The organism is Candidatus Methylomirabilota bacterium (genome assembly GCA_035315345.1).
GTDB lineage: Bacteria > Methylomirabilota > Methylomirabilia > Rokubacteriales > CSP1-6 > CAMLFJ01.
The window spans coordinates 1-55,624 of record DATFYA010000095.1 but is presented as its reverse complement, the minus strand read 5'-3'; the positions used below and the strand labels follow the sequence as shown (position 1 = coordinate 55,624).

Sequence of the window (55,624 nt, the reverse complement as noted above, 5' to 3'; positions counted from 1 at the left end):
GGCTCGATCGAATCGCTCATTGGGTCTCGCTCATGGGGAATCTCACTCATGGGGGTCTCGCTCATGGCCTCACGCGGCCAGTCCGGTCAGCCGCCCCAGCAACACCTCGACCGTGAGGCGCGGGGAAACATTGCCCTGGATGGCCAGCCAGGCCTCGCGGCAATCGCGCAGCGCCTCGGTCAGCCGCTCCAGCGACCGCTCGCGCCCCGCCGCCTGCGCCTCGCTCCGGATCATCAGGCGCGCGGGGGCGCCCGCGAGGCCGCACAGCAGATCGCGGTGCCAGAGCCAGCACGCCTCGACGAACGTCTCCGCGGCCTGCCGGTCGCGCCCGATCTGCTCCCCGAGGCGGAGGACGGCCTCGACGCCCTGCTCCCGCGCCTCGACGAGGAGCCGCAGGCTCCGGGTATGCGCGTCGGTGCGCACGTCGGGCAGCAGCGCGGGCATGCCCTCGGTGAGACGCGGATGGAAGCGCACGACCTGGCAGCGCGACAGCACGGTCGGCGGCAGCGCGCGGAGCTGTGAGAGGATCAGGATGATCACGGTCCGGGCCGGCGGCTCCTCGAGCGTCTTCAGGAACGCCTGGGGCGTCGCCGCGGTCATCTTCTCGGCGTCATCCACCACGAAGACCTTGATGTTCGCCTCCAGCGGCTTGAGCGCAGCCAGCCGCTCCAGCTCGCGGACCGTTTCGATCCGCAGCGCCGGCGCTCCCTTGGGGTTACCCGCGGGCGGCGTCGCGCCGAGCACGTGGATGTCGGGATGACGGCGGGGCGGTTGGCCGCCGCGCTCGGCCCGCTGCGCGGCGGCGCTGCCCGGCGGGGCTACCAGTGCCGACGCGAAGGCCAGCGCCGTGGCCTTCCGGCCCGAGCCCTCCGGCCCCACGAAGGCGTACGCGTGCGCGACCCGCGACGTGGCGAGCGCGCGGCGCAGCAGCGTCACCGCCTCGGGCTGGTCACGGATCCCCTCAAGCGCCACCGGCACCTCCGCGACGGCTCAGATGATCGTCCACGACCCGCACCACCTCGGCGTGCAGCGCGTCGGCCTCCTGCGCGGCGTCGAGCACCGCCACCCGGCGCTTGTCGCCCCGCGCGATCTCGAGGTACCCCTCGCGCACGCGCCGATGGAAGGCGAGGTCCATCTTCTCGAACGCGTCGAGCGTGCGGCCCCGGATGCGCTGCATGCCGATGGCCGGGTCCAGATCCAGCACCAGCGTCAGGTCGGGAACGAGGCCGCCGGTGGCGAGCACGTTCAGCTCACGGATGGTCTGGACGTCCAGCCCCTGTCCGTAGCCCTGGTAGGCCACGGTGGCGTCGGCGTACCGGTCGGAGAGCACCACCGCGCCCCGCGCGAGCGCGGGCGCGATGATCCGCGTGACGTGCTCCTGGCGAGCGGCCATGAACAGAAACGCCTGGGTGAGCGGCGTCGGTGTCGGGCCCTCCTCGAACAGCGTGCGGATGCGCAGACCGAGCGCGGTGCCGTCCGGCTCACTGGTCTGGGCAACTTCGAGCCACCGACTGGACAGATACCGCGCGAGCCGGGTGCACTGCGTGGATTTCCCCGAGCCTTCCACACCTTCGAAGGTGATCAGGATCCCCCGCATGCGCGTAACTGTAACACAGTGATTTGCCGAGGGCGCCGCTGCCACCGTCCTACCTGCAGAGGGAAATTGCTTCCCTAATCCTGGCCACGCCGCTTCTTAACGCATGGCAGCGTAGGACGCTCTGATCGGCATTTCGAGCGACTTTGCCGCGTGGCCCGCGTTTTGCTCTCGTTGGAAATCGCCCGGAGCGGAGCGCGGGTTGACGAAGCGCCGAATCCCTCGTCACACACCGGTTCTGAGCGAGGGGGCCCGCCTCCGCTCCCGGGTCCAGACTCACGGGTTGAAACGATGCGGATCGCTCGAGCGTCACAGGGGTGAAAGGCAAACATGACGAAGTCATGCGTCGGCCACGTAGGACTCGCGGGACTGATCAGGACGGCGGTACTCGTCGGACTGGGGGCAATATGGCTGCTGAGTGCCTGACCCTGCACCATGGTGGTCTTCGCGGAGGCGGCCGCGGCTGGAGGGCCGAGCGGTGCGCGACGCCCGAGAGCTGTGAGCTGCATCTGTGCATCGCCGACGGGGACGGCGGCTTCTGGCATCCCGACGACCCGCTGGCGTTCGCGAAGTGGCGCATTCGCGCCGACCTCGACGCCGTCCCGGCCCACGTGATGGTCAATGTCAGCCGGAGCTGGGACATGCTCCGTCGCGCCGCAGTCGTGACGGCGGTGGGACTGGGCGGCACCGTGGCGGTACTCGGCGTGCTCTGGGGGCGTCAGAGGCGCTTCTCCATGAAGACGCTGAGCGGATCCGGCGCGTAGTCGCCGAAGGGCTCGCGCTCGCGGTAGCCGGCCGAGCGATAGAGCCCGAGCGCCTCCGGCTGGTGAATGCCGGTCTCGAGGCGTAGGCACTCGAGGCCCTCTCTCCGCGCTTCCGCCTCCACGCGCTCCAGCAGCCGCCGCCCCAGGCTCATGCCCCGGGCCTCCGGCGTCACGTACATCCGCTTCAGCTCGCCATATCTCTCCGGATCGATCCGCAGGGCGGCGCAGCCCAGGGCAGCGCCGTCACGCCGGGCCACGAAGAACCGGACGGCCGGCGCGGCGAGGGCGTCGACGTCGAGGAAGTGATTGCTCTCGGCCGGGTAGAGCGCGCTCTGATACGCATCGAGGGCCGCCAGCAGGCGCCCCACATCGGCCTGGCGCGGCGATTCCCGCGCGAGCGTGACGTCGCTCATCGCCGCCTGAGCCGTCGCTCGGCGCGCCGGGCATCGGGCCAGTAGCGCAGCGCGGCCGGAGTCAGGGGCAGCGTCCGGCGCGCGATGGCCGCCAGGACGTCCAGCGCGCGCGCCTGACCCCGGCTCCAGGGCAGCCCGTACGCGGCTCGAATGGCCGGGGGCAACAACCCCACCGCCGGCAGGGCGGCCAGCCGGAGCGCGGGCCGCAGCACGCTGGGTACGGGCGGCGCCAGGACCTCTCGCGACAGCCGCCGGGCGGTCTCGGTGACCTCGATCGCTCCCGAGGCGAGCGTCCTCTCCAGGTATTCCTGCAGCTGGGCCTCGGTGCGCGGCAGCCGGCCGGCCGGGATCCCGAGCAGCGGCTCGATCCCGGCGGCGTCGGCGCAGTAGCGGTCGCCCTCCAGGCGATCGATCGGCGCCACGAAGCGCCGGTACGCGAGCAGGAACGAGTCGAGCAGGGTCGCGTGCACCCAGGTGAGCAGGGCCGGATCGTGCGCATCGTAGCCGGCACCGGCCGGCTTGCCGCCCGCGGCCTCGCCGAGGCGCCCGTGCACGCGGTCGTGGATGGCGTTGATCCGCGCGGCCGCGGCCGCCGCCTGCGCGTCGGAGCCGAAGGTCAGCGCGAGCATGGAGCGCAGGGTGCGATCGAGGCGCCTCAGCCAGCCCCAGGGCTCCGTCGTGAACACGCTGTGGTAGGCGACGCCCTGCGCCACCATCGGATGCGCGATCTGCAGCAGGATGGCCCGGCCCCAGCCGGCGAGCAGCACCCGCTCGCGATGGATTGTCCACGCCATGCCGGCGTGCGCGATACCATCGGTGAGGTCGGCCGCGCGCAGATCGGGCATGGACGGTATTATGCCGCGGCCCGGAAACTTGGGGCGGACCCCGGTCGTTGTGTGGGCGTCACCCCTCACTGCGGAAAGGAGAGCGCAATGCGTCGAGCCGTCCCGTTCCTGGCCACGGCCCTGCTGCTGGCCGTCCTCGTCGTCCCGGTCGCCGCCCTGGAAGTCGGCCAGAAAGCGCCCGACTTCACCCTGGCGGCACCCGGAGGCAAGCAGGTCAAGCTGTCTGACCTGACCGCCAAGGGTCCCGTCGTCATCTTCACCTTCATCCAGGCGTTCACCGGCACCTGAACCAAGGAATTGCTCGGCTTCGAGGGGGCCATGCCCCAGTTCGAGGCCGCGGGCGCCCAGGTCGTGGGCGTGAGTGCCGATCATGTCGCAACCCTGGAAGCCTGGCAGAAGCAGAACAAGGTCTCCTACACGTTGCTGTCCGATTTCCGGCGCACGATGCTGCCGGCCTACGACGCCCTGGTCACCGACGAGAAGAGCCCGATCTTCCGGTACGCCAAGCGCGCCTATTTCGTGATCGACAAGAACGGGGTGGTTCGCTGGACCAAGGTCGAGGCCAATCCGCTCGACCTGCTGGATCCCGCGGAAGTGCTGCAGGCGCTCAAGGACGCGAAAGTCTGATGATCGTCCACTCCGCCGCGGCCAGCCTGCTCGCGGTGGCGCTCTGGGCCGCGGCCGCGGTGGCGCAATCCGCCACCGCGCCGGCGGCCTGGGAAAAAATGGGCGTGCAGAGCTACCAGCCGCCCAAACCCGCCCCAGCCTTCACCCTGCCCGGCCTCGACGGCCGCACCGTGAGCCTGAACGACCAGAAGGGAAAGGCGCTCCTGCTCTTTTTCTGGGCAACCTGGTGACCGGACTGTCGGGAGGAGTTACCTTCCGTCAACCGGCTGTACCAGGAGTTCAAGGCGCAGGGCCTGGAAGTGCTGCTGATCTCCTTCCGTGAGAGCGCCGACCTGGTGAAGCGCACCGCGGTGGAGCGCGGGTATACCGCGCCGGTGCTGCTGGACGCCTCGGGCGACGTCACGGGAAAACTTTACGGAGTGTGGGGCCCGCCGACTGCGTACCTTGTGGACCGCGAGGGGCGCCTGGTCGGTCGAATGGTGGGTGCCAAGGATTGGAGCAGCGCGTCGGCGCGGGACCTGATCCGCGCCCTCGTCGCGACGCCTCGCTGAGCGGCCGCGTAAGCACAACTATTCCTTGTCCGCCTCGGACGATCGCAGTAGATTGTTTGTCTCGAAGCCGTCAGCTCCACTGGAGGATTCCATGATCCGTCGAACGCTCCTCATCGCATCCGCGCTGGGCATGCTGCTCGGTCTCGCCGTCGTCGACGCGCAAGCCGCCACAATCTGGACCGATTGGGAAAGCGCCACCGCCAGTTTGTCGAACTCCGGCTCTGCCTCTGGGTCGCTCAACGGTGTGGGTGTGTCCTACACGGGCGAAGTCAGGGGCAGTGTTCTCAACGGGGTCAGCACGAGCTGGTCGCCCGACACCTCATTCATCGGCGGCACCGTCACGACTTCGCCGAGCGTGGTGGGTGACGAGATCCAGCTACAGGGAACCTTCACGGGACCCAACACGATCACCTTCGCGTCGCCCGTGCAGAATCCCGTCTTCGCGATCTGGAGCCTCGGCGCTCCGAACATCCCGGCGTCGTTCACGTTCGATGCGACACCGACATTTCAGGCTGGCGGTCCCAACACCCAGTTCGGCGGCGCCCCGATCACGGTGTTGGGCAATGTGGTCTCGGGCAACGAAGGCAACGGCGTGATTCAGTTCAGCGGCACGTTCAGCTCGATATCCTGGACCGACACGTTCGAAAATTATTATGCCTTCACGGTCGGCGGGAACGGTCCGTTCGGACCGCCCACTGCCGTTCCCGAGCCCGCCACCCTGATCCTGCTCGGCTCGGGGCTTGCCGGCCTCGCGTGGCGTTTGCGCAGGCAGCGCTAGGCGCGTGACCCGCTGACCGCTAGCCGTGTCCTGCGGCTAGCGGCGGCGGGCCCGCCTGATCCCGCGGGACCGCCGCCAACGCGACGAGGGCGCCGACCAGATCGGCGAGCGCGCCGCGGCTCGCCGAATCCCCCAGCTTGCCGTCGCGGAAGTGCCGCGACTCGAGATACACGCTCGTCGGCACCACCAGCGCGCCGAACCACGCGAGCACCGCGCGCATGTGCCAGTCGACTCCCAGGTAGTGATGCGCGGTGGCTCCCATCGCGACGATGCCCACCGGCTTGGCGCGCAGTGCCTCCACCGGGGTCAGGTCGAGCAGGTTCTTGAGCGCGCCGGTGAGCGAGCCGCGATAGACCGGGCTCGCCAGCAGCACGGCGTCGGCCGCGACGAGCGCGCCGACCACGCGCGCGGTGTCATCGGTGAAGCGCTCGAGGGGCCGCCCGTCCGCGAACGAGATGCGGTGCTCCCCGAGGCTCAGCACCGACGCGGTGACGCCCGGCCTCGCGGCGGCGGTCTCCGCCGCGAATCGCACCGCCGCGTCGAGCCGCCCGGGCGGCGTGACCGCGCCGACGACCGCGAGCAGGTTCACGCCGCCGGCCGATCGCGATCCCGGCGGGCCGCCTCGGCACGCACCAGCGGGATCAGCGCGCGGCCATAGTCGGCGGCGTCGTGCAACGGGTCGAAGCCGCGGATCAGCAGCGTGGTGACGCCCAGATCGTAGTAGTCGAGCAGCGATTCGGCGACCTGCTCGGGCGTGCCGACCAGCGCAGTGGTGTTGCCCGCGCCGCCCACCGCGGCCGCGATCGGCGTCCAGAGCCGCTTGTCGTGCACCTCGGCCTGCTGGGCGAAGTCCACCAGCCGCCGCGCCCCGATCGCCTCGGGTAGCGGCAGCGTCCGGTCGCCCTGCTTGGCCCGCACCTGCTCCAGGATCGCGCGGGCCTTGGCCCACGCCTGGGCCTCGGTCGCGGCGATGATCGGCCGGAGCGAGACGCTGAAGCGCAGCTCGCCCGGGTCGCGGCCCTGGCGCAGCGCAAAGGCGCGGAGGGTGGCGATGCGCTCGCGGATCGCGGCGAGCGGCTCGCCCCAGAGCATGTAGACGTCGCAGTGGCGCACGCCGATCCGGTGCGCGGCCTCGGAGGCCCCGCCGAAGTAGAGCGGGATGCGCGGCTGCTGGCGCGGCTTGACGTCCGAGTACGCGCCGGTGACGCGGTAGAACTCGCCGGCGTGGTCGAACGGGCGCTCCTCGGTCCACATCCGGCGCATCAGCTCCAGGTACTCGTCGGTGCGCCGATAGCGGGTGTCGTGCTCCACGAAGTCGCCGTCGCGCGCCTGATCCGCGTCGCTGCCGCCGGTGATGATGTGGAGCGCGACCCGCCCGCCGGACAGCTGGTCGAGCGTGGCCGCCTTGCGTGCGGCCAGGGTCGGGGCCACGAAGCCGGGCCGGTGCGCGATCAGGTACCCGAGCCGCTCGGTGTGGGCCGCCGCGTAGCTCGAGATCAGGAAGCCGTCGGCCGCGGTGGACGTGTAGCCGACCAGTACCTTGTCGAAGCCGGCGTCCTCGTGGGTGCGTGAGAAGTCGCGGATCCAGACCATGTCGATGGCCCCGCCGATGACGTGCACCGCGGCGCCGTCGGCCCCCTCGGGCCGCACCCCGATCATCCCGACGAACTCGATGGCCATCACGCTCTCCTTGCCGCCGCCGGCACGGTCACGCGCGAGGCGATGTGCTCGGCCAGGTGGGCCGCGTCGTCTCCGACGCCGCACAGCACCGACGACCGCAGCGTGTGGAGCCACGGCAGGCCGAGGAAGTAGACGCCCGGGCAGCGCGTGACGCCACGGCGATGCACCGGCTCGCCCCGGTCGTCGAGGATGGGCAGCCGGATCCACCCGAAGTCGCGGCGGAACCCGGTGGCCCAGATCACCGCGGTGATGCCGGCCTCCTCGAGATCCAGCTCACGGATCGGCGGCATCGCCGACGACGCGGGAGGCGCTGCGGTCGGCTCGGCCGGAGCCTCGATGCCGGACCGCTCGATGTACGCGTCGACGGTGCGGGCGAACGCGGCGACGCTCTCGTCGCCGGCGGCCAGCAGCGCCTCCACGTCGTCGGCCAGGCGCAGACGCGAGCCGGTGATTTCGGAGAGATGCCCGAGCAGCACGACGCCGTCGGCGCGATAGCGCCGCAGATCGATGTCGTGGCCGCCGCCGACGCCGGTGACGAGCGGATTCGGCCGCTCGCGCGCCTCCGGCCGCTCATCGATCGGCTGGTCGAGCGCGCCGAGCCGCTCCATCCACCAGAACATGTCGCGCCCGCGGTAGCGGCGAGGAAAGCGGCGATGACGCCCCACCGAGAGATACACGCGCCGTCCCGCGGCCAGCAGGTCCTCGACGATCTGGCAGCCGGATGCACCGGAGCCGACCACCAGCACCGCACCGGCCGGCAGCTGACCCGGATTGCGATAGCCGCTCGAGTGCACCTGGCGCACCCGGCTCGGCAGGGCCCGGCTCGTCGCGGGCACGATCGGCTCCTGGTACGGGCCGGTTGCGATCACCACGTTGTCGGCCTCGATGGGCCCGTCGGTCGTCTCGAGATGAAGCAGTTCGCCGGCGGCCGCCGGCCGCAGCGCGGTCGCGCCGACGCCGGTTCGCACCGGCGCCCGGATGGCGTCGCGATAGCGCTCGATGAACGCGATCACCTCGTCGCGGGAGGCGAAGCCCTCGGGATCGCCGCCGTCGTATGGCTGGCCGGGCAGGCGCATGCTCCAGTTGGGAAACTGGAACATCAGCGAGTCCCAGCGCTCGCTGCGCCAGCGCTCGGCCACCCGGCCGCGCTCGAGGACGACGTGCGGCCGTCGGAGCCGGCTCAGCTGATGGCTCATCGCGAGGCCGGCCTGCCCGCCGCCGACGATCACGGTCTCCTGCCGCTCGCTCATGACCCGACAAGGCTACGGAGACGAGTCGGCCGAGTCAATCCGCCCCGCGCGCGCTTGCGCCGTCGATGCAGGCGCCTATACTGAGCTGGTGTTCCATCCCGTCGTCGACCAGTGGTTCCGTCAGCGCTACACCGAGCCCACACCGGTCCAGGCCCAGGCCTGGCCGCTCATCGCCGCCGGCCACGACGTCCTGCTGACCGCGCCCACCGGCTCGGGCAAGACGCTCGCCGCGTTCCTGGCCTGTCTCGACCAGCTCTTCCGCGAGGCGGTGGAGGGTCGGCTCGAGGAGCGCACCGCGATCCTCTACGTCTCGCCGCTCAAGGCGCTCTCCAACGACGTGCGGCGCAACCTGGAGGAGCCGCTGCGCGAGCTGGCCGACGCCGCGGTGGCGGCGGGGCTGCCCGCGCCCGAGATCCGCACCGCGGTGCGGACGGGCGATACGCCCGCGCACGAGCGGCGACAGGTCGGCCGCCGCCCACCGCACGTGCTGGTGACCACGCCCGAGTCGCTCTTCATCCTTCTCACCGCGGAGTCCAGCCGACGCTGGCTGTCCCAGGTGCGCACCGTCATCGTGGACGAGATCCACGCGGTGGCCGGCGACAAGCGCGGCGCGCATCTCGCGCTCTCGCTGGAGCGGCTCGAGGAGCTGGTGCGGACGGGCGGCGGCGCCCGCCTGCAGCGCATCGGACTCTCGGCCACCGTCCGCCCGATCGAGACCGCGGCGCGGCTCCTCGTCGGGGGCGACCGGCCGCGGCCCGAGATCGTCAACGTCGGCCAGCGGCGCGACATGGACCTGGCGGTGGAGATGATCGGCGACGAGCTGGGCGCGGTCTGCACCAACGAGCAGTGGGAGGAGATCTACGACCGCGTGGCCACCCTGGCCCGCGAGCACCGCTCCACCCTGGTGTTCGTCAACACTCGCCGTCTGGTCGAGCGCGTCACCCGTCACCTGGCCGAGCGCCTGGGCGCCGAGCGGGTGGCCGCGCATCACAGCAGCCTGAGCCGGCAGCGCCGCTTCGACGCCGAGCAGCGGTTGAAATCGGGCGAGCTGTCGCTGGTGGTGGCCACCGCGTCGCTCGAGCTGGGCATCGACGTGGGCACCGTGGACCTCACGTGCCTGATCGGCTCGCCGCGCTCGATCGCGACCGCGCTGCAGCGGGTGGGCCGCTCCGGCCACGCCCTGCTCGCCACCCCCAAGGGCCGCCTCTTCCCGCTCACCCGCGACCAGCTGGTCGAGTGCGCGGCGCTGGCCCGCGCGGCGCGCCGCGGCGAGATCGATCGGCTCGCGCTGCGCGCCGCGCCGCTCGACGTCCTCGCCCAGCAGATCGTGGCCATCTGCGCGAGCGAGGAGCAGGACGAGGACCGGCTGTTCGCGCTGTGCCGGCGCGCCGCGCCGTACGCCGATCTCACCAGGCACGACTTCGACCAGGTGGTGGACGTGCTGGCCGACGGCATCGCCACCCGGCGCGGGCGCGCGGCGGCGCGGCTGCACCGCGATGCGGTGGGGCGGCGCCTGAAGGCGCGCCGCGGCTCCCGGCTGGCCGCCATCACGTCGGGGGGCGCGATTCCGGACAACGCGAACTACGACGTGGTGCTGGAGCCGGACGAGACCACGATCGGCTCGCTCGACGAGGACTTCGCGATCGAGTCGATGGCGGGCGACGTCATCCTGCTCGGCAACACCTCATGGCGCATCCGGCGGATCGAGAGCGGGAAGGTGCGCGTGGAGGACGCGGGCGGTGCGCCGTCCACCATTCCGTTCTGGCTGGGCGAGGGGCCGGCGCGCACGCCGGAGCTGTCCACCGAGCTCGCGGCGGTGCGCCAGGGCGTGGCCGACCGGCTGCACGAGCCGGAGGCGGCCGTCGCGTGGCTCGAGCAGGAGACCGGCCTCGACCGCCGCGGCGCCACGCTGGCCCGCGACTACATCGCGGCCGCGCAGGCGGCCCTGGGCGCGGTGCCCACGCGGGAGACGGTGGTGGTGGAGCGCTTCTTCGACGAGGCCGGTGGCATGCAGATGGTGATCCACGCCCCCTTCGGCGGCCGCGTCAACCGCGCCTGGGGCATGGCGCTGCGCAAGCGGCTCTGTCACTCGTTCAACTTCGAGCTGCAGGCCGCGGCCACCGACGACGGCGTGCTGCTCTCGCTGGGCCCGCAGCACAGCTTTCCGCTCGACGCGGTCTTCGAGATGCTGCACCCGCCCGGGCTCGACGAGCTGCTGATCCAGGCCGCCCTGCAGGCGCCGATGTTCGCCACCCGCTGGCGCTGGAACGCCACCCGCTCGCTGGCGCTGCTCCGCTGGCAGGGCGGCCGCAAGGTGCCGCCGTATCTCCAGCGGATGCGCGCCGAGGATCTCCTGGTCGCGGTGTTCCCGGCCCAGGCCGCCTGCCAGGACAACATGGACGGCGGGCCCGTCGAGGTACCGGACCACCCGCTGGTCCGCGAGACCCTGCGGGATTGCCTGACCGAGGCCATGGACATCGACGGCCTCCGCGCCGTGCTCACCGCGCTCCACGACGGCCAGATCCGGCGCGTGGTGCGGGAGACGCCGGAGCCGTCCGTCTTCGCTCACGAGATCCTGAACGCGAATCCCTACGCCTATCTCGACGATGCCCCGCTCGAGGAGCGGCGCGCCCGCGCGGTGACCCTGCGGCGCGGCCTGCCCGCGGCGGTGGCCGACGACGTCGGACGGCTCGATCCCGCCGCGATCGCGGCGGTGGTCGAGGAGGCGTGGCCGGATCTGCGCAACGCCGACGAGCTGCACGACCTGCTGCTCGACGTGGGCCTGCTCCCCGAGCACATGGCCGAGGCCTGGACCGGCTATCTCGACGAGCTGATCGCGGCCGGGCGCGCCGCGCGACTGCGCGAGGGCCCGCGGGTCGGCTGGGTCGCGGCGGAGCGCCGCTCGCTGGCCGCCGCCGTCTGGCCCGGCGCCCGCTTCGAGCCGGACGTGACCGAGCCGCCCGCGCGCCGGCCGCCCACGTGGTCGGATCGCGAGGGCGCGCTGGTGGAGCTCGTGCGCGCGCACCTGGGCCTGGTGGGCCCGACCACCCCGGCCGCGCTCGCGGCCACGCTCGCGGTGGCGCCCGGCGAGGTGGACGCCGCGCTCGTCGCCGTCGAGGCCGAAGGCGGCGTGCTGCGCGGCCGCTTCACGCCCGAGGGCCTCGCCGCCGACGCAGTGGAATGGTGCGATCGGCGGCTCCTCGCGCGGATTCACCGGCGCACCCTCGAGGGGCTGCGCCGCCTGATCGAGCCGGTATCGGCGGCGGTGCTGATCCGGTTCCTGCTGGCCTGGCAGCACGTGAAGCCCGGCACGCAGCAGCACGGACGCGACGGCCTGCTGCGGGTCACCGAGCGGCTGCAGGGCTTCGAGATCGCCGCGGGCGCCTGGGAGCGCGACGTGCTCCCCGCGCGCGTGGCCGGCTACCAGCCGGGCTGGCTCGACGAGCTGTGCCTGTCGGGGGAGGTCACCTGGGGTCGACTCGGTCTGCGCGAGAGCACGCGCCACGCCGGCCGGCGGCTCTCGCCCACGGTGCCGATGGCGCTCCTGCTGCGTCGCGACCTCGGATGGCTGCTCGACGCGCGTCCCGAATCGGACGGCGCGGCGGAGGCCTCGGCCCGGCCCTCCGGTCCTGCCCACGACGTGCTGGCCTATCTCACGCTCCGGGGCGCCTCGTTCGTCGACGACATCGCAGCCGGCGTGCGACGGCTTCGGATCGAGGTGGAGGAGGCGCTGTGCGAGCTGGTGACCGCCGGGCTCGTCACCGGAGACGGCTTCGCCGGGCTGCGGAGCTTGATGCACTCCGAGAAGCACCGGCGGCCACGTCCCGGCCGGCCGGCCGCCCCCCGGCCGTCGCCGGGTACCGGGCGCTGGGCCCGCCTCGTGCCGCCCGCCGCGCCGTCCGCCGACGACCTCGTGGAGGCCCGCGCCCGCCAGTACGTCCGACGCTACGGCGTGGTCTTCCGCGATCTGCTGCAGCGGGAGCCGGGGCTGCCCGCGTGGCGCGACCTGCTTCGCGTGTACCGACGTCTCGAGATGCGCGGCGATCTGCGCGGCGGCCGCATCGTGGGCGGATTCGTCGGCGAGCAGTTCGCCGCCCCCGAGGCGCTCGAGTCGCTGCGGGCGCTGCGGCGGGAGCAGGGGGGCGAGCAGACCGTGCGGGTGTCCGCGGTCGACCCGCTGAACCTGGTGGGCGTCATCACGCCGGGCCCGCGCGTGCCCGCGGTCCTCGGCCACCACGTGGAGTATCGCGACGGCGTGCCCATTCCCGAGGAGCCGCGGAGCCGCCGAGTACGGGCGGCGTCGCGGAAGCGCCGCTAGCGGCGCAGGGTGTCGCTGAGCCCGCGAGTCTGGATGCCCCCGGTGAGATCGGGGTCGACGTTCGGCTTGCGCATCGGGGTGGGTTGCGCGTTGCGCAACGTCTCATCGCTCCGGCGCCGATCGATCTCCCGGATCGCCTGCGCCGTGTCCTCCTCGAGCTTCTTCGTCGGCACCGGCCGGACGGGCGGGGTGCGCGGCTTGTACTCGAGATCGATCGATCCCGGCGTGTTCTGAGCCGGGACCGCTCCGGCGCTCAGCAGGACCGTCAGCACCGCCAGCAATGCGATCCTCATGGCACCCTCCGGTCACGAGGGTAGGCACCGGCGACCCGGCCTGTCAAACTTTGAAAACCGCAGATAGTCTCGGTCATGATGGCCCGGTGGCGCGATACGATGTCCGATGGGGCGGCAGCGGCTCGATCACGTGGTGCGACGCGGGAGTGACGCATGACGATGCGACGGATGGGGTACGTGGCTGTCGTGGGCTGGCTGGCTTTGCTTCCATCGGGGAGCCCGGCCCAGGACGCGGTGGATGCCAGCTCTCTGCGGCTCCGCTGGGACGTGGATCCGCCCGCGCAGGGGCTGCAGACGGTGTGCGGACGTGTGTTCAACGACCAGCAGATGGCCGCGCGGCGAGTCCGCGTCCGCGTCGAGGGTCTCGATGAGCGTGGCGAGGTGACCCGGCGCCGGGACGGCGACGTGCTCGGCCAGATCTCGTCGAGGAGCGCCGGGCTCTTCTGCGTGAGCATGGCGGCCGGCGCGGCCACCTACCGGGTCACCGTCGTCTCCGTCGATTGGGTCGCCGAGACTCAGTCTCCCTGAGACCTTGGTAGTAGCCCGCGCTCACCGCGTCGTCGGCTCGCCCGCGCCGGGCTGGCGGGTGAGCCGCAGATACGGCTTGAGCGCGCGCCAGCCTCCCGGGAACTTGCCCCGGGCCTCGTCGTCCGAGACGGCGGGCACGATGATCACATCCTCGCCCGGCTTCCAGTTCACCGGCGTCGCCACCCGATGGGCGTCGGTGAGCTGCAGCGAGTCGATCACCCGGACGATCTCGTCGAAGTTCCGCCCGGTGGTCTGGGGATAGGTGAGGAAGAGGCGCAGCGTCTTCTTCGGGTCGATCACGAACACGGTGCGGACCGTGTAGACCTCGTCGTGAGCGGGATGGATCATGCCGTACAGGTTCGCCACCTTCCGATCGGGGTCGGCGATGATCGGGAAGTTCACCGCCTGCCCTTGCGTCTCCTTGATGTCGGCCAGCCATCCCTGATGCGAGGCGACCGGATCGATCGAGAGCCCGATCGCCTTCACCCCGCGCCGGGCGAACTCGGGCGCCAGCCGCGCGACGTAGCCCAGCTCGGTGGTGCACACCGGGGTGAAATCGCGCGGGTGCGAGAACAGGACGGTCCAGCTGTCGCCGGCCCACTCGTGGAAGCGGATCGGGCCGATGGTGCTCTCGGCCTGGAAGTCGGGAGCGGTATCACCGAGTCGTAGCGTCATCGTGGTGTCTCCTTGGTGGTGGGTTTCTGTGGATGCTCGCGCTCAAGCCCGTTTCACGCTCGTCTCCTCGAAGCACGAAAGCCGAGGAGGATCGCCGGCTCGCGACCCTCACTCGGCTTTCTGTCTCGGTGCTGCGACTTGTGCCTTCTAGGGTTGCCTCATCCGAAATACCGGAACGGAATCTCCACCCAGGCTTTACAGCGTGGACACTTCGCGGTGACCCGTCCCGAGGCGCGGTCGACGCGCACGATCGCGTTCTTCACGACGACCGCGTCCGGTCCGGGCACGACGATCTTGGTGGCGCAGACCTGACAACGGATCGCGACGGGGGCGTCGACAACGGGAGGGGCTAAGGCGGCCACGGTCGAATAGTACTATCCCGACCGGCTATGTCAAGAACTGTCTTTGATCCCGCCCGAATTGACCAATTTGACTTCGTGGAGGGGAACGGGCGCCGCGATGCCGGCCGATCCGAAGCGCTCGATCAGCGCCCGGTACACCTCGCCCTCGGCGATCACCACGTCCGGCACCTGAACCCACGGGTGGATGCCGATCCGGATCCCGGCGACCTCGATCTGCCCGACGCCGATCACCGGCGCCGGCTGCGGCAGCACCCGCGGGTTGGCGCTGACCACGTCGCGCACCAGCGCCAGCACCGCGTCGAGATCGGAGCCGTGTGGCACGCTCACGGTCAGGTGAATCTGTCGGACCGTGCCGAAGTTGTGGAGGATCTCGCCCACGATCTTGCGGTTCGGGATGATGATGCGCGACCGGTCAGGGTGCAGCAGCGTGGTCGAGAACAGCTCGATGGTGGCCACGTCGCCCTTCATGCCCACGATCTCGATGTGCTCGCCGACCCGGAACGGCTTGGTGAAGATGATGGTGAGGCCGGCGATCACGTTGCCGAGCACGCCCTGCAGGGCGATGCCGACGCCGAGACCGGCGACTCCGATCCCGGCGACCAGGGGGGCGATCTGGAAGCCGAACTTGTCGAGCGCGATGACCAGCGCGAACAGCAGGACGACGACTCTCACGACCCGCACGATGAGCCGGAGCAGCGGCGGCTCCAGCGCCATGCGCCGGAGCGGCCGCTCCACCAGCCCGCCGATCCACCACGCGAGGACGAACCCCGCGCAGAGGATCACGATCGCCCCCAGCACCTGGAATCCGTAGCGGATCGCCAGGTCGATGATCAGGTCGTGGGCGGGCACGGCCATTCCCCGGTCACCCGGTCAGGTCGTGAGAGTCCCGATGCTCACCGCTCCTTGGTCAGGAACGTATCATTGCGGTTCTTCGACCAGCACGACTCCTTGTGCTCGGTGCAGACCGGCCGCTCCTTGCCGTAGGAGATCGTGGTGATGCGGCTGGCCTCGATGCCGTTGGCGATCAGGTAATTCATCGCCGACTTGGCCCGCCGCTCGCCGAGGGCCAGGTTGTATTCGGCGGTGCCGCGCTCGTCGCAGTGCCCCTCGATCAGCACGAGCTGGTTGGGATTGGCCTTGAGATAGGCCGCGCCGGCGTCCAGCACCTTGGCGTCGGCGGGACGGATCTCCGCCTTGTCGAAGGCGAAGAAGATCTGCTTCAGCGCGTCGTTGGCCCGGTACTCCTTCGGCGGGGCCGGGGGCGGCGGGGTCGGCGCGGCCACCGGCGGCGGCGTCGGGGCCGGGGCCGGAGCGGGCGGCGGCGGCGCGGGCGCCGGCGGGGCGGCGGCCGGCGGCGGCACCGGCGGGGGCGCGCTGGCCTGCGTCATCTGGGGCCGCTTCGGGCAGCCCGCGAGCAACAGGGTGAGCGAGAGGATCGGAATAACCGTGGCCAGTGACCTCAGGTGTCGATTCATCGATTGGTCTCCTATTTCTTCATGCGTTGCTCGAGCCCCTTCAGGAGCTTCTCCGCCTGGTCGATGTTGCGGCGAGCGTTCGCGTGGTTGGGATCCATCTCGAGCACCACACGCCACTCCGCGATCGCCTCCTTCAGCTTTTCCTCCCGATAGAACCGCACGCCCTGCGTGTAGTGCTGTTCGATGGTACGCGTACGGGCCTGCTTGAGCAGGGCCGGCGCGTCCTCGTAGTCCGGCTGCATGCGCGTCAGCATGGTCAGGCTCTGGATGGACTCCGGATACTGCTTGGCCTCCATCTGGCTCTTGGCCTGGCCGTAGAGCGCCTGCTTCCTCAGCGCGATGCCGTCGCGATCCCCCGGCTTGCCGGCCAGGTACTTGTCCACCGTGCCCAGCGCGTCGGGGTAGTCGCTGCGCTCGAGCGCCTCGCGCGCCTCGGCCAGCAGAGGATTGACCTCGGGCGCGAGCTCCTCCTTCGCCGGAGGGGCGGGAGCGGGCGCGGCCGGCGCGACCGGCGCCGAGCGCGGCATGTCCGGGGTCGGCACTGCCGCCACCACCGGCGGCGGCTTGCGCGCCTCGGCGTGCACGAACGGCACGCCCGGGATCTCGGGGATCTTGAGCGTGCTGCCGGGGGCGAGGCGCGGGTTCGGCGGCAGCTGGTTGGTCTCCCAGATCACCTCGGAGCGCGAGCGGTCCCCATAGTAGCGCTGGGCCAGCGCGCTCAGGGTGTCCCCGGCCCGGACGGTGTGGGTGATGAACTCCACCTCCCGGGTGTTGCTCTGCAGGAGATCGAACGCGCCCCGGTTGCCCGGATCGAGCGCGAGCGCGGCGAGGAACTTGCGCCGCGCCTCCACCTGCACGCCGCGGGCGAGTGCCTTGCGCCCCTCGTCGACGCGCTCGCCCACCTGCTGCTCGATCTTCGTCTGCAGCACGCGCAGACTCTCGCGTGCCTTCGCGTCGCCCGGGGTGATCGTGAGCACGATCTTCCATTCCTCGGCGGCGCGGCGGAGCTGCCCGTCCCGCTCGAGCGCCTCGGCCTGCTGGCGATGGCGGACCGCGATCGGGTCGGCGGCGACCGGCGCGGAGGCCGCGGCCGGCGCCTTGGCGCTCGGCGCGGGGCGGGTGCCACCGCCGGCGGTCGCGCAGCCGCCGAGGGCGAGCATCGCGGCGAGCAGCGAGAGCCCGCGCGCCCGCGTCACCGCAGATTCTCCTCCTGGAAAACGTTGAGGTTGCGCACGAAGTCGTCCAGGGTCATCTCGGAATAGATCTGGCTGCGGTGCCCGGTCAGCGGCCGCACGAAGGAGGCGTTGCCCTGCCGGCGCACCGAGAAGGCCGCGATGTAGCCGTGCTCCGTCACCTTGGGCAGCAGGCCCTCCTCCCAGCGGCCGTAGGGATAGGCCAGGATCTGGCTGCGGTGGCCGAGGTTCTTGCTGAACAGCTCCTGCGGCTGCTCCAGCTCGGCCTGCATGCGGCGCGCGTACTGCACCTCGGTCTCGCCGGTGGCGCGGCGCAGGTCGGCGTGGGTCTTGGTGTGGGCCTGGACGTCGAAGCCGTCGGCGGACAATTCGCGCAGGTCGCTCCACGACAGCGCCGCGCGCCCGGCCCCGACCCAGTCCGTGTAGACGAAGAGGGTGGCGGTGAACCCCAGCTCCTTCAACACCGGATAGGCGTAGTCCTTGAACGCGCGGTAGCCGTCGTCGAAGGTCAGCACCACCGCCCGTTGCGGCAGCTGACGGTTGAGGCGAGTGAACTCGATGAAATCGGCGAGGCTCACCACGCGGTAGCCGTTGGTCTTGAGATACCGCATCTGCTCGCGGAAGCTCGAGGCCGCCAGCACCAGCCGGCCCTTCGCCTGCTCGGCGAGGTTGTGGTAGGTGAGGATCGGCACGATCTGGTAGCCGCCCGGCGTCACCCCGGAGAGGTTCCACGGCTTGCGCGGGATCACGACTTCCTGGCCGGGGGCGAAGGCACGCATCCCGGTGTAGTCCTCGATCATCCACGCCCGGTCGGCGCCGCCCAGGTAGCGCGCGGCGAGCGTCTCGGGAGTGTCTCCCGCCTGGGCGAAGGTGACGACGAAATCGTCGGACTGGTACGCGGCGGGCCGCGGCGCGGATTGCGCGGGCGCGGGCCGGGCCGCGGGGGTGGCGGTCGGGGCCGCCGGGTCCGTCGAGGGCCCCATCGAGGCGCAGGCCGAGAGGAGGAGCGCGGTACCCCCGAGGGCCAGCGCGCGCGCGCGAGCGGTCCGATTCATCGCCTCACTATCCTAAACGACCGAGGCGAATAACGGGATCAAACTAGGGAAGCAGGCCGAGCACCTCGTGGACCTCGACCTCCTCCTCCTTGCCCTTCACGCGGATGCGCCCGAGCGGCCGCGTCTCCACCAGGTCGTGCACGCGCTCGTAGGTGCGATGGCTGATCAGGATCTGGCCGGGCTTGGCGCTGGACTCCAGCCGCGCGGCCAGGTTGACGCTGTCGCCGATGACCGTGTACTCCATCCGGTCCTCGGTGCCCACCGTGCCGGCCACCGCCTCGCCCGCGCTGACCCCGATGCCCACCGTGATCGGCTCCTTGCCCTCGCGGGCGCGGCGCTCGTTCAGCCCGCCGATGCCCTCCTGCATGGCGAGCGCGGTGCGAATGGCGCGCTCGGAGTGGTCGGGATGCGCCATGGGGGCGCCGAAGACCGCCATCACCGCGTCGCCGAGGAACTTGTCCAGGGTGCCGTCGTGCTTGAAGGTGGTCTCGATCATCAGGTTGTAGAAGTCGTTGAGCAACAGCACGACCTCCTCGGGATTCATGCGCTCCGACATCGGGGTGAAGCCGCGCACGTCGCAGAAGAGCACGGTGACCTCCCGGCGCTCCCCGGTCAGGGCCAGCTTCTCCGGGTTCTTCAGGATCTCCTCGACCACTTCGCGCGCCACGTAGCGGGTGAAGGCGCGCTTGATCATCTCCTTCTCGCGCAGGCTCCGCGCCATGTGGTTGAAGGACTCGGTGAGCGCGCCCAGCTCGTCGCGCGACGCCACCGGCAGCGAGATGTTGAAGTTGCCCGCCGCGATCGCGCCGGTGGCGCGCACCAGGCGGAAGATCGGGCGCGAGAGCAGCGCGGCGAGGCCGACCGCCCCGCCCAGGCCGGCCAGCACCATCAGCAGCGTGATGAGCAGCGCCTGGTTGCGGGCGCTGGCCAGCGCCGCGTGGATGGCCTCCTCGCTGAAGCCGAGGTAGAGCGCGCCGACCGGCACGCTGCTGTAGACGAGGGGGACCGCGAAGTCGATGATGCGGCCCTGCGGGGCCTTGTAGGACTGCACCAGCAGCCGGTCCTTCAGCGGCCGCAGTCCCTTGGGACGCTCCACCGCGGTCTTCACCGCGGCCCGCGGGTCGGAGTGGGCGAGGACCTTGCCGTCGTGATCGGCCACGATCACGTAGGCCACGTCGGGATCCTTCATGGCGTCGGTGACGAGGACGCCGAGGGTCAGGTCGTCGCCGGTGAGCAGCGGCGTCTTGGCCCCCGCCGCGAAGTTCTCGGCCATGGTGAGGCCGCGCTTGGTCATCTCCGCGGTCAGGCTCTGCTGCTGCTGGCGAAGCAGGAAGAGACCGACGAGGGCCACCGTGAGCACGACCAGCGCGGTGATCAGCAGGCTGAGCTTGACCTTCAGCGGCACCCGGATCGGAGCGGTGCCCGCGACGGCCACCGGGGTCGCCGGGTCTGCCGTCGCCGGCTGCGGATCGCTCGAGGTGGCCTCCACGCGGGACCGGCCTACAGCCCGTGCCGCGGAAAGATCCGCTCGTGGATCTCGCCGACCTGGCGCCGGGCGTAGTCCTCGGTCCAGCGGTGCGTCTCGGGCGGCACCGTCTCGACGGGATCGCTCAGGGTCATGTGCGCAAGGCCGAGCCGCTGCATGTCGGGGTGACTCTCGGGCGGCAGAGCGTCCGGCAGCGCCACGTCGTTCATGGCCGCCCACGCCGCGGTCCAGGCCCGGGCCACGTTGGCGAGGTCGTAGCCGCCGCCCCCGAGGGCGACGACGCGCGGAGCCAGCGGCAGCAGCCGGCGCACCGCGCGGTCGAAGCCCTGCACGGTGAGGCTCAGGTGGGTGAGCGGGTCGGTCCGGTGCGAGTCGATGCCGAGCTGGATGACCAGCGCGTCCGGCCGGAACGCGGTCACCAGCGGCGGCACCACCGCCTCGAACGCCTCGTGGTAGACCGAGTCGTCGGTGAGCGGCTGGAGCGGCACGTTGACGGAATAGCCCAGGCCGTCGCCCTCGCCCATCTCCACCACGAAGCCGGTGCCGGGAAAGAGCCGATCGCCCCGCTCGTGGGTGGAGATCGTCAGCACCTGGGGGTCGTCGTAGAAGGCGAACTGCACGCCGTCTCCGTGATGGGCGTCGATGTCCACGTAGGCCACCCGCAGGCCGCGTCCGCGCAGGTGCATGATCGCCAGCACCGCGTCGTTGACGTAGCAGAAGCCCGAGGCACGCCCGGGCATCGCGTGGTGGAGCCCGCCCGCGAAGTGGAACGCGCGGTCCACCTCGCCGCCGGCCACGAGCTGCGCGGCCAGCAGGGAGCCGCCCGCCGCCAGCTGCGCCGCTTCCCACACCCCCGGGAAGATCGGGTTGTCGCCCGGGCCCAGACCGTAGCGCGCGGCGTGGGGCACCCAGTCGCCCGCGCTCACCGCGCGGAGGATCTCGATGTACTCACGGCTGTGGAAGCGGGCGATCTGATCGAGCGGCGCCGCCTCGGGCGCGAAGACCTTGGCGCGGGGCAGCGCGGTGAGACCGTAGGCCTCCATGAGCCGCCACGTGAGCCCGAGCCGCTCCATGCGCAGCGGATGCTCGCGCCCGTAGTCGAAGTGGCGCCACTCGTCGGAATAGACGATCGCGGTCGTGGTCATGGGCGGCGCCGCGGGAAGCGAGGACGCTTCCAGGTGCCGGACTTGCCGCCGGACTTCTCCACGAGGCACAGGTCGGTGAGGACCACGCCCCGGTCCACCGCCTTCACCATGTCGTACACGGTGAGGCCGGCCACCGCGGCCGCGGTCAGCGCCTCCATCTCCACGCCGGTCTTGTCCACCGTGCGCACGCGCGCGAGCACGGTGATCGTGGACCGGCGCGAGTCGAGCACGAACTCCACGTCCACGCCGGTGATCCGCAGCGGATGGCACAGCGGGATCAGATCGGGGGTGCGCTTGGCCGCCATGATGCCCGCGGTGCGGGCCACTCCGAGGACGTCGCCCTTGGCGAGCTGGCCGGCGCGGACGGCGCCGAGCGTCGCCGGCCTCATCCGGAGGGTCACTCGGGCGGCCGCCTCGCGGACCGTCTCCGACTTGGCGGAGACGTCCACCATGCGCGCCTCACCGGCGGGAGTCAGGTGGGACAGGCCGCGGAAGCCCTGCACGTTCCGCGGCGTGGACATCGGCCGGGTTCGGGACCCGACTCAGGCGTGCGTCGCGGCGCGCGCGTGTCGGAGGAGGACCTCCATCCGATCCTTCGCGATGAGCTTGAGCTTCTTCAGCTCGCTCACACGCCACTGCTGCTCGGGAGAGAGAAAGCCCCGACCGTTGAGGTCGGTCAGCTCTCTTTCGTAGCGCTGGTGCTCCTCGCGGAGCTTGCGGAAATCGTGGTTCTCCGTGGTGAGCCGCTCGATGAAAGCTTCGGCGTCGGGCATGCGGACCTCCTTGCGAAGCGCTGGCTCAGGACCCTGCCCCAGCTGCGGATCGATGTACCCGCGTTATACTCCCCCGCTCTCCGGACTGTCAAGGCTTCGGGAGTGGCGCAGCAGGTGCGGCGCAGTGGCCTTGAAGTGCGCGGTCACCGGACTGCCCGTTGCGAGCCGCAGCTCGTCGACGGAGCGCTGCGTCACGAGCGCCACGAGAGGAAACCCGCAATCAATGGTCACGCGCACATGGGGTCCGCTCGCGGCCATGCGCACGATGTGCCCGGCGAGATGGTTGCGCGCGCTCGACGGCGCGTCGCCGGTGCGGGCCGAGAGCGTGACGTCCTCCGGACGAACGCAGAGCCGAACCCACTCGCACGCCTCGGCCGGCTGGGCGACCTCGATGGTCTGCGGGCCGGCCTCGAGGATGGCCAGCCCGTCGGTCACCGCGCGGACCCGACACTCCACCAGGGTCTCGACGCCGACGAAGCGCGCGACCTCCTCGGAGACCGGCGCGCGAAACACCTGGCCCGCCTGGTCGACCTGGAGGAGCCGCCCCCGGAGGATCACCGCGACCCGATCCCCGAGCGCCCGGGCCTCGCCCCGGTCGTGGGTGACCAGCACCGCGGTCGCCCGGCGGCGCCGCAGGATCCGGCCCAGGTCCTCGATCAGCGTCTCCCGCGTCGGCTGATCGAGCGCCGAGAACGGCTCGTCCAGGAGGAGCAGCTCGGGCTCGAGCACCAGGGCCCGGGCCAGCGCGGTGCGCTGGGCCTCTCCGCCGGACAACGTGCGGGCCTGGCGGTCGGCCAGGTGCGCGATCTCCAGCAGCTCGAGCCACTCGGCCACCCGCGGCGCCGTCCTGGCCGCGGCGACGCCCCGGAAGCGAAGCCCCAGGGCGACATTGTCGCGCACGGTCGCGTCGGTGAGCAGCGGCTCCTGGAAGACGCTGGCCATGCGCCGGCGGAGCGCCAGGCCGTCGGCCGGGCTCACCCGCTCGCCCTGGAAGCGCACGCTGCCCGCCGTCGCGGTCTCCAGCAGCCCCATCACGCGCAGCAGGGTGGACTTGCCGGCCCCGTTGGGCCCGATCACGGCGAGGACCTGGCCCGCGTCCACCGCCAGGTCGGGGACGTCCAGCACGGTCGTCTCGCCGCGGACCACCCGGATGGCGTGCAGCGCGACGACCGGGACGGCCATCACGCCGACGGCAGCACGTGGATCGCGCCCCGATGGAGCGAGAACTGCCAGTGCCGGTCGCGCTCGATCTCGAGGATCTCGTACACGAGCCGCGGCACGTCCAGCTCCAGATCGTAGTCGCCCTGCGCGGGCTCGCCCGGCTCGTCGAGCCGAAGGAAGAGGGTCCACGCGGTGCCCAGGTCCACCTCGCGCACCACGGTGCCGGACATGAGGTTCATGTGGTGGGCGCCGTCCACCCGGTCGCGGTCCTTCCGGATCAGCCGGACATACTCGGGCCGGATGTAGAAGGCGAGTGGGCTGTCCGGCGCGGGCAGGTAGGAGCGTATGGGCGAGTTCACCGCCTCGAGCAGCTGCCCGCGCCAGCGGAGCTGGATGCGGTCGGCGGTGGCCTTGAGCGTGACCCCCTGCACCAGGTTCCGGATGCCCATGATGCGGGCGACGGCGCGCGACGACGGCCGCCAGAGCAGCTCGGCCCGCGGCGCCGCCTGGATCACGCGGCCCTCCTCGTACACCACGATGCGGTCGCCCAGCCGGTAGGCCTCGCCGAGATCGTGGGTGACCAGCACCGCGGCGATGCCCCAGTCGGAGAGGACGGCGCGCAGCTCGTCGCGCAGGGCCTGGCGCAGCGGCAGGTCGAGGGCCGACAGCGGCTCGTCGAGCAGGAGCAGGGCGGGATTGGTGGCCAGGGCGCGCCCGAGCGCGACCCGCTGGCGCTGGCCGCCCGACAGCTCGCGCGGATACCGCTCGGCCAGCGCGTCGAGACCGAGGCGGGCCAGCACCTCGTCCCCGCGCCGGGTTCGATCCGCGCGGCTCCGCTCGCGGAGCCCGAAGCCGACGTTGTCGCGCACGGTGAGATGCGGGAAGAGCGCGTAGCCCTGGAACACGTAGCCGACGCGTCGGCGCTGGGGCGGCACGTCGATGCCGGCGGCCGCGTCGAAGAGCACCTGGCCGTCCACCACGATGCGTCCCGCATCGGGACGCACCAGCCCGGCCAGGCACTGGAGCGTGAGCGTCTTGCCCGCGCCCGAGGGACCGAAGAGCGCGGCGACACCGTCACCCGCGCTCCACTCGACATCGAGGGTGAAGCCGGGCAACGACTTGCGGATCGACACCTCGAGGCGGCTGGTCATGTCGCCCGCGCCCCGAGCCGATTGGCCGCGATCAGCACCACGCACGACAGCGCGGTGAGCGCCGCCACCAGAGCGACGGCCTCGCCGCTCTCTCCCGTCTGCACCGCGGTGTAGATCGAGAGCGGCACGGTGGTGGTCTTGCCGGGGATGTTGCCGGCCAGCATCAGCGTGGCACCGAACTCGCCGAGGGCGCGCGCGAAGGCCAGCACCATGCCGGCCAGGATGCCGTTGCGGGCCAGCGGCAGCGTGACCTCGAGCGCGGTGCGCAGCTCGGAGCGGCCCAGCGTGTAGGCCGCGCGCTCGAGGTCTCGGTCCACCGACTCGATGGCGGCGCGCACCGTGCGCACCAGGAGCGGCAGCGCCATCACGGTGGCCGCGATCACCGCCGCGTACCAGGTGAAGGCCACCGTGAAGCCGGTCAGCTCGTAGAGCGGGCGCCCGAGCAGCCCACGGCGGCCGAGCAGGACGATGAGGTAGTAGCCGACCACGGTGGGCGGCAGGATCAGCGGCAGGGTGACCAGCAGATCCACCAGGCTCTTGCCCCAGAAGCGCCGGCGGGCCAGCACGTAGGCGATGGGAATGCCGACCAGCGCGTTGAGCGCCGTGGCCGCCACCGCCACCTGGAACGACAGCCGGAGGGCGGAGATGCTGTCCGGGCTCACGATGGGGGCCCTGAGCCGACGGCCTCGAGCGTGGCCGCGCCCGCGGGCACCGTCAGTCCTTGCCGATCATGACGTCGGAGGCCTTGATGACCGCGTAGGCCGGATCCCCGACCTTGAGCCCGAGCGATTCCACCGCCTCGTTCGTGATCGAGGAGAAGACCACGGTGCCGCCGCCGACGTCGATCTTGACGTGCGCGGTGGTCGTACCCTTCGTGACTTCGAGGATCTTGCCCTTGAAGATGTTGCGGGCGCTCAGGCGCATGGTGGCCTCCTTTGTCCTCCGGCGACGTTCAGGCCGCGGCCGGCCGACTCAGCGGGCACCGGCCGGCGGCGGCTGGAAGCCGAACCGGCCCAGCACGGTTCGGCCCCGGGGGCTCTCGAGCAGATCGAGAAACGCCCCCCCGAGGGCCGGCTGCTTCGAGGCCGCCACCACCGCCCCCGGATAGATCACCGGGCGGTAGGTGTCTTCGAGCGGACGGAAGGCCTCCTTGACGCCCTGGGCGCGCGTGGCCGCATCGGTGGTGTACACGAACCCGGCGTCGACCTCGCCGCGCGCGACGTAGTCGAGCACCTGTCGGACGTTCTCCGCGAACACGAGCTTGGGCTGCAGGCGATCCCAGAGGTCGAGCTTCTGCAAGCTCTCCTCCGCGTATTGCCCGGCGGGCACGCTCTTGGGATTGCCCACCGCGATCTTGCCGACCCGCGCTTCGAGGAGATCGACAGCCTTGACGACGTCCAGACGCGAGTCCGCCGGCTTCACCACCGTGAGCACGTTGCGGGCGAAGGCGCGACGAGTCGTCGCCACGATCAGGCTCTGCTTCTCCAGCTCGTCCATCTGCCGCTGGGCCGCCGAGAGGAACACGTCCACCGGCGCGCCCGCCTCGATCTGCTTCTGCAGATCACCGGAGGCGCCGAAGTTGTACCGGAGCGCCACGCCCGGATGCGCGGCGGTGAATCCGCGGCCGAGCTCCACGATGGCGTCCTTCAGGCTGATCGCGACCGACAGCGTCACTTCCTGCGCGCGGACGACCGGCGCGCCGAGCAGGAGCGCCGCGAGAGCCAGCGCGAGCATCTTCACGAACCGCATCCGTGCGTCGCCTCCTGAGCGTGCGCTCGATCGTGGTACTGTAGGCCCGTCATGGCCACCCGACCGTCGCCGCCCAATGCTACGCAGCGCGCTGCGGCACTTCAAAATGCTCACGAGAACATAATCGCCGCCCAGGTCAAGACGAAGGTCTGGCTCGAGCTGGCCGGCGACTTCTTCGCGGGCGACGGCGGCATCCATCTGCTGGGCGGGATCCTGCAACACGGCTCCCTGGCCCGCACCGTCCGCGAGATCGGCTGGTCGTACCGGCACGCCTGGGGCTACCTGCGGCGCGCCGAGCGCGCGCTCGGGACTCCGATCGTGCGCAATCGACCCGGGCGCGGAAGCGCGCGGGGCATGGAGCTGACCGAGACCGGTCACCTCCTGCTGGAGCGCCTACGCGCCCTGCGCGATCGGATCGACGAGGCGCTCGGGCCGAGCGGACCGACTCCGGACGAGGTGGCCGCCCGCGGGCGGGCCCCGCGGGCGGCGGTGCGGTCGGCTCGAGGTCGGCGCGCGGCCAGATCCCGGGCGCGGGCCGGCAGCCCGTCCTCCGATCGTCCGACGCGCTGACGCCGCGCGCCGGGCGCTACCGGGACTTCCCGGCGGTGATCGGCCGCTCGCGGTAGCGGGCGGGGAACGTCTTCTTCAGGTGCTCGAGTTTCGGCAGGTCGTGGACCACGATGTAGGGGTACGTCGGATTGCGGATCAGGAAGTCCTGGTGGTACGCCTCCGCGGGATAGAATCCTCCGAGCGGATCCACGCGCGTGACGATCCGCCGGCCGAAGACCCTGGCGCGGTCGAGCTGGGCGATGTAGGCCAGGGCGATGCGCTTCTGCGTGTCGTCGGCATAGAAGATGTTGGACCGATACTGCGGCCCGACGTCCGGCCCCTGGCGATCGAGCTGGGTGGGATCGTGCACCACCGAGAAGTAGATCTGGAGGATCTCGCCGTAAGAGACCTCCTTCGGATCGAAGCGAATCTCCACCGACTCGGCGTGACGGCTCGCGCCCCGGCTGACCGTCTCGTAGTCGGCCGTCTCGCGCGTGCCGCCGGCATAGCCGGACAGCACTTGCTGGACCCCGCGCACGTGCTGATAGACGCCCTGGACGCCCCAGAAGCACCCGCCCGCGAGGACCGCGACCTGAGTGGCCCCCGATACATTGTCGACCGGCGGATTGTCGACCGCGGGGGGCGGCACCAGCACCGCGGCCTCGCCCCCGAAGCCGACGGCGCGCGCTCCGACCCCGAGGCCGAGGGCGAGCGAGAGGGCGGCCGCCGCGGCCGTCCATCGCCGAATCGTGCGCCGAGGGATCGAGCTTCGCATCGTCGTGGACCTCGTGCCTCTTTCCGTACCAGTCGCGCCTGACGGTGTCAACCGATGGTGGTAGGCTACGCATGACGCCCATGAGCACCTCCGTCACCCCGGCCAGCCTGGAGACTGCGCTGCGCGAGCGCGGAGCCGGCGCCTACGTCATCACGGTCGGCGAGGCGGGGGCGCCTCACGTCGTGGCTGCCGAGGTCACGCCGCATTCCGAGGGGCTGCTCGCCGTGGTCGGCTCGCGCACCGCGTCCAATGTGCGGGCACGCGGTCAGGTCTCGCTGCTCTACCCGGCTCGCCACGACGGCGACTACAGCCTCATCGTCGACGCGGTGGCCACTCCGGACCCGGGTGGCGACGGCAGCCGGCTGCGTCTCACGCCCACCCGCGCGGTCCTGCACCGACCCGGGCCCGCCCCGTCGGCCGCGGCCTCGGCGTGCGGGTCGGACTGCGTCCCGATTCCGCTGTCGTCTCCCCGGTAGAGGCGCGCGCGGCGGACGGTCTCGCGCTTCGACGAGCGACCGCTAGGCGCGGCGGCGCTGCTGGATCCAGCTGAGCGCCCAGTTCACCAGGAAGGTGATCACGAGCAGGATCACCGACAGCGCGATGGCGAGGTCGAAGTTGCCCTTGCCGGTCTCGAGCACGGTGGCGGTGGTCAGCACGCGCGTCGAGCCCTTGATGTTGCCGCCGAGCATCATGGAGGCGCCGACCTCGGAGATCACGCCGCCGAAGCCGGCCATCACCGCGGCCAGCATCGGCAGCCGCGCTTCCTTGAGCAGCACCCAGATCATCTGGATCCGCGAGGCCCCGAGCCCCAGCATCTGCAGGCGGAACGCCTCGGGCACCTGCTGGACCGCGGCCAGGGTGAGGCCGGTCACGATCGGCGCCGCGATGACCAGCTGGCCGGCGATCATCGCGGCCGGCGTGTAGAGCAATTCGAGGAAGCCGAGCGCGCCGTTGCGCCAGAGCAGGATCGTCACGAAGAGGCCGACCACCACCGGCGGCAATCCCATGCCGGTGTTGACCAGGCTCACCGCGAGGGCGCGGCCGGGGAAGCGTGACAGCGCGAGCAGCGCGCCGATCGGCACGCCGATGAGCAGCGACAGCAGCGTGGCGGTCGCGGAGATCTGCAGCGACAGCCAGGCGATCTGCCAGACCTCCGGGTCGCCGGCGACGAGCAGCCGGAGCGCTTCGAGGAGGCCCTCGCCGAAGAGGCTCACCGCGCCCTCGGCGACGACCTAGAGATCCTCGTCCTTCTTGCCGGCGATCGGCACGAAGAGGGGCTGGCCGTACTTGTCGACGCCGAAGGTCTTGATGACCGCCTGGGTGTCGGGCGCCAGGATGAACTCGGCGAACGCTCGGCCGCCCGCGGCATTGACCCGCGGGCCGTTGGCCGGATTGACCTCCATCACCGAGTAGATGTTCAGCAGCGGCCGGTCCTTCTCGACCAGGATCGGGAGGTCCACGCGCTTCTGGAAGGCGAGGTAGGTGCCGCGGTCGGTCAGGGTGTAGGCGCGGCGGTCGTTCGCGATGCCGAGGGTCTGTCCCATACCCTGCCCCGACTCGATGTACCAGGCCCCCTTCGGCTCGACGCCCGCCTGCTTCCACAACCGGTGCTCCAGCACGTGGGTGCCGGACTTGTCGCCGCGCGAGACGAAGCGCGACTGGCTCTCCGCGATGCGCTTGAGCGCCTCCACCGCCTTCGGCACGCCCCGGATCTTCGCGGGATCGGCGGGCGGGCCGATGATCACGAAGTCGTTGTACATGACGAGGCGGCGGTTGGACATCTTGCCTTCCTCGACGTACTTCTTCTCGACCGACGGGGCGTGGGCCAGCGTGACGTCGGCCTCCCCGCGGGCGGCCAGGGCGAGGGCCTGGCCGGTGCCGACCGAGATGGTCTTCACGGTGAGGCCGGTCTTCCTCTCGAACATCGGCACCAGCACGTCGAGCAGGCCCGAGTCCTGGGTGCTGGTCGTGGTGGAGAGAATGACGACGTTGGACCGGGCGAGCGCGGGCGCCGGCGACGACGGCAGCGCCAGCGCGAGCGCCAGCCAGAGTCCCGCGCGCGATCGAGCCATCATCATGGCGAACCTCCGTATGACGAGTCTCCGCGGCGCAGGCACCGGCCGTCGCAGGCGGAAGAGAGCGGCCATCGCGATGCGCGATGGCCGGATGCACGCGAGAGCATACCGACCCGCGGGAGCGCCGTCAACGGAGCGGCTCCGCGTTTGACGATGCTCGAAGCCGCATAGTAGACTCCGCGTTGGTCCGATCGCCACCGCGGTGTATCATGACGGGCGCGCGCCAGATCCCCCGGGAGACAACATGCGACGATTCGATCTCGTTCTGCCGAACACCGTCGAAGACTGTCTGAAGATCCTCGCCGAGCGAGGCGCCGAGGCCAAGCTGGTGGCCGGAGGCACCGATCTCCTGCCCCAGATGAAGAACGGCGTCCTGAAGCCCGCCGTGGTGGTGGACCTGTCCGGCATCGCCCGGGTTCGCCAGGTCCAGAACGGCAACGGCCTGCGCATCGGCGCTGCCGCGACCGCGCGCGAGCTGGAGGTGAGCCCGGCGCTGCGCGGCCCCTATGTGGCGATCGCGGAGAGCGCGGCCCTGGTCGGGTCGCTCCAGGTCCGCAACCTGGCCACGGTGGGCGGCAACCTGTGCAACGCCGCGCCGTCCGCCGACATGGCCCCGCCGCTGGTGGCGCTCGAGGCCGAGGCCGTCATCGCGGGCCCGAAGGACGAGCGGCGCGTGCCGATCGCCGACTTCTTCACCGGCGTGCGCCAGACCGTGCTGGCCCCCAACGAGCTGCTGGTCGAGCTGATCGTGCCGCCGCCCGGCGCCCACTCGGGCGGCCAGTACCTGCGCCACACGCCGCGGCGCGAGCTGGACATCGCGGTGGTGGGCGTGGCCTCGCAGCTCACCCTGGCCGACGGCCGCTGCACCAAGGCGCGCATCGCGCTGGCCTCGGTGGCCCCGACCCCGGTGCGCGCCACCGCGGCCGAGCGGTCGCTCGAAGGGCAGCCGGTGACGCCCGAGGCCATCGAGCGCGCCGCGACGCTCGCGATCGAGGCGGCCCGGCCGATCAACGACCAGCGCGGCTCCGTCGAGTTCCGCAAGCACCTGGTCCGCGTCCTCACCCGTCGCACGCTCACGACCGCGCTCGCCCGCGCGAGCGCCTGATCCGGAGGCTCCACATCGTGGCCAAACACGTCCTGAGCTGCACCATCAATGACCAGCCGGTCGAGGTGCTGGTCCAGCCCTACACCACCCTGCTCGACGCCCTCCGGGAGGACGTGGGCCTGACCGGACCCAAGGAAGGCTGCGGCACCGGCGACTGCGGCGCCTGCACCGTGCACGTGGACGGCAAGGTCGTGGCGAGCTGCCTGATGCTGGCGATGCAGGTGCGGGGGCGGAAGGTTCGCACCATCGAGGGGCTCGCGGCCGCGGACACCACCCTGCATCCGCTGCAGGATACCTTCGTCCGTCACGGTGTGCCCCAGTGCGGGTTCTGCATCCCGGGCGTGCTGATGGCGGCGGCCGCGCTGCTCGAGGAGAAGCCGCGGCCCTCGGAAGAGGAGATCCGCTACGGCATCGCGGGCAATCTCTGCCGGTGCACCGGCTACACCAAGATGGTGGCGGCGATCACCGAGGCGGCGGGCACCATGGCCTCGAAGAGGAGCGCTCGATGAGCACGATGAAGACCACGCGCGACGTCAAGGGAGTGGGAGTCTCGATTCCGCGGCCGGACGGCCCCGAGAAGGTGACCGGACGGGTCCAGTACGTGGCCGACATCCAGCCGAAGGGCCTGCTCCACGCCAAGCTGCTGCGCAGCCCGCACGCGCACGCCAAGATCGTTTCCATCGACACCAGTGCGGCGAAGGCGCTGCCCGGCGTGCGCGCGGTGCTCACTGCCAGGGACATCCCGCACCTCAAGAAGAAGGCGCCGACGCGGGCCCACGCGGTGCTCGCGATCGATCGCGCGGTGTTCATGGGCCAGCCGGTGGCCGCGGTGGCCGCCGACGAGCTCGCCATCGCCGAGGAGGCGCTCGATCTCATCAAGGTCGAGTACCAGGTCCTGCCCGCCGCGATCGATCCGCTCAAGGCCATGCAGCCCGGCGCGCCCCCGGTGGCCGACGCGGGGACCGAGGCCGACACCAGCGAGGCCCTCGCCCACTCCGCGGTGGCCATCGCCAAGAGCGAGGCCCCCGCGAAGGCGGTGAACATCTCGCAGCAGGCGCGGCTGCAGCGCGGCGATCCCGCCAAGGGCTTCGCCGAGTCCGACCACGTGCTGGAGAAGACCTACCGCGTGCCGATGGTGCACCAGGGCTATCTGGAGCCGCACGCGGTGCTGGCCGAGTGGGACCGCAATGGGCTGCTCACCCTGTGGGCCAGCACCCAGGGCTCCTTCAACACCCGCTCCGAGGTCTCGGACGTCCTGGGGATCCCCGAGAACCAGATCCGGGTGATCCCGGTGGAGTGCGGCGGCGGCTTCGGCGGCAAGATCCGCGCCCTCTGCGAGCCGATCACCGCGGTGCTGGCGCAGGTCACCAAGCGGCCGGTCCGCTACGTCATGACCCGCCGCGAGGAATTGCAGGCGGGCATGCCCGCGCCGCAGGTCATCATCAAGCTCAAGACGGGAGTCAAGCGCGACGGCACGCTCATGGCGATCGACGCCGAGACCGTGATCGACTCCGGCGCCTACTCGGGCGCGGTGCTCGCGGTCAGCGCGGTCTTCCTCGGCAGCATGTACAGGTGGCCGTCGTTCGACATTCGCGGCTTCGAGGTGCTGACCCACAAGCCGAGCGTGGCCGCCTATCGGGCGCCGGTGGCGCCGCAGACCATCTTCGCGATCGAGTCGCACATGGAGCAGATCGCGCGCGACCTCGGCCTCGATCCGGTGGAGTTCCGGCGACGCCACCTCAGCAAGCCGGGCGATCCGATGGTGAACGGGCAGCCCTGGCAGTCCAACGGGGCCCACGAGGTGCTGAGCCGGATCGCCGAGCATCCGCACTGGAAGTCGCGGAAGGAGTGGGTGGCCGCGGGCAAGAACGGCAAGCGGCGCGGCGTCGGCCTGGCCCTCGGCGGCTGGCTCGGCGGACTGCAGCCGACCGGCGCGACCGTGCGCTTGAATCCCGATGGCTCGCTCGCGGTCCTCACCGGCCAGGTGGACATCGCGGGCACCAACATCTCGCTGGCTCAGATCGCGGCCTCCGCCTACGGGGTGGACACCGACCTGGTGCGCATCACCACCGGCGACACCGACACCGCGCCCATGACCGGGCTGAGCGCGGGCAGCAAGACGATCTACACCGTCGGCGCCGCGGTGCTGCAGGCCGCGGAGGACGCGCGGCGGCAGACCTTCGAGATCGCCGCCGCCGAGCTCGAGGCCTCGGTCCACGATCTGGAGCTCGTGGACGGCAAGGTCACGGTGCGCGGCATGCCGGACAAGGGCATCACGCTCGCCACCATCGGCAAGAAGGGCAACCTTTACATGTCAAAGACCCCGCCGGTGCTCGGCAAGGCCAACCCGGCGTTCAGCCAGCAGGCGCCCGGATTCGCGGCGCAGCTCGCGCGTCTGGACGTCGATCCCGACACCGGCGAGGTGACCATCCACGATTTCGTGATCGTGCAGGACGTGGGCCGAGCCATCAACCCGCTCGGCGTGGAGGGCCAGATGCAGGGCGGCGCGGTGCAGAGCCTGGGCATCGCGCTGACCGAGGGGCTCATGTTCGACGACAGCGGTCGGCTCACCAACCCGAGCCTGCTCGACTATCGCAAGCTGACCGCGGCCGATCTGCCGAATCTCGAGACCATCATCGTCGAGGTGCCGTCGCCCGCCGGACCGTTCGGCGCGCGCGGGGTGGGCGAGCCGCCGATCGTGCCCGCCCCCGCCGCCATCGCCAACGCGGTCAACGACGCGGTCGGCGCCCGCATCACCGAATTGCCGCTGAGCCCGGAGCGCATCGCGCTGGCCCTGGCCAACGGCAAGCACTAGGTCATCGGAGGGGGCCTCGACGGCCCCCTCCGAACCTCCCCCAGGATAAGGGGGGCGCGGGCGAAGCCCGCGCTCGAACAAACGTAACTCAGACGCGGTCCCAGGAGCCGGCGCCCAGTAGGGGCGAAGGCCCCCTCCGGGTTTAGCAGGGAGGTTCGTCATGAAGGCAGGCGAGATCTTCGTCGCGGGGAAGTGGCAGGCGCCGCGGTCGGGCGAGACCTATCAGCCGATCAACCCGGCCACCGAGGAGCCGGTGGGCACCGTCGGCCGAGGCGACGAGCGCGACATCGATCTCGCGGTGACCGCGGCTCGCAAGGCCTTCGACGAGGGCCCGTGGCCCAAGATGACGCCGCACGAGCGCGGGCGGGTCGTCTGGCGCCTCGGCGACCTGATCCAGCAGAACCTCGACGAGATGGCGCGGCTCGAGAGCCTCTGCACCGGCAAGACCATGTTCGACTCGGCCAAGGTCGAGATCCCGTTCGCGGCCGAGGTGTTCCGCTACTACGCGGGGTGGGCCACCAAGATCCACGGCGAGACGCTCGGTCTTCGCGACAACGCCTTCACCTTCACGCTGCGCCAGCCGGTCGGAGTGGTCGGGGCCATCGTGCCCTGGAACTTCCCCTTCCTGCTCTCCTCCTGGAAGCTGGCCCCCGCGCTCGCCGCCGGCAACACGGTGGTGATCAAGCCCGCGTCGCAGACGCCACTCACCGCGCTGCGCTTCGCCGAGATCTGCCAGGAGGCCGGCGTGCCCGAGGGCGTGTTCAACGTGGTGACCGGCCCCGGGGGCAAGGTCGGCATGGCGCTGGTGCGGGACCCGCGCGTCGACAAGATCGCCTTCACCGGATCCACCGAGGTGGGCAAGCAGATCATGCGGGAGGCGGCGGGCACGTTGAAGCGCCTCTCGCTCGAGCTGGGCGGCAAGTCGCCCAACATCGTGTTCGCCGACGCGGACATGGAGGCGGCGGTACGCGGGGCGCTCACCGGCATCTTCTACAACAAGGGCGAGGTGTGCGCGGCCGGCTCGCGACTCTTCCTCGAGGACTCCATTCACGACCAGTTCATGTCCAAGCTGACCGATCGGGTCAAGGGTCTGAAGGTCGGCGACCCGATGGACAAGGCCACCCGCATGGGCCCCGTGGTCTCGAAGAGCCAGATGGAGACGGTGCTCTCGTACATCGAATCCGGCAAGCAGGAGGGCGCGCGTGTGGTCGCGGGCGGCGGCCGCGCCGACGTCGGCACCGGCAAGGGCTACTTCGTGCAGCCCACCATCTTCGACGGCGTCACCAACGACATGAAGATCGCCCGCGAGGAGATCTTCGGGCCGGTCCTCTCGGTGATCCCGTTCCGCTCGGTCGAGGACGGCATCGCCCAGGGCAATCACACCTCGTACGGCCTGGCCGCCGCGGTGTGGACGCGCGACGTGGGCAAGGCGCTCCGGGCGGCCAAGGCGATCCGGGCCGGCACGGTGTGGGTCAACGCCTACAACCTCTTCGACGCGGCGCTGCCTTTCGGCGGCTTCAAGGAGTCGGGCTTCGGGCGCGAGATGGGGTCGGTGGGGCTCGACAACTACACCGAGGTCAAGACCGTCTGGGTCGACCTGTCGTAGCCGTCCCGGTGCGGACGGGCCATGCGCTCGCCGTCCGCCGATAGCGTCCGACACGACCTCGTGCTGGTGGGCGGCGGCCACGCCCACATCCAGGTCCTCGAGCGCTGGGCCATGGCACCCGTCGCGGGCTGCCGGCTCACCCTGGTGGTCGATCGGCCGGTCGCGGTGTACTCCGGCATGGTGCCCGGGTTCGTGGCCGGCCAGTACACGAGCGTAGACCTCGAGATCGACGTGCGGCCGCTGGCGCGGCGCGCCGGCGCTCGATGCATCGTCGCGGCGGCCACCGGCGTTGACGCCGATGCGCGTCGCCTCCTCCTGGGGGACCGTCCCCCGATTGCCTACGACACGGTGTCCTTCGACATCGGCTCGACCGTCGCCGGCCGCGACGTCCCCGGGGTGCGCGAGCACGCGATCCCCACTCGCCCCATCGGAGGCTTCGTCCGGCGCGTCGACGACGTGCTGGCCGCGGCGCGGAGCCGCGATCCCTTCCGCGTGGCCGTCGTCGGGGCGGGCGCGGGCGGGGTCGAGGTCGCCTTCGCGCTGGCGGCGCGGCTGCGCCACCCCGATGGCCCACGCGTCGAGGTGCGGCTGCTCGAGTCGGGCCCGCGCGTGCTGCCCGGCTACGCCGCGAGCGCGGCCCGCCGCGTCGAGCGCGGGGCAGCCGGGCGCGCCATCACGATCCGCTGCGGCGCGGTGGTCACGCGGATCGACGGCGAGGCGGTGTACCTGGCCGGCGGCGAGCGGGTGGCCGCCGACGCCGTCGTATGGGTCGCCGGTGCCGCCGCGCTGCCGCTCTTCGCGGGTTCCGGCATCGAGACGGACGATCGGGGATTCGCGCGGATTCGCCCGACGCTGCAGTCGGTGAGCCGCGACGACGTCTTCGCGGCCGGCGACTGCGCCGCGTGGACGGCGGGGCCCGCTCTCGCGAAGGCCGGCGTGTACGCCGTCCGCGAAGGGCCGGTCCTGGCGCACAACCTGCTGGCGCGGACGCGCGGCGACGGGCGGCTCCGCGCCTACCGCCCCCAGCGCGATTTCCTCTCGCTGCTGAACCTGGGCGACGGGACGGCGATCGGCACGAAGTGGGGCCTGACGCTCGAGGGCCGGGCGGTGTGGGCCCTCAAGGACTGGATCGACCGGCGCTTCGTGCGGCGCTTCCAGGTGCTGGGCCCCGACGACGCCGTGACCGCCGACTTCGCCCGCGCGCCCATGCCCGGGGGCGACATGCTCTGCGGCGGCTGCGCGGCCAAGGTCGGCGAGACCCCGCTCGCCCGCGTGCTGGAGCGCCTCGGCGTCACCAGCGATCCCGCCGTCGTCCTGGGACTGGCCCAGCCCGACGACGCAGCGGCGGTCGAGACGGAGCGGGGCGAGATCGTCGCGGCCACCATCGACGGCTTCCGGGCGTTCGTCGACGATCCCTATCTCGTCGGCCGGGTCGCCGCGGTCAACGCGGTGAGCGATCTCTGGGCCAAGGGGGTGGCGCCTCGCTTCGCGCTCGCCCAGGTGACCGTGCCCGACGGTCAGACGGCCGCGGCGCAGGAGGAGATGCTCTACCAGCTGATGGCCGGTGCCCGCGCCGGCCTCGATGCCGACGGCGTCACGCTCGTGGGCGGCCACACCACCACGGGCCCCGAGCTCGTCGCCGGCTTTGCGGTGTGGGGCTTCGCGCGCGCGGCCGACTCCCTCCTCCGCATCGGGGGACTCGCCGCCGGGGATCGGCTGATCCTGACCAAGCCGCTCGGAACCGGCGTCGTGCTGCAGGCGGACATGCGCGGGCTCGCGCGCGGCGAGTGGGTCGAGGCGGCGAATGCCTCGATGCTTCGCTCCAACGCCCACGCCGCCCGTGCCGCTCGTACGTTCCGTCCCTCGGCCGCCACCGACGTGACCGGCTTCGGCCTCGCCGGGCATCTGGGCGAGATGCTCCGCGCGAGCAAGGCCGCGGCCGTTCTCGACCTCGACGCGATCCGCGCGCTGCCGGGTGCGGTCTCGCTGCTGAGCCGCGGCATCCGCAGCACCGCGCACCCGGAGAACGCGACGGCCCGGCGCGCGATGTGGGTCGAGCCGGAGGCGGCCGGGCGGCCCGCGCTGGACCTGCTGTTCGATCCCCAGACCTCGGGCGGCCTCCTGCTCGGCGTGGCCGCCGAGCGGTGCGACGCGCTGCTCCGGGCCCTGCGCGAAGCCGGCGATGACGCCGCCGTGATCGGCCTGGTCGCCGCGCCGCGGCCGGACGGCGCGTTGATCCGGGTGACCGCGCAGGCCTAGGCGCGCGCCGGCCGGGGCGGGGCGATCTCCACCACGAGCCCGGCGCCCCAGCCGTACTTGGCCTCGGACCGCCGTCGCACGGTCCGGACCAGCCCGGAATCGCCGCCGCCCTCGACCACCCGCGCCCGGCCCTGGAAGCGACGGGCGCCGACGCGCACCCGCACCACCGGATCGGCCAGGATGTTCTGCACCCACCGGGCGCCGGCCGTGCTCGGCCACCAGGTAGTAGCGGCCCTCGTGGCGGGTGAACCACAGATCTCGATCCGCCGGGGTCGGCCGGAGCGGCGGCGAGGCTCGGCCCTCACGCGCCGAGAACGCGCTCCAGCGCGATGCGGCCGGCGCCCGCGTAGACGTTGAAGCCGCCGCCCCGGACGAAGCCGACCAGGGTCATGTCGGCGGCGATCGCCATCTCCACCGCCATGCTGGACGGCGCCGATACCGCGGCCACCACCGGGATGCGCGCGGTCAGCGCCTTCTGCATGATCTCGAAGCTGGCGCGCCCGCTCACCATCAGGAGGTGCCGGTCGAGCGGCAGCCGGCGGGCCAGCAGCATGTGCCCGACGACCTTGTCGACCGCGTTGTGCCGGCCGATGTCTTCTCGCAGCACGAGCAGCCGGCCGTCGGCGTCGAACAGCCCGGCGGCGTGCAAGCCGCCGGTGCGCTCGAAGGTTGCCTGCGCCCGGCCCATGGCGCGCTCCAGGACGGAGAAGATCGCCGCCGGGAGCCGGAGGTCGGCGGTGACGGGGGGCAGATCGGCCTGGATGGCCTCGATCGTGACCTTCCCGCACAGCCCGCACGAGGACGCGGTCACGAAGTTGCGCCGCAGCCGCTCGCGGGCCGCCTCGATGTTGCCCTTGAGCAGCACGTTGATCACGTTGCCGGCATTGGGCTCGCCGTCGGCACGATAGGGCGCCAGGACGTCGAGGTCCTCCGCGCTCCGGATGACGCGCTCGGAATGAAGGAAGCCGGCGACGAGCTCCTCGTCGTCGCCCGGCGTACGCATGGTGACGGCAAGGCTGTGGCCGCCCAGACGGATCTCGAGCGGCTCCTCGACGGCCACGTGATCGTCGGCACGCGCGATGTCGTCCTCGCGCACGCGGACGATGGGGTGCTTGACCGCCGCGGCGCCGTTCGGAGCGCGGATCTCGGGCTCGAGAGTCATCGGGACGAGACCTATATATATCAGAGGACGGTCGATGCGGGTCCGACCGCGATATGAAGACCGACCGGCGACCGCGAGCGCTGGCGGTGAGTCAGCCCTGGGCGAGCGCGAGATCGGAGCGGTCGTCCTCCTCGTCCCCGTTTCGCAGCAGATCGAGCAGCCGCGGGTCCGCGGGCACCAGCACGCCGGTGGCGCCGGCCTCCGTCCCGGCGTGAATGAGCCGGCGCCAGTCTTCCCGTCCCTCGGGCCTCGGGATCCGGGCCCAGATCTCGAAGGGGTCGTCGGGCCGCTGCGTCCGCGCTGCCGCGATCTGCGCCCGGCTCGCTCCCGGAACCTCGCCCGCCACGAGCAGACCGTCGGTCAGCCGCGTGGCGATGGCGAGGCCGTTCCCGGCCGACCGAAGGAACACCGGCTGCGGCCCGCACCGGCGGACACAGCCGATCGCGGCCTCTACCACCGGCGCGGGACCGGTCTCGGGCACCGTGAGGAGCACTCGCCCGCGCGACAGCCGGTCGAGGGTGCCGATCCGACGGGCGAAGGCCTCCGGCCTGGCGATGTCGTCGTCGGACACCGGGACCATCAGGCGCGTGCCGCCGGTCACGCTGGCGACGCTCGCCAGGATCAGCCACGCGTCGAGCCCGTCATCGGGGAGCCAGAGGGAATCGACGCCGGCCGCGTCCAGGGCTCGTGCGTCGGCCAGGTACTCCGCGCCGTCGGCGAATCGAGACGGCAGCAGGACGCCGATCTTCACCATGTCACCCCTGACACCATGTCACCCCTGACACCACGTCACCCCTGACACCACGTCAGGCCTGTCCACACGTCAGGCCTGGGCGCCGAAGACCACGACCATCCTGAGGGCGAACGCGCCGATGAGCCCGAGCCACGCGGCGAGCACGGGGGGGCGCGCCCGACGCGACATCGCCAGCGGCACGATGATACCGAGGGCCACCAGCAGCCAGAGCACGAGCCAGCGAGGTGCGAACAGCTGGACCGCGAGCGTCCCGAGCGTGGCGAAGAAGATGACCAGCAAGACCAGCTCGAGCACCGTGAACACCCGGTCGACCCGGGCCAGCTTGCCCTCCGTGGTGATCTCCTCGCCACGCCGGCCGGTCACGATCGCCAGGGCGGCCGCACCGGTGCTGAGGCCGGAGGCCAGGAAGAGGCCCCCGAGCGCCCACGTGTCGCTCCACACCGGCTGGTTGCTGACGCTGAGCAGGACCCCGGTGTAGCCGGCCACGAAGAGCCCGAAGAACGAGCCGAGCGCCATGACGACGACCCCCAGCGCGCCCGTCATCAGATTGGCGAAGCTCCGGGCCGCCCGGTGCCGCAGCCAGCCGTTGCCGGCCAGCGCGTCGATGAACGAGAGCGTGGCGAAGAGGCCGAAGAAGAACAGGGCCCAGGCGCCCACCGACATCGGCGACCAGTACTTCAAGCTCAGCCCCCCCGTTCGGGCGTCGACGAGCATGTGCCAGAACCGGCTCGGACGCCCCAGGTCCAGCGTGAGCAGGATCGGGCAGATCACCATCGCGACGAACGCCACCATGAACGCCAGCCGCGCCACCCGTTGATCCCGGACGTCGCCCATCAGGCGCAGCAGCGTGCCGATCAGGTAGGCGCCCCCGGCCAGCCCACCCAGGAAGAAGTACCAGACGATGTACCAGTGCCACTCCGGCGGCGCGACGAAGTGCTGGACCATGGCTACACCTCCCGGCCGCGTTGGCGGAAGGCGATGACCGCTCCCACCACCGCGACGAGGCCGGTCACCAGCGAGCCCAGGTAGCCCTTCAGGTTGTTGCGACTCGGCAGCACCGCGTTGGCCGCGTTCGGGAGCTGGTACGCCTCGGGCTTGTCGGTCAGCAGGAACAGCGCGTGCAGGCCGCCGTATTCGGTCTCGCCGTACAGCTGCGCGTTCGACACGCCCTGGGCGTGCAGGCGCTCGAGCCGGGCCCGCGCGACCTGCCGCATCTCGCTCAGGTCGCCGAACTTGATCGACTCGGTGGGACACGCCTTGGCGCAGGCCGGAACCAGGTTGTTCTGGAGCCGGCCGTAGCAGAACGTGCACTTCTGGGCCAGGCCGGTGTCCGCGTTGTACCCGATGACGTGGTAGGGGCAGGCCGCGATGCAGTCGCGGCAGCCGTTGCAGATCTCGGACTGGATGAACACGGTATCGAACTCGGTCCGGATGATCGCGTGGGTCGGACACACCTCCATGCAGCTGGCCTGCGCGCAGTGCTTGCAGACGTCGCTCATCATGCTCCAGGCCACTCCGCCATTCGGCGTCTCGCGCTCGAGGAACTGCACGTGGCGCCAGTTCTGCTCGTCGAGCTGGCCGGTGTTGTCGAACCCGTCCATGAACGTGGCCGGATGGCCCGGCAGCTGGTTCCACTCCTTGCAGGCCACCTCGCACGCCTTGCAGCCGATACAGAGGGTGGTGTCCGTGAAGAAGCCGACCGTGCGTGCCATCTCTGCTCTCCTATATGCCCATCAGGTTCGGCGCGATCTTGGTGAAGCCGCGCTCGCGCGCGTACAGGTCCAGCGGCAGCGCGGCCAACTCGTCCACGACCGGCACCGCGCCGGGGTCCTTCCGGCCATCGACCATGATCAGGTAGCGCCGGCAGCGCTCGCAGGCCTCGATCGACAGGGCGGGCAGACGCTCGTCGTCGGAGAAGATCGACCGCGCCGCGGACGATCGCTCGCCGCAGCCCGCGCAGCTCAGACGCTCGTGGACCCAGAAGCCGCCGCAACGCGCGCACATCAGCTGCCGCGGCGCGGTGAGAAGAAGCTCGCCCGACTCGGCCAGGTAGGACAGCTGCGGTGGCCCGCCGCAGCGCGGGCAGCCCCCCTCCCGGCGTGGACGCGGCAGGGCCCCGGCGTCGCCCAGGCTCTCCAGCACCGGCGCGCTCGCGGCGCGCGCCAGGTATTCCGCCACCGCGGGCTGCCGCTCGCCGGCAAGCCAGGCGGCCACCGCCGCGGCGCGCGGGCCAGGATCGCCCCGCACCGCGCCAGCGAGCGCGGGCGGCCCCGCCGCCACCGTCGCGGCCACGACCGCCGGCATCACCCGGTCGGCCACGTAGCCCGCCAGGCCGTCGGGTGCGGGCCGGTCGGTCAGCGCGGCGCGCGCGGCGAGCTCGTGCACGTCGAGCAGCGCGATATAGAGGCGCAGCATCTCCTCCGCGTGAGGCCAGCGGTCGCGCAGCGCGCTGGCCCGTCGCCGCCGCGTCTCCCACGGCGGAGCGGCGACGGGCCCGCTCTCGAGGCGATCAGATCTTTTCAATGTTCACCAGGAACGCCTTGAACTCCGGCGTCCGCGAGTTGGCGTCGCCCACGAAGGGGGTCAGCGCGTTGGCGAGCCAGTTGGCCCCCTTGGTCGGATCGCGATCCGCCGCGATGCCCACGAAGCCCCAGTGGATCGGGATACCGATGTGGTAGACCTTCTTGCCGCCCACCGTCAGCGCGCCCAGGCGCTTCGTGACGATGGCCGCGACCTCGAGCCGGCCGCGCTTGGACGACACCCGTACCCGGTCGCCGCTCACGATGCCCTTTTCGCGGGCCAGCTCATCGGGCACCTCCACGAAGGGGTAGGGCTGGAGCTGGGTCAGATACGGCACGTGCTGGGTGATGAAGTGCTCGTGCTCGGTCAGGCGGTAGCTCGTCGCGATGTACGGGTAGTCCGCGGCGGTGCCGAAGCGGCTCTCGCGTCCGGCCGCCTTGTCGTAGAGATAGGCCACCGGCGACTCCGACTGGCTCGGGTGCAGCGGGTTCTGGATCGGCGATTCCATCGGCTCGTAGTGCTCGGGGAACGGCCCGTCGAGCATCGAGGCCGAGAAGAGCCGGCCCACGCCCTCGCCGTTCATGATGAACGGCCCCCACGCCTTCGGGCTGCGCGGCTCCATCGTGGCCGGATAGTCGGGGATATCGCCGGTCCACTTGTGCTGCGAAGGATCCCAGACGATGCCCGGCCGCGTCGGGTCCCAGGGCTTGCCGTCGAGGTCGGCCGAGGCGCGGTTGTACATGACGCGCCGGTTGAGCGGCCAGCTCCAGGCCCAGCCCGGGTAGAAGCCCATGCCGGTCGGGTCGTTCTTGGCCGGGTCCTGGATGCCGGCGCGGCGCGCGGCGAGATTGCCCGCCTCGGGATACGAGCCCGTGTAGATCCAGTCGCCCGCGGTGGTCGTGCCGTCGTCCTTCAGCTTGCTGAAGGTGTCCAGGCGCTGGCCGGTGGTCAGGTCGTAGCCGTTGATCTCCTTGGCGAGCTCTTCCAGCTCCGGCTTGAGCGGGTCCTTGTACGCCAGGGTCAGCGCCATCAGCGGGTCGGGGAACTTCCCGCCCTGCTGCTGGTAGAGCTTCTTCACCCGATCGAAGAGCTCGGCCATCACCCAGTGGTCGTGCCGGGCCTCGCCCTCCGGCGGGATCACCTGCTCCTTCCACTGCGACCAGCGGCCGCTGTTCACGAAGGAGCCGTCCTTCTCGATCCAGTGGGTGCACGGCACCATGAAGACCTCGGTCTGGATCGACTTGGGATCCACGCCCGGCCGCCGCCAGAACTCCGAGCTGGTGGTGGGCAGCGCGTCCATGACCACCAGCCACTTGAGGTTGGCGAGGGCCTGCATGACCTGGTTGGAGTCCGGGCCGATGCTGGTGGCGGTCATGCCGGACAGGATCACGCCCTGCATCTTCTTCTTGAGCGCCTGGTCGTAGATGGTGATCCACGACGAGTTGGTGGCCGGCTTGGGGATGAAGTCGAACGCGTACTCATTCTCGGGCTTGGTGTGGTCGCCGTACCACGTCTTGAGCAGGCTCACCATGAAGTTGCGGTAGTTGGTCCCGAAAAAGTTCCAGGAGTTGGCGTCGAACTTCTTCGGGGCGCTCTGCGAGACGTAGTCGTTGAGGTTCTTCTGACCGGGCGCGGGAATGCGCAGATACCCGGGCAGGATCTCCCAGGAGATGGCGTGGTCGGTGTTGCCCTGGATGTTGGCGTGGCCGCGCTCGGCGTTCATGCCCCCGCCCGGCCGTCCCATGTTGCCCAGGAGCAGCTGCAGCACCGCCGCGCTGCGGATCAGCTGGCCGCCGGTGGTGTGCTGCGTCAGGCCGACCGCGTACACGATCGTCATGACCTTGTCGGGCCGTCCGCACTCCCCGACGATCTTGGCGATCTCGAGGAACTGATCAGCGGGAATGCCGGTGACCGAGGACACGACCTCGGGGGTGTAGCGCGCGTAGTGCTTGCGCATCAGCTGGAACACCGAGCGCGGGTGCTCGAGCTGCATGTCTCGCTTGGCGATGGTCACGCCCGCCCCGACCTTCTCGCCCTCGCCCGCCCCGCCCTGAGCCTTACCGCCTTCGGTCCCCCCCGGGCCTTGCCCGGGCTGGACGGGCCCGTGGGCGTGGGCGCCGATCTCCTGCTTCATGCGCCCGGACGCCGCCCCGGTGTCGCCCTCGTAGGCCCAGGTCGACGTATCGTAGATCCGCTTGGCCGGATCGTAGCCGCTGAAGAGTCCGTCGTTGAAGCCGTACCCGTCCTTCACGATGAAGGAGGCGTTGGTGTAGTTGCGCACGTACTCGTGGTGGATGAGGTTGTTCTCCAGCACGTAGCTGATGAGCCCGCCGAAGAAGGCGACGTCGGTGCCGGTGCGGATCCGAGCGTGCATGTCGGCCACCGCGGACGTCCGGGTGAACCGAGGGTCGACATGGATGATCTTGGCCCCGCCGCCCTGCCCGATCCCGCGCTTGGGGTCGAGCTTGGCCTTCATGAACCACTGGAAGCCCACCGGATGCGCCTCCGCCGGATTGGCGCCGTTGATGAGGATGACGTCGGTGTTCTTGATGTCCCGCCAGTGGTTCGTCATCGCGCCCCGCCCGAATGTGGCCGCCAGACTGACGACCGTGGGGCCGTGTCAGACTCGGGCCTGCTGTTCTATGAAGACCGTCCCGAGGCTGCGCATGATCTTGGTCGCGAAGTAGCCCTCTTCGCTGCTGAAGGCGGCGCCGCCCGCGAAGGCGATGCCCTCGCAGCGGTTGACGATGTTGCCGCTGGCGTCCTGGGTCACGAACGTCGCGTCGCGCGACTCCTTGATCCGCTGGGCCATGCGGTCCAGCATCTGGTCCCAGCTGATCTCCTGCCAGTGATCGGTCCCGGGCGCCCGGTAGCGCGGCTTCTCCACCCGGCGGCTGCTCACCGCCAGCTGCATGGCCGTCGCCCCCTTCGGACAGAGGCGGCCTTCGTTGACCGGGCTGTCCGGATCGCCTTCGATCTGCACGATCCGGGTCTTGCCCGCGCCGTCCGTCCGGGTGTAGGCGAGCATCGAGCATCCCACCGCGCAGTAGGGGCAGAGCGAGTGGGCGACCTTGGCCCCCGCGATGCGGAACGTCTGCTTGACCTCGACGGCGGCCGCGGTGTCGAAGCCGAGGGTGGTGACGCCGACGGCGGCCCCGGCAGAGGCGGCGCCGACCTTGAGAAAATCACGACGGGTGACTTGCAACATGGATGACGTCTCCTTGCGCGCGTCCGGCGCGCCCGACCGGCCGGGCGTCGTCATCACGCCGGCTCCAGCAGCGCGGTCGTCACTCGATGAGCTCCCGCATAGACGTTGAAGCCACCGCCCCGGAGGAACCCGACCAGGGTCATGCCGGCGGCCTGGGCCAACTGCACCGCCATGCTGGAGGGCGCCGAGACCGCGGCGACGACGGGGATACGCGCGCTCCACGCCTTCTGCATGATCTCGAAGCTCGCCCGGCCGCTCACCATGAGGATGCAGTCTGCGAGCGGGAAGTCCCCGGTCCGCAGCATGTGTCCCACGACCTTGTCGACCGCGTTGTGCCGCCCCACGTCCTCGCGCAGGACCAGCAGCCGGCCCTCGAGATCGAACAGCGCCGCCGCGTGAAGGCCACCGGTGCGCTGGAAGGTCGGCTGCGCGGCGGCCAGGGTCGCGGCGATCCGGGGGAACAGCGCGGGGGCCACCGTGGCCGTCGAGACCAGCGGAGCGGTGGCGGTGCGGATCGCCTCGATCGAGACCTTCCCACACACGCCGCACGCCGACGACGAGACCAGGCTGCGCCGGAGGCGCTCGCGCGCGACGTGGAGATCGGCCTTCAGGATCACGTTGATCACGTTCCCGGCGTCGGGCTTCCCGTCCGGACCGCGGTAGTGGCCGATGACGTCGATGCTCTCGGCCGAGCGAATGACGCCCTCGGCGTGCAGGAGCCCGGCGACCAGATCCTCGTCGTGCCCGGGGGTGCGCATCGTGACCGTGAACGCCATCCCGCCCAGCCGGATCTCCAATGGCTCTTCGACCGCCAGGTGATCGGGCGCCTCGGTGGCCGCGTCGTCGCGAATCTTCAACACCGACAGCGGTACCGCGGCGGCGCCGGGGGTAACGTCGAGGACAATCTCTGGGCTCATGGGCATCTTCCTGGGAGTCATCCCACTGCGGATGATGACCGGGGATATGGGGCAGCAAGTGACATGCCGCGCGTTCGGCCGAATGAAGGAAGTCAAATTCGCACGATCGACGACGCGGCGAGTCTGCTGAGGAGAGCTCCCGAGTCAACTCTACCGAGAAGATTCGACCGTGAAGACGGCGGCGCCCGTGTGGCCTCTTCGGGCCTCCCGCTCGGCCGGGCGCGGTCGGCCCGCGCTGTGGTACCCTAGCCGCCGCTCGCTGAATCGCCGGCGGGCAACCATCACGTCGCACAACCGCTTTCGAGGGAGGAGACCCATGCCGATCAAGATCGGTGACCGCGTGCCGGATGGCACGCTCACGGAGTTCATCGAGCAGGAGACCCCGGGCTGCACCGTTGGCCCCAACGCGTTCCAGGTGTCGGATCTGACCAAGGGCAAGAAGATCGTGGTGTTCGGGCTGCCCGGGGCCTTCACGCCCACCTGCTCCGCCAAGCACGTGCCGAGCTACGTCACCAACATCGACAAGCTCCGAGGCAAGGGCATCGACGAGGTCTGGTGCGTGTCGGTCAACGACGCCTTCGTCATGGGCGCGTGGGCCAAGGACCAGAAGAGCGGCGGCAAGGTGCGCATGATGGCCGACGGCAGCGCCGCGCTCACCAAGGCGATGGGCCTCGAGATGGATCTCACCGCCCGCGGCATGGGGGTACGCTCCCAGCGGTACTCGATGCTGGTGGACGACGGGGTGGTGAAGGCGCTCAACGTCGAGGCGCCCGGCAAGTTCGAGGTGAGCGACGCCGACACGATGCTCAAGCAGCTCGCCTAGCGACCGCCGCATGGCGGACGTCTTCGACGTCCTGATCGTGGGCGGCGGCGCCGCCGGTTACACCGCCGGCCTCTTCGCCGCCCGCGATCGCTGCCGCGCCCTCCTGATCGAGAAGTTCACCGCGGGCGGGCAGGTGCTCAACTGCGAGCACATCACGAACTTCCCGGGCTTCCCGCAAGGCGTCGCCGGCTACACCCTGGGCCCCGCCCTGCAAGAGCAGGCCACCGCGGCCGGCCTGCAGGTCGCCATGAACGAGGTCACCGCGGTGCGCCGCGCAGACGACCTGCTGCAGGTGGACACCGACGGCGGCTCCCACGTCGGCCGCGCCCTGATCGTGGCGAGCGGCTCGCGCTTCACCACGCTCGGTGTTCCCGGCGAGGAGGCGTTCGTGGGCCGCGGCCTCTCCCACTGCGCCTCGTGCGACGGCTCCTTCTTCATGCAGAAGCCGGTGGTCGTGGTGGGTGGAGGCGACGCGGCGGTGGACGAGGCGCTGCACCTGACCCAGTACGCCTCGTCGATCACGGTGGTGCACCGCCGCGACACCCTGCGCGCGTGCGCCAGCCTGCAGGAGCGCGGACGCCGCGAGGGCAAGATCTCGTTCCGCTGGAACACGGTGGTTCGCGCCATCGAGGGCGGCGACGGCGTCGAGCGCGTGCAGGTCGCCGACGTCGGCACCGGCCGGAACGCCACCATCCCGGCCAGCGGCGTCTTCATCTACGCCGGACTCACGCCGAACACCGGCTTCCTGGGCTGCCTGGCGCCGCTCGATGCGCGCGGTCAGATCGTGACCGATCGCTGGATGCGCACCCGCGTGCCCGGGCTGCTCGCCGCGGGCGACGTGCGCGCCGAGTCCGCGCGTCAGCTCGTGACCGCGGCGGGCGACGGGGCCACCGCGGCGCTGGCCGCGGTGCGGTATCTCCGCGACGGCCATTGGCCGGCGGAGGCCTGATCCCTCCACCGCGAGGCCGCGACGAGTCTCAGGCGGGGGTGAGCACGCGCCCGGACGGCACCGCGTGGTATCCCGTCTCGTCCATCACGACGTGGCCGTTGACGATCACGTAGGGAATGCCGATCGGGTAGCGGTGCGGATCGGGGAAGGTGGCCGCGTCGCTGACGGTGGCCGGATCGAACAGCGTCACGTCCGCGGCGCGACCGGCCTGCAGGAGCCCGCGGTCCTTCAGCCCGAGCTTGGTCGCGGCCATGCCGGTCATCTTGTGCACCGCGGTCTCCCAGGAGAAGAGCCGCTTCTCGCGGCAGTAGACCCCGAGCACCCGCGGGAACGTCCCGTAGCTCCGCGGGTGCGGCTTGCCGGGATGGGGCCCGGCTCCCGCGTGCAGCGACAGCGAGTCGGAGCCGACCATGGTGTGGGCGTAGGACAGCGCGGTGCCCACGTTGTCCTCGCTCTGCGAGAACACCACCATCGAGACGCCGGCACGCTCCTCCAGCACCAGGTCCATCATGGCCTGCGCCGGCTCCTTGCCGGTGCGCCGGGCCAGCTCCGCGAGGTGGATGCCGGCCAGCTCCGGCCTCGAGCACGTGGCGATCATGATCTCGTCCCAGCCCATGCCGCCCGAGCCGGTGCGCCAGCGCTCGCCGTCCACCAGGCAGTCGCCGATCGCGCGCTGCCGCGCCTTCGGATCGGTGAGACGCTCGAGCAGCTTGCCGATGCCGCCGTCGTGCATCCAGGCCGGCAGGAGGTTGTCCATCTTGGTGCTGCCCGCCGGGTAGGGATAGACGTCGCCGGTCACGTCCACCCCGCGCGCGCGGGCGCCGTCGATCAGGCGGAGGACGCGATCCATCTTGCCCCAGTTCTCGCGGCCGGAGGCCTTCACGTGCGCGATCTGCACCGGCACGCCGCCCAGCTCACCGATGCGGATGGCCTCCTCGGCGGCCTGCTCCAGCGTGGCCGCCTCGCCGCGAATGTGCGAGAAGTAGAGGCCGCGCCGCGTCGCCATGCTGCGCGCGAGTGACACCAGCTCGTCGGTGCTGCCGTAGACGCTTGGCGCGTAGACGAGGCCGGTGGAGAAGCCGAAGGCCCCCGCGTCGAGCGCCTCCGCGAGCAGCCGCTCCATGCCCCGCTGCTCGTCCGGTGTCACCGGCCGGGCGTCGGGGCCCACCGCGGCCAGGCGCAGGGCGCCGTGGCCGACGAACTGTGCGATGTTGACGGTGGGGCCAAGCCCGCGCAGGTGATCGAGATACTCGCCGAAGCTGTTCCAGGTGATCGGGATCTTGCCCCCGATGCCGCCCGCCCACTCCTGCACCAGCCCCGCCCGACCCGGAGCGACCGGCGCCGGCGAGAAGCTGCACATGCCGACCACCTCGGTGGTCACGCCCTGGCGCACCTTGGACTCCGCCGACGGGCACTTGTCGTAGACCAGGTCCGAGTGCGAATGGGCGTCGATGAAGCCGGGCGCCACCATGAGCCCGGTGGCGTCGATGACCCGCGCGGCCTCGCCGGACAGGCCGGGACCCACCGCCGCGATGCGCTCGCCCTCCAGCGCCACGTCGGCCGCGCGGGCGGGCCCCCCGCTGCCGTCCACCACCGTGCCGTTCCGGATCAGGAGCGACCAGGCCATGACGCTACTGAGCGGCCTCCACGATCTTCACCGACTTCATCTTGTCGCCGACACGGATCTTGTCGACCACCTCCATGCCGGACGTCACCTTGCCGAAGACGGTGTACTGGCCGTCGAGGAAGTGCGCGGGCGCCAGCGTGATGTAGAACTGGCTGCCCGCCGAGTTCGGGGCCTGGGTGCGCGCCATCGCGACCGCGCCGCGGGCGTGCTGCTGCTTGTTGAACTCGTCCTTGATCGTGTAGCCGGGGCCGCCGGTGCCGTTGCCCTTGGGATCGCCCCCCTGCACCACGAAGCCGGGCTCCACCCGATGGAAGGTCACCCCGTCGTAGAAGCCCTTCTTGGCCAGCGTGACGAAGTTCTCGACCGTCTTGGGGGCGTCGTCCGGGAAGAACTCGATCGCGATCTCGCCGCCCTTCTCCATGGTGATGACGGCACTCTGTTTCACCTTTTTGCCTCCCTTGGGAGCGTCCTTGGTGGGTGCGTCCTTGCCGGCGGGTGCGCCGGGCTGCTGAGCCCCGGCCGGAGCGAGCATAACGAGCGCGGCGAGCGCGATGGCGAGCATGCCGATGCCGGTACGAGCCTTCACGAGTAGGCCTCCTTGACGTGGCAACACGGGATGGACGCGTCATTATGCCCCACCGCTCGCTGGTTCGCTACCGCATCCATGGTAGAGTTGATGCCATGTCGCAGCGCTCCGATATCAGACCCGATATCAGACCCGATATCAGACCCGATATCAGAAATGTCGCCATCATCGCCCACGTCGACCACGGCAAGACCACCCTGGTCGACGCCATGCTGTGGCAGTCGGGCATCTTCCGCGCCAACGAGCACGTGGCCGAGCGGGTCATGGACTCGATCGATCTGGAGCGGGAGAAGGGCATCACGATCATGGCCAAGAACACGGCCATCCACTACCAGGGCGTGAAGATCAACATCGTGGACACGCCCGGCCACGCCGACTTCGGGGGCGAGGTCGAGCGCACCCTGACCCTGGTGGACGGCGTGCTCCTGCTGGTGGACGCCGCCGAAGGCCCTCTGCCCCAGACGCGCTTCGTGCTGAAGAAGGCCCTCGAGGCCAACCTGACCCCGGTGGTGGTGATCAACAAGATCGATCGCCAGGACGCGCGGGCCGCCCAGGTGCTGGACGAGGTCTACGACCTCTTCATCGACCTCGACGCGGCGGAGGATCAGCTCGAATTCCCGGTGCTGTACACCGACGCCCGCAAGGGCATCGCCAAGCTCGCGCTCACCGACGAGTCGAAGACGCTCGCCCCGCTCTTCGACACCCTGATCGCCACCATCCCGCCGCCCCGGTTCGAGGAGGGCCACGGCCTCCAGCTGCGCGCCGCCTCGCTCGACTGGGACGACTACGTGGGCCGGCTCATCATCGGCCGCATCGTCAACGGCAAGGTCCGCCAGTACGACCGGGTGGCGGTGGCGCACCGCGACGGCAGCGTCGAGCACGCCAAGATCACGGTGCTCTATGGTTACGAGGGGCTCAAGCGCGTCGAGGTACCGGAGGCGGGCGCGGGCGACATCGTGGCGGTGGCCGGCATCGAGAGCATGGAGATCGGCGAGACCATCGCGGATCCCGACAAGCCGGTGGCCCTGCCGGTCATGCGCATCGACGAGCCCACCGTGGCCATGCTCTTCTCCTCCAACATCTCGCCCTTCGCGGGCAAGGAGGGCAAGTTCGTCACCTCCACCCAGCTGCGCGAGCGCCTGTGGCGCGAGAAGCGAAGCAACGTGGCGCTGCGCGTGGAGGAGACCGACTCGCCCGATACCTTCAAGGTCTCCGGGCGCGGCGAGCTGCAGCTGGCCATCCTCATCGAGATGATGCGGCGCGAGGGCTTCGAGATGGAGGTCTCCAAGCCCCAGATCATCACCCACGAGGAGGACGGCAAGACCCTCGAGCCGATGGAGCACCTGGTGGTGGACGTGCCCGACGAGTTCATCGGCGCGGTCACCCAGAAGCTCGGCCCGCGCAAGGGGCAGATGGTGAAGATGATCAATCACGGCACCGGGCGCGTGCGGCTCGAGTACCGCATACCTTCCAGAGGGTTGATCGGGTATCGCTCGGAGTTTCTCACCGACACGCGGGGCACCGGGCTGCTCAATCATCTCTTCGACGGGTGGGCCGAGTGGCAGGGCGACATCCCGCACCGGGCCAACGGGGCGATGGTGGCGGACCGGGCCGGCAAGACCACGTCGTACGCGATCGACCACCTGCAGCCGCGCGGCGTGCTCTTTCTGGGGCCGGGCGAGCCGGTCTACGAGGGCCAGGTGGTGGGCGAGAATGCGCGCGACAACGACCTCGACGTGAACATCACCAAGGAGAAGAAGCTCACCAACGTGCGCTCGTCCACCTCGGACGAGGCGGTACGCCTGACCCCTCCGCGCCTGATGAACCTCGAGCAGTCGCTCGAATGGATCCGCGAGGACGAGCTGCTCGAGATCACCCCCAAGTCGATCCGCCTCCGCAAGAAGGCCCTCGGCGGCCGTCGCCGCTTCTAGCCATCCGGCCGCGCCATCCGGCCGGGGTCAGGTCTTGCATTACGACATTTTCAGCGGGACGCCCCCGTCCACTCGGGCGAGCGCCCGGCTGACCGTCACGTAGTGACGCCCGAGGAACCTCGCGACCTCTTTCAGCGAGTAGCCATGCTCACGCACCGCGGTGACCGAGCGCCTGTCCCGGTCGCGGCGAGTCGTCGCCCCGGAAAACAGCCGCTCCAGCGATGGCCGGCCGGCGAAGCGCTGGGCCCGCGGGATCTCGTCGGATCGCCCGGGTGCGGCCATGCGCTCATCCGTGAGGTACATCGGCGCCTCCGCGCCCGCCCTCACCGACTCGAGCCGGGCGACGGCGGCGTCACGGTCATCGCCCAGCCCGGCTTCGATGAACCGCACATAGGCCTGCGCGGCCGCGAGCGGCGATCGTAGCCCCGAGAGCGCCCTCACCCATCCGACCGTCAGGAATCCGGGAGCCGGGGTCTGCCCGGCGGTGGCGCGGAAGCTGCTCCAGACCCAGCCGCGGGGATGCGCGACCAGACCGGCGCGCACCGGATTCAGCACGATGTAGCGGCAGACTTCGTGGAGGTACGACTGACCGTCCACCACGTGGGCGCCGAAGCGCCCCTGCAGCAGATGTCCGCAGCGCTCATGCCGACGATTGAACCCCTGCGTGTAGACGCCGTTGAGCTGGCGCATCGTGGCCGAGAGATTGGCGTCGGGCGTTTCGAGCAGCAGATGGTAGTGGTTGCCCATCAGGCAATACGCATGACAGCGCACGCGATATCGCTCGACCACGGAGGCCAGCACGATCAGAAATCTCGAGCGGTCGGCGTCATCCGCGAAGATCGGCTGACGGTCGTTGCCGCGCGCGGTCACATGGTAGATGCCACCAGGAAACTGCAGCCGGAGCGGACGCGCCATGCGCCGACGCTACCGCTCCGGCTGCCGCGCGCTCAAGTGTGTCGGTCCGAGTACACCCGGGCGGGGAATGCCCCGCTGAAAATGTCGTAATGCAAGACCTGACCCCGGCCTACTTCGGGAGGGCGGCCATGCGGCGGGCCATCTCTTCCATGCTGACGTCTTCCTTGTGGGTGGAGAGGTGCCAGTTGTGGCCGAACGGATCCTTGAGCGTGCCCGAGCGGTCGCCGTAGAACTGATCGGCCACCGGCCGAACCTCGGTGGCGCCGGCATCCAGCGCCTGCTTGAACTGCTTGTCCACGTCGGGCACGTAGAGCAGCAGGGTCACCGGCGAGCCTCCGTAGTGTCCCGGGCCGCGCGCGTCCATCTCGGGATGCTCGTCGGCGAGCATGACCACCGAATCGCCGATGCGCAGCTCGGCGTGGCCGATGCGGTCGTTGGGCGCGGGCATGCGCATGATCTCCTGGGCCTCGAAGGCGCGCTTGTAGAAATCGATGGCCCGCGCCGCCCCGTCCATAACCAGGTAGGGGGTGATTGAATGGTAGCCGTCCGGGATCGCCTTCACCTTCGTCGTCTTGCTCGCGGATGTCTTCGTCGCCATTGGCCCCTCCTTTGGTGTCTCGGGATGATCGGCCGACGCTGGGGGAACGGTCCTCGCCACCCTACACCGGGGATTGGCCGCTTGCCACCCGTCACGCTGCAGCGCCCACCCGTCCACGCTGCGCGGCTAGAGATCGATCGACTCGACCGTGACGTCCATCGCGCGGTCGTCGTCGGCATGACCGAGCAGATCGCGCACGGTGACGCCGGGATGCGGGGGTGCCGACGGATCGAGGAGGAGCCGGTAGAGCCCCGGCTCGGGCAGTAGGAGCGCGCTCTCCGCCGGCTCCGGTACCGCGAGGAGCAGGCTCTCGCTTCCGTCGGCGCCCGTCACCGCGAGGGCGCGATCGGCCGTCCACGAGGCTGCGTCGCCCTGCCCGCGCTCCCGCAGCAGGCGCAGCCGGCGCACGCGCGAGAGCCGCGGCGCCAGTGACGGACCGTCGTAGCGCCATTCCGCACGGTCCGGCGCGCGCGCCGCCGCGGCTCCGCGCTCGGGAGCCAGCGCGTAGACCACGCCGGTCCGCGAGGGATCGAAGAAGGAGCCGAGGAGCGCGCCGGCTGACGGCGCGAGCACTTCGACGTGGAGACGGCACAGGTCGCGGCCGAAGGCCGGCGCCACTCGCGACGACACGCGGACCGGGGCACCGGCGGCCGGGACGATCACCACGCTCGATCGGTAGGCGCCGGGCTCCAGCAGCGAGGTCAGGCCGGGACCGGGCGCGTAGAGCACGTCGCGCCAGGGAGCGAGCAGCGAGCGCAGGAGCGCGCGCTCGGACTCGGGGAGCGTCAGGTCGACGTGGGGAGCCGGCACGCGTTTCGCCGTCCCTCACCCTGCCCTCTCCCCGACGGGGAGAGGGAGACTAGCGGCGGGGGCCGCGGCCGTGGCCGCGCCCGTCGCGCCGGGGACCACCGCCCGCCCGGCTCGGGCTGCCGCCGCGCCCGCCCCCCCGCGCGGCCATCCGCTGGCGCTTCTCCTCCGCGTAGCGACGCCGCTCCTCGCTGGTCGGCTTGATCTCGGGCAGGTAGAGATCGTCCTCGGCCCAGTCGACCGCGATCTTCTGGTTGATGAACTTCTCGATGGGCTCGAGCGCGAGCGCGCCCGCCTCGTCCACGAGGCTGATGGCCTTGCCGGCCGCGCCGGCCCGCGCGGTGCGCCCGATACGGTGCACGTAGTCCTCGGCGTCCTGCGGCAGGTCCCAGTTCACCACGTGGCTCACGCCCTCGATGTGCAAGCCGCGCGAGGCCACGTCGGTGGCGACCAGGATGGGCAGCGCGCCGTCCTTGAAATCGTTCAGGATCTTCAGCCGCTTCTTCTGGTCGACGTCGCCGGTGAGAGCACGGGCCTCCCAGCCGTTGCGGCCGAGGCGGTCCTCGAGCCGGCGCGCCTCCTCGCGGGTGTTGGAGAAGATCAGGATGCGGCTGCCGCCTTCGCGGCGCAGCAGCCCCAGCAGCAGGTTGAATTTCTCCTCACGGCCGACGTGGTAGAGCACCTGCTCGGCCTTCTCCGCGGTCTTCTGCTGGGGGGTGATCGTGATCTGGGACGGGTTGTTCATGAACTCCCAGGTCAGCTCCATCACCCGGAACGACAGGGTGGCCGAGAACAGGAACGACTGGCGCTTCTCCGGCTTGGGCAGCCGCCGCAGGATGAAGCGCAGGTCCGCGATGAAGCCCATGTCGAACATCCGGTCGGCCTCGTCGATGACCAGCACCTCGACGCGCGCCGGCGACCAGATGTGCTGCTTGAGATAGTCGATCAGCCGGCCGGGCGTGCCGACCAGGATGTCGCAGCCCTCGCGCAGCGCCTCGCGCTGCTTGTTGTAGTCGATGCCGCCGTACACCGCGAGGATGCCGAGGCCGGTGTGCGCCCCGAGCAGGCGCGCGTCCGCCTCGATCTGGACCACCAGCTCGCGGGTGGGCGCGATGATCAGCACGCGGGGGGCGGTCGGTCCCGAGCGCGCGGGCGCGGGGTGCCTCAGACACCGGGTGAACGCGGCGATCAGGAAGGCGGCGGTCTTGCCGGTGCCGGTCTGGGACTGGCCGGCCACGTCCTTGCCCCGCAGGGCCAGCGGCAGCGCCGCCTCCTGGATCGGGGTGGTGGTGACGAAGCCCGCGTCGGCGATCCCGCGTCGCACCGGCTCCGGCAGGTCGAGGGCCGCGAACGCGAGGGGATTCATCGTGCGTGGCCCGCTCGGGGCGCCGGCCCCGGCCCGGTCATTTGCGCGCGTCCTCGGCGAGCGCGGGCTTCGGCTTCCGGCGTCCGAAGATGCGCGCCGAGATGATGCCGAGCTCGTAGAGGATGCAGAGCGGCCCGGCCATCAGGCTCTGGTTCACGATGTCGGGCGTGGGGGTCAGGATCGCCGCGATGATGAAGTTGATCAGCACCGCGTACTTGCGGTTCTTGGAGAGGAACTGCGGCGTCACGATCCCCAGCATGGAGAGCAGGGTGATCACCACCGGCAGCTCGAAGACCACCCCGAAGGCCAGCGTGAACTTGATGATGAAGTCGATGTAGCTGGAGATGGTGATCATCGGCTTCAGGCCCTGCTCCTGCCCGAAGTTCACCAGGAAGTTCACCGCGAACGGGA

The 55,624-nt window shown here is 70.9% G+C and carries 60 protein-coding genes (1 of these 60 cut by a window edge); 17 read left to right on the top strand and 43 right to left on the bottom strand.

Going from position 1 to position 55,624, the window contains the following annotated elements; all coding sequences use genetic code 11:
- The 3 genes in view from ricT to tmk are tightly spaced (at most 49 nt apart) and all read right to left on the bottom strand, a layout consistent with a single transcriptional unit that may run on beyond the window.
- Positions 1-20, bottom strand: the start of a protein-coding gene (gene ricT, locus VKN16_12790) for a regulatory iron-sulfur-containing complex subunit RicT (protein HME95080.1). It extends 871 nt beyond the left edge of the window; the window shows 20 of its 891 coding nt (coding positions 1-20); its start codon is at positions 18-20; its stop codon lies beyond the left edge, outside the window.
- A 49-nt stretch (positions 21-69) separates the two neighbouring features.
- Positions 70-972, bottom strand: a complete 903-nt coding sequence (locus tag VKN16_12785) for a DNA polymerase III subunit (GenBank protein ID HME95079.1) — start codon at positions 970-972, stop codon at positions 70-72.
- Complete coding sequence (gene tmk / locus VKN16_12780; protein HME95078.1) at positions 962-1,597, bottom strand: dTMP kinase; 636 nt, start codon at positions 1,595-1,597, stop codon at positions 962-964. The genes VKN16_12785 and tmk overlap by 11 nt, the downstream gene beginning before the upstream one ends.
- Positions 1,598-2,001: 404 nt before the next feature.
- Here tmk and VKN16_12775 point away from each other — a divergent pair, with 404 nt between their 5' ends.
- A complete protein-coding gene (locus VKN16_12775; GenBank protein ID HME95077.1) occupies positions 2,002-2,358 on the top strand; it encodes a hypothetical protein in 357 nt (118 codons plus the stop codon).
- On the opposite strand, the gene VKN16_12770 is transcribed toward VKN16_12775, so the two are convergent.
- Complete coding sequence (locus VKN16_12770; protein ID HME95076.1) at positions 2,313-2,771, bottom strand: GNAT family N-acetyltransferase; 459 nt, start codon at positions 2,769-2,771, stop codon at positions 2,313-2,315. The two genes, VKN16_12775 and VKN16_12770, sit on opposite strands and share 46 nt — an antisense overlap.
- The gene (locus VKN16_12765; protein ID HME95075.1) at positions 2,768-3,616 is read right to left on the bottom strand and encodes an oxygenase MpaB family protein; all 849 of its coding nucleotides are present in this window, start codon (positions 3,614-3,616) and stop codon (positions 2,768-2,770) included. The genes VKN16_12770 and VKN16_12765 overlap by 4 nt, the downstream gene beginning before the upstream one ends.
- A gap of 87 nt (positions 3,617-3,703) precedes the next feature.
- On the opposite strand from VKN16_12765, the gene VKN16_12760 reads away from it, so the two are divergent.
- The 4 genes from VKN16_12760 (at position 3,704) to VKN16_12745 (ending at position 5,572) form a co-directional block, all read left to right on the top strand.
- Positions 3,704-3,904, top strand: a complete 201-nt coding sequence (locus VKN16_12760) for a redoxin domain-containing protein (GenBank protein HME95074.1) — start codon at positions 3,704-3,706, stop codon at positions 3,902-3,904.
- 9 nt (positions 3,905-3,913) lie between these two features.
- Positions 3,914-4,243 carry a redoxin domain-containing protein gene (locus tag VKN16_12755; GenBank protein HME95073.1) on the top strand — a complete coding sequence of 110 codons (330 nt, stop codon included), beginning with the start codon at positions 3,914-3,916 and terminating at the stop codon, positions 4,241-4,243.
- Entirely contained in the window at positions 4,243-4,794 is a 552-nt protein-coding gene (locus VKN16_12750) for a TlpA disulfide reductase family protein (protein HME95072.1), read from the top strand. Before VKN16_12755 ends, VKN16_12750 begins: the two co-directional genes overlap by 1 nt.
- A 91-nt stretch (positions 4,795-4,885) precedes the next feature.
- A complete protein-coding gene (locus VKN16_12745; GenBank protein HME95071.1) occupies positions 4,886-5,572 on the top strand; it encodes a PEP-CTERM sorting domain-containing protein in 687 nt (228 codons plus the stop codon).
- A 19-nt stretch (positions 5,573-5,591) separates the two neighbouring features.
- Here the strand turns inward: VKN16_12745 and VKN16_12740 are convergent, their stop codons facing one another.
- The 3 genes from VKN16_12740 to VKN16_12730 are packed head-to-tail and all read right to left on the bottom strand — an operon-like array spanning position 5,592 to position 8,502.
- On the bottom strand, positions 5,592-6,161 hold the full coding sequence (locus tag VKN16_12740; protein ID HME95070.1) for an NADPH-dependent FMN reductase: 570 nt from the start codon (positions 6,159-6,161) through the stop codon (positions 5,592-5,594).
- The gene (locus tag VKN16_12735; GenBank protein HME95069.1) at positions 6,158-7,252 is read right to left on the bottom strand and encodes an LLM class flavin-dependent oxidoreductase; all 1,095 of its coding nucleotides are present in this window, start codon (positions 7,250-7,252) and stop codon (positions 6,158-6,160) included. Before VKN16_12735 ends, VKN16_12740 begins: the two co-directional genes overlap by 4 nt.
- Complete coding sequence (locus tag VKN16_12730) at positions 7,252-8,502, bottom strand: NAD(P)-binding domain-containing protein (protein ID HME95068.1); 1,251 nt, start codon at positions 8,500-8,502, stop codon at positions 7,252-7,254. Before VKN16_12730 ends, VKN16_12735 begins: the two co-directional genes overlap by 1 nt.
- An 88-nt stretch (positions 8,503-8,590) precedes the next feature.
- On the opposite strand from VKN16_12730, the gene VKN16_12725 reads away from it, so the two are divergent.
- A complete protein-coding gene (locus VKN16_12725) occupies positions 8,591-12,820 on the top strand; it encodes a DEAD/DEAH box helicase (protein ID HME95067.1) in 4,230 nt (1,409 codons plus the stop codon).
- Here the strand turns inward: VKN16_12725 and VKN16_12720 are convergent.
- A complete protein-coding gene (locus VKN16_12720) occupies positions 12,817-13,113 on the bottom strand; it encodes a hypothetical protein (protein HME95066.1) in 297 nt (98 codons plus the stop codon). The two genes, VKN16_12725 and VKN16_12720, sit on opposite strands and share 4 nt — an antisense overlap.
- Positions 13,114-13,266: 153 nt before the next feature.
- On the opposite strand from VKN16_12720, the gene VKN16_12715 reads away from it, so the two are divergent.
- Positions 13,267-13,641, top strand: a complete 375-nt coding sequence (locus VKN16_12715) for a hypothetical protein (GenBank protein ID HME95065.1) — start codon at positions 13,267-13,269, stop codon at positions 13,639-13,641.
- A 21-nt stretch (positions 13,642-13,662) separates the two neighbouring features.
- Here the strand turns inward: VKN16_12715 and VKN16_12710 are convergent, their stop codons facing one another.
- The 15 genes from VKN16_12710 to modA form a co-directional block, all read right to left on the bottom strand.
- Positions 13,663-14,316 (bottom strand): peroxiredoxin, encoded by a 654-nt coding sequence (locus tag VKN16_12710; GenBank protein ID HME95064.1) that lies wholly within the window; start codon positions 14,314-14,316, stop codon positions 13,663-13,665.
- 158 nt (positions 14,317-14,474) lie between these two features.
- Complete coding sequence (locus tag VKN16_12705) at positions 14,475-14,678, bottom strand: hypothetical protein (protein ID HME95063.1); 204 nt, start codon at positions 14,676-14,678, stop codon at positions 14,475-14,477.
- 30 nt (positions 14,679-14,708) lie between these two features.
- Complete coding sequence (locus VKN16_12700) at positions 14,709-15,533, bottom strand: mechanosensitive ion channel family protein (GenBank protein HME95062.1); 825 nt, start codon at positions 15,531-15,533, stop codon at positions 14,709-14,711.
- 38 nt (positions 15,534-15,571) lie between these two features.
- Positions 15,572-16,153: a peptidoglycan-associated lipoprotein Pal gene (gene pal / locus VKN16_12695; protein HME95061.1), complete on the bottom strand. Its 582-nt coding sequence runs from the start codon at positions 16,151-16,153 to the stop codon at positions 15,572-15,574.
- An 11-nt stretch (positions 16,154-16,164) separates the two neighbouring features.
- Complete coding sequence (locus VKN16_12690; GenBank protein ID HME95060.1) at positions 16,165-17,349, bottom strand: LysM peptidoglycan-binding domain-containing protein; 1,185 nt, start codon at positions 17,347-17,349, stop codon at positions 16,165-16,167.
- Positions 17,346-18,401 (bottom strand): polysaccharide deacetylase family protein, encoded by a 1,056-nt coding sequence (locus VKN16_12685; GenBank protein HME95059.1) that lies wholly within the window; start codon positions 18,399-18,401, stop codon positions 17,346-17,348. The genes VKN16_12690 and VKN16_12685 overlap by 4 nt, the downstream gene beginning before the upstream one ends.
- A 43-nt stretch (positions 18,402-18,444) precedes the next feature.
- Positions 18,445-19,836: an adenylate/guanylate cyclase domain-containing protein gene (locus tag VKN16_12680; GenBank protein ID HME95058.1), complete on the bottom strand. Its 1,392-nt coding sequence runs from the start codon at positions 19,834-19,836 to the stop codon at positions 18,445-18,447.
- Between the two features lie 65 nt (positions 19,837-19,901).
- Positions 19,902-21,032 (bottom strand): acetoin utilization protein AcuC, encoded by a 1,131-nt coding sequence (locus VKN16_12675; GenBank protein ID HME95057.1) that lies wholly within the window; start codon positions 21,030-21,032, stop codon positions 19,902-19,904.
- Complete coding sequence (moaC, locus tag VKN16_12670) at positions 21,029-21,553, bottom strand: cyclic pyranopterin monophosphate synthase MoaC (protein ID HME95056.1); 525 nt, start codon at positions 21,551-21,553, stop codon at positions 21,029-21,031. Before moaC ends, VKN16_12675 begins: the two co-directional genes overlap by 4 nt.
- Before the next feature lie 21 nt (positions 21,554-21,574).
- Complete coding sequence (locus VKN16_12665) at positions 21,575-21,805, bottom strand: YdcH family protein (GenBank protein HME95055.1); 231 nt, start codon at positions 21,803-21,805, stop codon at positions 21,575-21,577.
- 63 nt (positions 21,806-21,868) lie between these two features.
- Complete coding sequence (locus tag VKN16_12660; protein ID HME95054.1) at positions 21,869-22,987, bottom strand: ABC transporter ATP-binding protein; 1,119 nt, start codon at positions 22,985-22,987, stop codon at positions 21,869-21,871.
- Positions 22,987-24,117, bottom strand: coding sequence for an ABC transporter ATP-binding protein (locus VKN16_12655; GenBank protein HME95053.1), 1,131 nt, complete (start codon positions 24,115-24,117; stop codon positions 22,987-22,989). Before VKN16_12655 ends, VKN16_12660 begins: the two co-directional genes overlap by 1 nt.
- On the bottom strand, positions 24,114-24,779 hold the full coding sequence (gene modB, locus VKN16_12650) for a molybdate ABC transporter permease subunit (GenBank protein ID HME95052.1): 666 nt from the start codon (positions 24,777-24,779) through the stop codon (positions 24,114-24,116). Before modB ends, VKN16_12655 begins: the two co-directional genes overlap by 4 nt.
- A gap of 52 nt (positions 24,780-24,831) precedes the next feature.
- Positions 24,832-25,041, bottom strand: coding sequence for a molybdopterin-binding protein (locus tag VKN16_12645; protein ID HME95051.1), 210 nt, complete (start codon positions 25,039-25,041; stop codon positions 24,832-24,834).
- A gap of 48 nt (positions 25,042-25,089) precedes the next feature.
- Positions 25,090-25,866 (bottom strand): molybdate ABC transporter substrate-binding protein, encoded by a 777-nt coding sequence (gene modA, locus VKN16_12640; protein HME95050.1) that lies wholly within the window; start codon positions 25,864-25,866, stop codon positions 25,090-25,092.
- Positions 25,867-25,917: 51 nt separating this feature from the next.
- Between modA and VKN16_12635 the strand changes: the two genes are divergently transcribed.
- Positions 25,918-26,436 carry a hypothetical protein gene (locus VKN16_12635; protein ID HME95049.1) on the top strand — a complete coding sequence of 173 codons (519 nt, stop codon included), beginning with the start codon at positions 25,918-25,920 and terminating at the stop codon, positions 26,434-26,436.
- 16 nt (positions 26,437-26,452) lie between these two features.
- On the opposite strand, the gene msrA is transcribed toward VKN16_12635, so the two are convergent.
- Complete coding sequence (msrA, locus tag VKN16_12630) at positions 26,453-27,190, bottom strand: peptide-methionine (S)-S-oxide reductase MsrA (GenBank protein HME95048.1); 738 nt, start codon at positions 27,188-27,190, stop codon at positions 26,453-26,455.
- Between the two features lie 80 nt (positions 27,191-27,270).
- Between msrA and VKN16_12625 the strand changes: the two genes are divergently transcribed.
- Complete coding sequence (locus VKN16_12625) at positions 27,271-27,666, top strand: hypothetical protein (GenBank protein ID HME95047.1); 396 nt, start codon at positions 27,271-27,273, stop codon at positions 27,664-27,666.
- A 42-nt stretch (positions 27,667-27,708) separates the two neighbouring features.
- On the opposite strand, the gene VKN16_12620 is transcribed toward VKN16_12625, so the two are convergent.
- Positions 27,709-28,404: an ABC transporter permease gene (locus VKN16_12620; protein HME95046.1), complete on the bottom strand. Its 696-nt coding sequence runs from the start codon at positions 28,402-28,404 to the stop codon at positions 27,709-27,711.
- Between the two features lie 18 nt (positions 28,405-28,422).
- Positions 28,423-29,268 (bottom strand): substrate-binding domain-containing protein, encoded by an 846-nt coding sequence (locus VKN16_12615; GenBank protein ID HME95045.1) that lies wholly within the window; start codon positions 29,266-29,268, stop codon positions 28,423-28,425.
- 241 nt (positions 29,269-29,509) lie between these two features.
- Here VKN16_12615 and VKN16_12610 point away from each other — a divergent pair, with 241 nt between their 5' ends.
- From VKN16_12610 to selD, 5 genes are all read left to right on the top strand, one after another.
- Complete coding sequence (locus tag VKN16_12610) at positions 29,510-30,370, top strand: xanthine dehydrogenase family protein subunit M (protein HME95044.1); 861 nt, start codon at positions 29,510-29,512, stop codon at positions 30,368-30,370.
- A 17-nt stretch (positions 30,371-30,387) separates the two neighbouring features.
- Positions 30,388-30,879 carry a (2Fe-2S)-binding protein gene (locus tag VKN16_12605; protein ID HME95043.1) on the top strand — a complete coding sequence of 164 codons (492 nt, stop codon included), beginning with the start codon at positions 30,388-30,390 and terminating at the stop codon, positions 30,877-30,879.
- Positions 30,876-33,185: a xanthine dehydrogenase family protein molybdopterin-binding subunit gene (locus VKN16_12600; protein HME95042.1), complete on the top strand. Its 2,310-nt coding sequence runs from the start codon at positions 30,876-30,878 to the stop codon at positions 33,183-33,185. Before VKN16_12605 ends, VKN16_12600 begins: the two co-directional genes overlap by 4 nt.
- A gap of 160 nt (positions 33,186-33,345) precedes the next feature.
- Positions 33,346-34,791 carry an aldehyde dehydrogenase family protein gene (locus VKN16_12595; protein ID HME95041.1) on the top strand — a complete coding sequence of 482 codons (1,446 nt, stop codon included), beginning with the start codon at positions 33,346-33,348 and terminating at the stop codon, positions 34,789-34,791.
- Between the two features lie 21 nt (positions 34,792-34,812).
- Positions 34,813-37,050 carry a selenide, water dikinase SelD gene (gene selD, locus VKN16_12590; protein HME95040.1) on the top strand — a complete coding sequence of 746 codons (2,238 nt, stop codon included), beginning with the start codon at positions 34,813-34,815 and terminating at the stop codon, positions 37,048-37,050.
- Here selD and VKN16_12585 read toward each other — a convergent pair.
- The 9 genes from VKN16_12585 to fdhD (VKN16_12545) form a co-directional block, all read right to left on the bottom strand.
- Positions 37,047-37,241: a nitroreductase/quinone reductase family protein gene (locus tag VKN16_12585; GenBank protein HME95039.1), complete on the bottom strand. Its 195-nt coding sequence runs from the start codon at positions 37,239-37,241 to the stop codon at positions 37,047-37,049. The genes selD and VKN16_12585 overlap by 4 nt on opposite strands.
- 110 nt (positions 37,242-37,351) lie before the next feature.
- Entirely contained in the window at positions 37,352-38,212 is an 861-nt protein-coding gene (gene fdhD, locus VKN16_12580) for a formate dehydrogenase accessory sulfurtransferase FdhD (protein ID HME95038.1), read from the bottom strand.
- Positions 38,213-38,303: 91 nt separating this feature from the next.
- Entirely contained in the window at positions 38,304-38,966 is a 663-nt protein-coding gene (locus VKN16_12575; GenBank protein ID HME95037.1) for an LLM class flavin-dependent oxidoreductase, read from the bottom strand.
- Between the two features lie 69 nt (positions 38,967-39,035).
- Positions 39,036-39,911 carry an NrfD/PsrC family molybdoenzyme membrane anchor subunit gene (gene nrfD / locus VKN16_12570; protein HME95036.1) on the bottom strand — a complete coding sequence of 292 codons (876 nt, stop codon included), beginning with the start codon at positions 39,909-39,911 and terminating at the stop codon, positions 39,036-39,038.
- Positions 39,912-39,913: 2 nt separating this feature from the next.
- Positions 39,914-40,678, bottom strand: coding sequence for a 4Fe-4S dicluster domain-containing protein (locus VKN16_12565; GenBank protein ID HME95035.1), 765 nt, complete (start codon positions 40,676-40,678; stop codon positions 39,914-39,916).
- Between the two features lie 10 nt (positions 40,679-40,688).
- On the bottom strand, positions 40,689-41,381 hold the full coding sequence (fdhE, locus tag VKN16_12560) for a formate dehydrogenase accessory protein FdhE (protein HME95034.1): 693 nt from the start codon (positions 41,379-41,381) through the stop codon (positions 40,689-40,691).
- Positions 41,382-41,475: 94 nt separating this feature from the next.
- Positions 41,476-44,058 carry a formate dehydrogenase-N subunit alpha gene (gene fdnG, locus VKN16_12555; GenBank protein ID HME95033.1) on the bottom strand — a complete coding sequence of 861 codons (2,583 nt, stop codon included), beginning with the start codon at positions 44,056-44,058 and terminating at the stop codon, positions 41,476-41,478.
- 48 nt (positions 44,059-44,106) lie between these two features.
- A complete protein-coding gene (locus VKN16_12550) occupies positions 44,107-44,694 on the bottom strand; it encodes a twin-arginine translocation signal domain-containing protein (protein HME95032.1) in 588 nt (195 codons plus the stop codon).
- Positions 44,695-44,747: 53 nt separating this feature from the next.
- Positions 44,748-45,611, bottom strand: a complete 864-nt coding sequence (gene fdhD, locus VKN16_12545; protein HME95031.1) for a formate dehydrogenase accessory sulfurtransferase FdhD — start codon at positions 45,609-45,611, stop codon at positions 44,748-44,750.
- 316 nt (positions 45,612-45,927) lie between these two features.
- On the opposite strand from fdhD (VKN16_12545), the gene VKN16_12540 reads away from it, so the two are divergent.
- Positions 45,928-46,434 (top strand): peroxiredoxin, encoded by a 507-nt coding sequence (locus VKN16_12540; GenBank protein HME95030.1) that lies wholly within the window; start codon positions 45,928-45,930, stop codon positions 46,432-46,434.
- Positions 46,435-46,444: 10 nt separating this feature from the next.
- Complete coding sequence (locus VKN16_12535; protein ID HME95029.1) at positions 46,445-47,383, top strand: FAD-dependent oxidoreductase; 939 nt, start codon at positions 46,445-46,447, stop codon at positions 47,381-47,383.
- 28 nt (positions 47,384-47,411) lie between these two features.
- Here the strand turns inward: VKN16_12535 and VKN16_12530 are convergent, their stop codons facing one another.
- Together VKN16_12530 and VKN16_12525 are read right to left on the bottom strand one after the other, a co-directional pair.
- A complete protein-coding gene (locus VKN16_12530; GenBank protein HME95028.1) occupies positions 47,412-49,010 on the bottom strand; it encodes a D-aminoacylase in 1,599 nt (532 codons plus the stop codon).
- 4 nt (positions 49,011-49,014) lie between these two features.
- Positions 49,015-49,596, bottom strand: coding sequence for a peptidylprolyl isomerase (locus tag VKN16_12525; protein HME95027.1), 582 nt, complete (start codon positions 49,594-49,596; stop codon positions 49,015-49,017).
- A gap of 95 nt (positions 49,597-49,691) precedes the next feature.
- Between VKN16_12525 and typA the strand changes: the two genes are divergently transcribed.
- Complete coding sequence (gene typA, locus VKN16_12520; protein ID HME95026.1) at positions 49,692-51,527, top strand: translational GTPase TypA; 1,836 nt, start codon at positions 49,692-49,694, stop codon at positions 51,525-51,527.
- Positions 51,528-51,566: 39 nt separating this feature from the next.
- On the opposite strand, the gene VKN16_12515 is transcribed toward typA, so the two are convergent.
- From VKN16_12515 to VKN16_12495, 5 genes are all read right to left on the bottom strand, one after another.
- Positions 51,567-52,442 carry a transposase gene (locus VKN16_12515; protein HME95025.1) on the bottom strand — a complete coding sequence of 292 codons (876 nt, stop codon included), beginning with the start codon at positions 52,440-52,442 and terminating at the stop codon, positions 51,567-51,569.
- Between the two features lie 109 nt (positions 52,443-52,551).
- Positions 52,552-53,040 (bottom strand): VOC family protein, encoded by a 489-nt coding sequence (locus VKN16_12510; protein ID HME95024.1) that lies wholly within the window; start codon positions 53,038-53,040, stop codon positions 52,552-52,554.
- Between the two features lie 126 nt (positions 53,041-53,166).
- A complete protein-coding gene (locus VKN16_12505) occupies positions 53,167-53,850 on the bottom strand; it encodes a hypothetical protein (protein HME95023.1) in 684 nt (227 codons plus the stop codon).
- A 49-nt stretch (positions 53,851-53,899) separates the two neighbouring features.
- Positions 53,900-55,213 (bottom strand): DEAD/DEAH box helicase, encoded by a 1,314-nt coding sequence (locus VKN16_12500; GenBank protein ID HME95022.1) that lies wholly within the window; start codon positions 55,211-55,213, stop codon positions 53,900-53,902.
- 37 nt (positions 55,214-55,250) lie between these two features.
- Positions 55,251-55,624, bottom strand: a 374-nt coding sequence (locus VKN16_12495; GenBank protein HME95021.1) for a twin-arginine translocase subunit TatC, incomplete at its 5' end; no start/stop codon positions are given.

Coding starts and splice junctions, on each gene's coding strand:
- VKN16_12715 (HME95065.1), top strand. CDS start 13,267: ATGACGATGCGACGGATGGGGTACGTGGCTGTCGTGGGCTGGCTGGCT.
- VKN16_12710 (HME95064.1), bottom strand. CDS start 14,316: ATGACGCTACGACTCGGTGATACCGCTCCCGACTTCCAGGCCGAGAGC.
- VKN16_12625 (HME95047.1), top strand. CDS start 27,271: ATGAGCACCTCCGTCACCCCGGCCAGCCTGGAGACTGCGCTGCGCGAG.
- VKN16_12645 (HME95051.1), bottom strand. CDS start 25,041: ATGCGCCTGAGCGCCCGCAACATCTTCAAGGGCAAGATCCTCGAAGTC.
- VKN16_12660 (HME95054.1), bottom strand. CDS start 22,987: ATGGCCGTCCCGGTCGTCGCGCTGCACGCCATCCGGGTGGTCCGCGGC.
- selD (HME95040.1), top strand. CDS start 34,813: ATGCGCTCGCCGTCCGCCGATAGCGTCCGACACGACCTCGTGCTGGTG.
- VKN16_12720 (HME95066.1), bottom strand. CDS start 13,113: ATGAGGATCGCATTGCTGGCGGTGCTGACGGTCCTGCTGAGCGCCGGA.
- VKN16_12655 (HME95053.1), bottom strand. CDS start 24,117: ATGACCAGCCGCCTCGAGGTGTCGATCCGCAAGTCGTTGCCCGGCTTC.
- VKN16_12530 (HME95028.1), bottom strand. CDS start 49,010: ATGGCCTGGTCGCTCCTGATCCGGAACGGCACGGTGGTGGACGGCAGC.
- VKN16_12515 (HME95025.1), bottom strand. CDS start 52,442: ATGGCGCGTCCGCTCCGGCTGCAGTTTCCTGGTGGCATCTACCATGTG.
- fdhD (HME95038.1), bottom strand. CDS start 38,212: ATGACTCTCGAGCCCGAGATCCGCGCTCCGAACGGCGCCGCGGCGGTC.
- VKN16_12735 (HME95069.1), bottom strand. CDS start 7,252: ATGGCCATCGAGTTCGTCGGGATGATCGGGGTGCGGCCCGAGGGGGCC.
- fdhE (HME95034.1), bottom strand. CDS start 41,381: ATGCTGCGCCTCTATATCGCGCTGCTCGACGTGCACGAGCTCGCCGCG.
- tmk (HME95078.1), bottom strand. CDS start 1,597: ATGCGGGGGATCCTGATCACCTTCGAAGGTGTGGAAGGCTCGGGGAAA.
- VKN16_12675 (HME95057.1), bottom strand. CDS start 21,032: ATGACCACGACCGCGATCGTCTATTCCGACGAGTGGCGCCACTTCGAC.
- VKN16_12610 (HME95044.1), top strand. CDS start 29,510: ATGCGACGATTCGATCTCGTTCTGCCGAACACCGTCGAAGACTGTCTG.
- VKN16_12770 (HME95076.1), bottom strand. CDS start 2,771: ATGAGCGACGTCACGCTCGCGCGGGAATCGCCGCGCCAGGCCGATGTG.
- VKN16_12535 (HME95029.1), top strand. CDS start 46,445: ATGGCGGACGTCTTCGACGTCCTGATCGTGGGCGGCGGCGCCGCCGGT.
- VKN16_12500 (HME95022.1), bottom strand. CDS start 55,213: ATGAATCCCCTCGCGTTCGCGGCCCTCGACCTGCCGGAGCCGGTGCGA.
- pal (HME95061.1), bottom strand. CDS start 16,153: ATGAATCGACACCTGAGGTCACTGGCCACGGTTATTCCGATCCTCTCG.
- VKN16_12565 (HME95035.1), bottom strand. CDS start 40,678: ATGGCACGCACGGTCGGCTTCTTCACGGACACCACCCTCTGTATCGGC.
- VKN16_12615 (HME95045.1), bottom strand. CDS start 29,268: ATGATGATGGCTCGATCGCGCGCGGGACTCTGGCTGGCGCTCGCGCTG.
- VKN16_12595 (HME95041.1), top strand. CDS start 33,346: ATGAAGGCAGGCGAGATCTTCGTCGCGGGGAAGTGGCAGGCGCCGCGG.
- VKN16_12600 (HME95042.1), top strand. CDS start 30,876: ATGAGCACGATGAAGACCACGCGCGACGTCAAGGGAGTGGGAGTCTCG.
- moaC (HME95056.1), bottom strand. CDS start 21,553: ATGTCCACGCCGCGGAACGTGCAGGGCTTCCGCGGCCTGTCCCACCTG.
- VKN16_12550 (HME95032.1), bottom strand. CDS start 44,694: ATGTTGCAAGTCACCCGTCGTGATTTTCTCAAGGTCGGCGCCGCCTCT.
- VKN16_12730 (HME95068.1), bottom strand. CDS start 8,502: ATGAGCGAGCGGCAGGAGACCGTGATCGTCGGCGGCGGGCAGGCCGGC.
- VKN16_12575 (HME95037.1), bottom strand. CDS start 38,966: ATGGTGAAGATCGGCGTCCTGCTGCCGTCTCGATTCGCCGACGGCGCG.
- fdhD (HME95031.1), bottom strand. CDS start 45,611: ATGAGCCCAGAGATTGTCCTCGACGTTACCCCCGGCGCCGCCGCGGTA.
- VKN16_12745 (HME95071.1), top strand. CDS start 4,886: ATGATCCGTCGAACGCTCCTCATCGCATCCGCGCTGGGCATGCTGCTC.
- VKN16_12765 (HME95075.1), bottom strand. CDS start 3,616: ATGCCCGATCTGCGCGCGGCCGACCTCACCGATGGTATCGCGCACGCC.
- VKN16_12685 (HME95059.1), bottom strand. CDS start 18,401: ATGAATCGGACCGCTCGCGCGCGCGCGCTGGCCCTCGGGGGTACCGCG.
- VKN16_12775 (HME95077.1), top strand. CDS start 2,002: ATGGCTGCTGAGTGCCTGACCCTGCACCATGGTGGTCTTCGCGGAGGC.
- VKN16_12760 (HME95074.1), top strand. CDS start 3,704: ATGCGTCGAGCCGTCCCGTTCCTGGCCACGGCCCTGCTGCTGGCCGTC.
- nrfD (HME95036.1), bottom strand. CDS start 39,911: ATGGTCCAGCACTTCGTCGCGCCGCCGGAGTGGCACTGGTACATCGTC.
- msrA (HME95048.1), bottom strand. CDS start 27,190: ATGCGAAGCTCGATCCCTCGGCGCACGATTCGGCGATGGACGGCCGCG.
- VKN16_12665 (HME95055.1), bottom strand. CDS start 21,805: ATGCCCGACGCCGAAGCTTTCATCGAGCGGCTCACCACGGAGAACCAC.
- VKN16_12700 (HME95062.1), bottom strand. CDS start 15,533: ATGGCCGTGCCCGCCCACGACCTGATCATCGACCTGGCGATCCGCTAC.
- VKN16_12510 (HME95024.1), bottom strand. CDS start 53,040: ATGGCGACGAAGACATCCGCGAGCAAGACGACGAAGGTGAAGGCGATC.
- typA (HME95026.1), top strand. CDS start 49,692: ATGTCGCAGCGCTCCGATATCAGACCCGATATCAGACCCGATATCAGA.
- VKN16_12635 (HME95049.1), top strand. CDS start 25,918: ATGGCCACCCGACCGTCGCCGCCCAATGCTACGCAGCGCGCTGCGGCA.
- fdnG (HME95033.1), bottom strand. CDS start 44,058: ATGACGAACCACTGGCGGGACATCAAGAACACCGACGTCATCCTCATC.
- modA (HME95050.1), bottom strand. CDS start 25,866: ATGCGGTTCGTGAAGATGCTCGCGCTGGCTCTCGCGGCGCTCCTGCTC.
- VKN16_12540 (HME95030.1), top strand. CDS start 45,928: ATGCCGATCAAGATCGGTGACCGCGTGCCGGATGGCACGCTCACGGAG.